This is a genomic window from Methylicorpusculum oleiharenae (genome assembly GCF_009828925.2).
Lineage (GTDB): Bacteria > Pseudomonadota > Gammaproteobacteria > Methylococcales > Methylomonadaceae > Methylicorpusculum > Methylicorpusculum oleiharenae.
The window spans coordinates 632,908-690,578 of sequence record NZ_WUTY02000001.1 but is presented as its reverse complement, the minus strand read 5'-3'; the positions used below and the strand labels follow the sequence as shown (position 1 = coordinate 690,578).

Sequence of the window (57,671 nt, the reverse complement as noted above, 5' to 3'; positions counted from 1 at the left end):
GAGAATAATGGAGAGGACGAGCCTGAGCAGGCTGGATGGGTTATTCATGGTTCGACTCGATACTTATTTCGGGCGTTTCCTGGCTGAATAAGGGCACAGGTTCTCTGTTGCTCCATACAATCAGTAATTCACGGCTTTTGTTGAGTTGCGCCTTAGGGGTTGCAAAAATTTCTGCAAAAGGTTTATTGGGTTGATAATTGATTTCGTCAACTACAGCTACCGGATAGCCTTGAGGAAAAGCTCCGCCCAATCCTGACGTTATCAGTAAGTCGCCTTTTTTGATATCCGAATTGTTGGGTAAAAAAGGCAGTTTGATGCGGTTGATCTGACCGCTGCCCACAGCAATGGTTCGCAGGCCGTTCCGGTTGACTTGAACCGGTATGGCATGGCTAGGATCAGTGATAAGCATGACTTCAGAGCTAAAGGGTAAAGCCCGTATGATTTGTCCGACAACACCATAGGCATCAAGCACCGGTTGTTCCGGATGGACACCGAAGCGTGAGCCTTTATTAACCAGCACCACATGTTCGTAGGGTGCCAGATTGACCGAGAGCAGTTCGGCTACCAATACCTGTTCACCCAACTTGAAAGATTTTTCGAGTAAAGCGCGCAAACGGATATTTTCACGTTCCAGTGCGGCAAATTTCAATAGCTGAGTTTTATAAATCAACTCGTCCTGTTTGAGCTTTTCGTTCTCTTCTTTTAACTTGTGCATGTTCATCACGGTTTCAACTGTCGAAGAAACCAGATGGATAGGCGCGTCTACCAAATTGTGGATAGGGTACACTAGGACTGACAGAGCGGCACGAGCGCTCTCAAGCCGCGTTCCTCTGTGCTCTGTAATCAAGAGCGTCAAGGATAACAATACCGCGACCAGCAGGCGTGTGTTAAGCGATGGGCCGGTGGCAAATAGTGGGTTGATAGCGAAATGCCTCTGGGAGCAAAAACAGGACAACAAGCAAGACCTAGGTCCGCTTCAATTATTTTATAGAAAAACGTATAACAGAATTTTTATTTCAAAATCCGGCAACTAGATTTTTTCCGCTCTGCTATCTTCCGGAGCGAGGATAAAAGTAAGCCGGATTTTGATCAGTAACGCTGCTTTTATTTGATTGCCGGGATGCCGGTTATTCCAAAGAAAATGCCGACGCGCCTTTTTTATCGAGCATTTCCAGGACCATGCCGCCGCCCCTGGCCACGCAAGTTAGCGGATCGTCTGCGATATAGACCGGTAACCCTGTTTCTTCAGCAATCAATCTATCAATGTCTTTAAGTAAAGCGCCGCCGCCAGTGAGGACGATGCCGCGATTCGCGACATCCGCACCCAATTCAGGAGGGGTTTGTTCCAGCGCAACTTTGACCGATCCAACGATGCCCGCCAACGGATCTTGTAATGCCTCTAAAATTTCATTGCTGTTTAGTGAGAAACTTCTGGGTACGCCTTCTGCCAGGTTACGGCCTTTGACTTCGATTTCTTTCACTTCGCTGCCGGGGTAGGCTGCGCCGATTTCGTGCTTGATTCTTTCAGCTGTCGCTTCACCAATCAAGGTGCCGTAATTACGGCGAACATAATTTATGATGGCTTCATCGAACCGGTCTCCGCCAATCCGTACCGATGCCGAGTAAACAATGCCGTTCAATGAAATAACAGCCACTTCGGACGTGCCGCCACCAATGTCCAAGACCATGGAGCCTTGTGCTTCGTCTACCGGTAATCCTGCGCCCACTGCTGCCGACATCGGCTCTTCAATCAAATACACTTCGCGGGCTCCTGCCATAGAGGCTGACTCGCGAATGGCCCTACGTTCCACTTGAGTTGATCCGCAAGGTACACAGATCAAAATACGAGGGCTGGGTCTTAATAATTTGTTTTCATGCACTTTTTCTATGAAATAGCGCAGCATGCGTTCGGTCACGGCAAAGTCGGCAATGACGCCGTCTTTTAAAGGACGAATTGCGGTAATGTTGCCCGGTGTCCGGCCCAGCATCATTTTCGCTTCAGTACCTACGGCTGCAATGGTTTTATGGCCGCGAATCTTGTCTTCCTTGATAGCGACTACGGAGGGTTCGTTCAATACGATTCCTTTACCAGGGACGTATATCAATGTGTTTGCGGTGCCTAAATCAATCGATAGATCATTTGAGAACAGACCGCGAATTCTTTTGAACATCTTAACCGGTTTCCTTAGCGAGTAAATTGCATTACTTTATCAATCATGCGGGTATTTGAGCAAGATATAAAGTATCATATTGCTATTAAATGTTAATGGAGTAAGTAAAGTGTCGTTAACGGCTGATGATGTAAAAAAAATCGCGCATTTGGCGCGTTTGGGGATTAACCCTCAAGATGAAGGCAACTATGCCCAGGATCTATCCGGTATTCTGGATTTGATGGTGCAAATGGGTACGCTTGATACCTGTGAAGTACTCCCCATGGCGCACCCAATGGATCAATCACAACGTTTGCGACCTGATAAAGTGACCGAACAAAATCAACGGGAAAAGTTTCAGGCCATTGCGCCTCAGGTTGAGGAAGGTCTTTACCTGGTTCCCAAAGTCATTGAATAAGAGGATTAAAAGTGTTGTCCGAAGTAGTGCAGACGGGACTCTTTATATCCATTTCAAATACAATCTAACTTGCATTCAACGCGTAAGCTGTCTCTATCCTTATAGAAAGGATAATGAAACCTTTACGCTGAACAGTTACAAAATCAATCAAAAATAACCGAGATTATATTGACCATGCATAATAAAACCATCGCCGAACTGGCTAGAGGGTTACGCAGCGGCGAATTTTCGAGTGTCGAACTGACCCGGATTTTTCTTGACAGAATTACCCAACACCAAAATCTCAATGCGTTTGTCACGGTAACTCCGGATCAAGCTTTGGCTCAAGCGGAAGCGGCTGATAAAAGGTTGGCGGAAGGTTCCTCCGGTTTGCTGACAGGTATACCCATTGCGCAAAAAGACATATTTTGCACGGATGGGATTAAAACCAGTTGCGGTTCAAAAATGCTGGATAACTTTATTGCCCCCTATGATGCAACCGTCGTAACCAAATTCAATGATGCCGGGGCAGTGATGCTGGGCAAATTAAACATGGATGAGTTTGCGATGGGTTCTTCCAATGAAACAAGTTATTACGGTCCTGTCCTTAATCCCTGGGATACCAAGACAGTGCCGGGTGGTTCATCGGGTGGCTCTGCCGCTGCTGTCGCCGCTCGTCTGGTCCCTGGCGTAACAGGTACCGATACTGGCGGTTCGATCCGGCAACCCGCTGCATTGTGCGGGATTACCGGATTGAAACCAACCTATGGCCGGGTGTCTCGCTATGGCATGATCGCCTATGCCTCCAGTCTGGATCAGGGCGGCCCTATGACCAGAACCGCTGAAGATGCGGCCATTTTGTTGCAAACCATGGCCGGATTTGATGAAAAAGATTCCACCAGCGTTGATAAGCCGGTACCGGATTACCTGGCAAGTATTAATCAGAAACTGGACGGACTGACCATCGGCTTGCCCAAGGAATTTTTTGGCGAAGGCCTTGATACCGGGATTGCGGCAATTATCGAAGCTGCCGTTGATGAATACCGTCGGCTTGGGGCAACCGTCAAAGAAGTGTCCATGCCCAACCTGAAATATGCGATTCCGGCTTATTACATCATTGCGCCAGCAGAGTGTTCGGCTAATTTATCCCGTTTTGACGGGGTCAGATTCGGTTATCGCTGTGAAAATCCGGCAGACCTGACCGATCTTTACACCCGATCACGGGGCGAAGCCTTTGGCAAGGAAGTAAAACGGCGGATTTTGATAGGCACTTATGCGTTATCAGCCGGTTATTACGACGCTTATTATCTAAAAGCCCAAAAGGTGCGACGGCTTATTAGCGAGGATTTTAAGAAGGCCTTTTCAGAAGTCGATGTCATCATGGGGCCGGTTACCCCGTCTACCGCGTTTGGCCTGGGCGAAAAAACCGGCGATCCGATTCAGATGTATTTGTCTGACATTTACACCATTGCTATCAATTTGGCCGGTCTTCCCGCCATTTCTATTCCGGCCGGGTTTTTAAATGCGATGCCGGTAGGTTTGCAAATTATCGGTCAGTATTTCGCTGAGGATCGCTTGCTGAATGTGGCGCATCACTATCAGCAAGTCACCGATTGGCATCAGCGGTCCCCTAAAGGTTTTGAGTAAGGAGAACACATGGACAATCAAAAATGGGAAGTTGTGATCGGTCTGGAAATTCATACCCAGTTGGCAACTCAATCCAAAATTTTTTCAGGAGCACCCATCGCTTATGGCGCCGAGCCCAATGTTCAAGCTTGTGCCGTTGATTTGGGCTTGCCCGGTGTGCTGCCGGTTTTAAATGAAGAAGCGGTCAGGATGGCCGTTAAATTCGGTCTGGCCATTGAAGCCGAGATTGCGCCTTATTCGGTTTTCGCGCGGAAAAATTATTTTTACCCGGATTTGCCCAAAGGCTATCAGATCAGTCAGTTCGAACTGCCTATCGTCGGCAAGGGCTATCTGGATATAGAAGTCGACGGTGTCAAAAAACGCATTGGGGTAACCCGTGCACATTTGGAAGAAGATGCCGGTAAATCGCTGCATGAGGATTTTCATGGTTTGACCGGAATCGATTTAAATCGAGCCGGCACACCGCTGCTGGAAATCGTTTCAGAGCCGGACATGCGCTCAGCCAAAGAGGCTGTGGCTTATATGCGTCAATTGCATGAATTGGTGCGTTATCTGGAAATTTGCGACGGTAACATGCAGGAAGGCTCTTTCCGCTGCGATGCCAATGTCTCGGTAAGACCAAAAGGTCAAAGTGAATTCGGAACCCGTGCCGAAATCAAAAATATCAACTCGTTTAAATTTGTCGAAAAAGCCATCAACCATGAAATTGAAAGGCAGATTGATTTGATTGAGATGGGCGGTAGAGTCGTCCAGGAAACCCGGCTATACGATGCCAATAAAGATGAAACGCGGTCCATGCGCAGCAAGGAAGAAGCCAACGATTACCGTTATTTTCCGGACCCCGACTTACTGCCGGTGTCTATTTCCGAAGCATTAAAAACACAAATCAAAGCCACTCTGCCGGAATTGCCGGGCGCTAAAAAGCAGCGTTTTATCGAGCAATACGCCCAGGATGATGAAAGCGCAACTACGTTGACTTCATCGCGCGAGTTAGCCGATTTTTACGAACAAGTGGTTCAGCAATCAGGTGGACAAGCCAAACTGGCTACCAACTGGATGACCGGCGATGTGCTGGGTGCGCTCAACAAAGCCGGTTTGGATATCAGTCATTGCCCGGTCAGCCCTGAGCGCTTGTCCGGTCTGATCAAACGCATTGCCGACAACACCATTTCAGGCAAAATCGCCAAACAGGTATTCGATAAATTGTGGAACGGCACTGCCACAGCCGATGACATCATCGAGCAGGATGGTCTGGTGCAAATCACCGACATGGGGGCGATCGAAGCTATCATCGATACTATCATTGCCAATAACCAGGGTCAGGTCGAACAATTCCGCAGCGGTAAAGATAAGGTGTTTGGGTTTTTCGTCGGACAGGTGATGAAGGAGACCCAGGGTAAGGCTAATCCTGCCGAAGTCAATAAGATGCTGATGGCGAAGTTAAAGGGTTAGCTTGTCTTTTTGCCGGTAATCATTTTGTATTAGTCGGTTAGGTTGGGTTAGCTCGTAGGGCCTGCCCCAACTCTACACTGAATAATAACCGCTAACGATCAGGAGTTCACGGGCTCTTGGTTATTGTGGGCTTTAACCCAATAGGCAAACATTATGCCCGCCCATCCTCGCAACCCGATTTCGGCGCTAAGGCATAAGGCAAGAAACCAGACGGCGGATGACGGCCACTCCAGCCAGATAAGCAGACCGAGGAAAATAGATACTCCGGCACCTACCGATGTCGATACCACATTAGGTAACTGTGTGGCATAGGCCAGAGTCAGTCGAAAAATCCCTTTGATCATTAAAAATGCTGCAATCAAAAGACTCAGTCTGATGGGGTCGTCTCCGATGCTGAATATGATCAAGCCGGAAACCACGACATCCAAAACACCGTTTTGCAGGTTTAGAAAAAAACTTCTCAAATCCTTAGTAATAGCCGCATCGAAACATTCCAGGCAACCGACAATAAAAATAACTACGCCACAAACAGGCAGCCAGGAGAAATCCCGTATCTGCATGATTATTACATCAGGTTTAAATAAGGTGGAGAATACCAAAAGAGTTCCGGCAATTAACATGACAATTCCCCGAAACAGCAGTCTGCGCCAATCGGTTCCGGCATATTCCAAATTGGAAAAGTTCTCACGCAGTTTCATTTTTCCTCCACGTTTGAATTAAACAGAAATTTATTTGATCCTGATCGAATCGGGTTGGGAAAGAAGCAAGCATTTAGCCAGAAAAACAATGTTAATTATCCAATAAGGCCGATCTTAGTGGTGAGAAATGATTTATTAATCGAATAAACTTTACGAATTCGTTGATTTTCTTGTCGCTAACTAGTGAGGGCAAGCTCCGTTCACTGATTAATACTCTAACAGATTCTGATGGTTTCAGTACCACCCGGTTGGAGCATTTTAGCGTCGTTTAGGGGCAAGGCAAGTCTGGCGAGGCACGCCGTGAAACCTTCCATGGGGGACTTGACGATAGCAATCCTGCTATCGACATCCTCGCCAAACTCACCTTACCCAGGGCAAACGCATTAAAACACTATAGAAAATCAGATAGTTAAAATATTCCTTTTTCCGGATTTACTATAAGACTCGGTTGATTTGAAACCTAAAAAAGGCTATGTGTCGCTATCGCGATGTTTATGTGGAATCGGTTCGCGGACCGACAACCGCGATACTACTACGAAACCCATCCTTGGGTTTCGCCCTTCGGGCCAGCTAAAGCTGTTCAAAATCGTTCACGTCGATTTTGTCTTTGCTTGTCCAAAGAAAAGTATCCAAAAGAAAAGACACCCGAAGGCCGCTGCATCCTGCGCGCTGACGATTTTGCCGAGGGTTTTCGGATGGGCTATCCCTAGCCCTCCGAAAACGAGCGGCATCCCTGCCGCTCCCCTAGCGGGCTGTTCTCTGCAAAATAGCCAGTGCTCGGCGCGGCCTAACGGGCCCCAGGGAGAGGCATCACAAGTTAAACCAAATGGACTATTCGTTCTAAGTAACCGGTAACATATTGATATATTAATTATTTTAATGCGTTTACCCTGTCACCTTACCCTTCTTTAGTGTCAAATTGGGAATTGCTGTTACGATTGGAAAAGATGCTTGCTGACTTTCGAGGCCATTAGAAAGGTGACAAGCCGCTCAAGCCTTGAGGGGGGCTTAGCAAGAACGGCTTGTCAAACGCTTGATAATTAAATTTAATCCGTTATTTTCGATATTCGGAAAAGACATAGTCCTTGTCTTTTTCTGAGGTGTGGCAAGCAAAGCATGACGCGCCGCCATCTTTAACGAGACGTTCTGTTTTGCTGTCACCGGAGAAACCTTCAAATCCCCAGCCTCCGGTTGCGGCATATTTTTTGGCACTCTTTTGCATAACGCCGACCAGTTTTCTTTCGCCTTCCTGAATAGACTTGTCTTTTTCCTGATAATTGAGCAGATCGAAGACGAGTATGGCGCCGTCTTCGTACTTGCCTGTTTTTAGTCCGGTTTCAGCTAATGCGTTCGCATAAACGTGGTGGATGCCTTGAAATGGATTTTCCAGAGCATGGCCCGGTTGTATCAGCATGGATTTGGCATGTAGCCAGTTTCTGTAGCCTTCGGGATATGGGACGCTTTGTTCCTGGGCAGATACGGCGGTTGAAAGAGTAAATAAGGTGCATGAGATGAGGGTCAAAATACTGTTTTTCATGATGTTATCTCCCATCAAGTGGATTGACTCAATAGTTTCGCTTCGAAACTATTGAGTGTTTTAACCCCATTCTCTTAATTTGTCAAATTGGTATTGATTCGCTATCTTAATTCAGAACTAAGATCCAGCAATTCCCAGTTTGAACTGATAATGCGGCCTTGAGGGTAGGTGTAAGCCTTGCAAGGAACGTCGTAGACCCCTCCATGGCGCTTGACGGCAGTATCCCTGCTGCCGACATTCCCGCAAAGTTTACGCCTACCCTTTTGTGTCATCAAATTGGGAATTGCTGACTAAGATCCTTTTAGAAAGCGAGCCCGGTTGGGAGAGTGGATAATCAGGTTGGGGATTGCCGATAAAGGCAGTTCGCCATCAGTACCGCCATGTTTGACGGCCTCTTTGGGCATGCCGTATACAACGCAGCTGTTTTCATCCTGCGCTACCGTCAAGGCGCCGGTATCGTGTAGCTCTTTCATGCCGCGTGCGCCGTCATCTCCCATGCCCGTCATAATGATACCAAGCGCGTTTTGACCTGCGGCTTGGGCTGTAGATCGAAAAAGAACGTCCACGGACGGGCGATGACGGCTGACCAAGGGGCCGTCTTTGATTTCTACCCTGTACTGTGCGCCGCTACGTCTTAACAGCATGTGTTTGCCGCCCGGAGCGATTAAAACCAAACCGGGAATGACCCGGTCGTTTTGCTCCGCTTCTTTAACGGTGACTTGGCAAAGACTGTCCAGGCGTTTTGCAAACGCTGCGGTAAAGGCTTCCGGCATATGCTGGACGATAATAATTCCCGGGACTGATCGCGGCAAACGCGTCAGCACATATTCCAGTGCCTGGGTCCCGCCTGTAGAGGTTCCTATAGATACCACTCTATCGGTCGTTTCGTGGATACTGCTTGCATGGGGGGCAATGATGGCATCGGCGTTGAGTTTGGGCTGCGATTCCATGATTGATTTTTTCGGACTGCCCGTACTCATTCGGCCAACTCTGGCGTGGGACGCGCCTTTTATTGCATCCGCCAATAGGGTTTTTGAATCCTGGAGAAAACCTTTTAGATTGACAGTCGGTTTGGTAATGATGTCAACCGCACCAGCACTCATCGCCTGCATGGTGACTTCCGCCCCCTTTGCCGTGAGCGTTGAGCAAATCACCACGGGGGTGGGATGTTCCTGCATCAGTTTTTTTAGAAAGGTGATACCGTCCATGCGCGGCATCTCAATGTCCAGAACAATGACGTCCGGCCAGTCTGTTTCCATCCGTTTCAGAGCAAACAGAGGATCGGGTGCCGAGCCGATAACTGTGATGCCCGCTATGCTGCTCAACAGGGCGGTCAAGACCTGCCTGACTACGGCTGAATCGTCGACGATAAATACTTTGATGTCCGCCATAAAACCTGTTGTGTTGATATGGTTAATAAAGATTTCAGCCGTTTAATTGCCGGGCAACGTTACCAGAAATCGGCTGAACTCTGGGTCTTTTCACGCTCGTCAATACTTTGTTTCCAGTAACGGCGTTCTTCATTTTCCAGTAGCCGTTCTTGTTGATCACCGATTTTTTTTATGAAGACTGAATAATCCGTGCCGACAAAATGGACATTCCGTCCGTGATTACCTCCCAAACAGGAGCCGACTATCGGAATTCGTTCGTTTTTTAGAAACTCCTTAATAAACAAAACGTTAACGTCGCCGACAGTGTTTTTGTTTTCCCTGTCCTCACGCAATTTCAAGACATTGCCGCCGCCGAAACATTTGGCTTTTAAGTGTAGCTTGTTCGCGCCCATTTTCATCATATCGTTGATCAGTAATTCCATCGCATAAATACCATAACGACCTTCTTCAGACTGAATGATAGGCATGTTATGCGCATGAAATCGGTAAGCCAGTAAAAAATGGTTCATACCAAACACCTGATTGACCGGATCGAACAGGCAGGCTGATACGCAGGAGCCTAACAGTGTGGAAATGACTTCTTTACGGCGTGTTACATAATATTCGCCCGGGTCGATAATGATCCGCTGGGTGTTTTTGAAGGGTTGGACTTTCATGGTTTCCGATAAATCGAAGGTTTGATACTTTGTAATTGGTCAGTAATACGATGCAGACTTTCGGAATGGCTGACAAAGAAATAGCCGCCGGGTTTTAGAGTCGTTGCGAGCCGCTCAACAACCTGTTTTTTAGTATCCTGGTCAAAATAAATCAAAACGTTGCGTAAAAAAATAACATCGAATTTACCGATGCCGGTCGGTAACGGTTGCATCAGATTGACTTGTTGAAAGTTCACCCTGTCCCGCAACTTCTGGTCAACTTTAAAAAAACCGGCTTGCGAACGCACGCCTTTCAGACAATATTTTTCCATGAGTGACATGTCCATTTGTTCCAGTCTATCCATCGTATAGACGCCTTGTTTAGCTATATCCAAGACACGAGTACTTAAATCGGAACCTAAAATTTCCCAACGCCGCATCCCCAGATCTTGGGCCATCACCATGGCCAGACTGTAAGCTTCTTCGCCGGATGAACTGGCTGCACTCCACAGCCTGAAATGCTCACCCCGCCAGTTTTTTATAATTTCTTGGCGGAAAAAGTCAAAGTGCTTGGGTTCACGAAAGAAATAGGTTTCGTTAGTGGTAAGAATATTGACCATCATCTGAAATTCCATAGGATGGTCACGTTGGGTGGCTAACTGAAAATATTCTCCATAAGTTGAAACGCCATAGTAATCCAGCCTTTTAGCAAGTCTGCTGGCCACCATAACTTTTTTTTCCGGTATCAGTGCAATACCGGCATGGTCGTAAATCAGGCGCCTGAACCGATCAAATTCTTCAAGTGTAATCGGTGAAATACTCAAACAGTCCTCACAGTGTAAAAAGTAACAGGCAAATTTAAAAAGAGTCGACGGGTTAGCATTTTTCTATTTCCTAGCATGGTAGGAGGTTGTATCGATCGGAAAAGCAACTAATATCAACGCAGTTATTCTGCGAATTCTAGAGGAAATTTCATGTCACGCACAGCTAATTACCCAGCTGCTGAAGCTGGTGTAGGAAAAACCAGTTTTTATCTGCTTCCGGCCGGATTGGGATTAATGTCTGGGTTGCTGTTGTTGTTATCGTCGGGATTTGGTTTGTTGGGTTTTGTCGTGACTCTTGTCTTAATCCTGGCCGGCATTTCGATTGGTCACCTGTTATTCAATAAACAGCAAGCTCTGATACGGCTAAACAATGGGCGCTGGCAACAGGATGAAATGAATAAGCTTGATGATGTCAATGCTTATACTACTGAACTGGAGCGGTTATTTATTCATGTGGCGCCGATTCTGTTACGACAAGTGCAAACCTCCCGTAGCCATACTGAACAGGAAATCACGGTTTTAACCAGGCGTTTTGGAGTTATGGTTGATCATTTGAACAATATTATTAACGGCACAGGTCATGCCGAGGATGGTCGCGGAATTGATGCCTTGTTTTCAGATACTCATAAAGCTTTGAATCAAGTATTAAAAGCGCTTGCCGAGATTCAGAAAGTTGAACATGCCGTTGTCGATGAAGTTCGTAAACTGTCTTTGCATACGCATCAATTGGATTCTATGGCCCAGGAAGTTCGAAAAGTCGCCGAGCAAATCAATTTATTGGCATTAAATGCTGCGATTGAAGCCGCTAGAGCCGGCGAAAATGGCCGTGGTTTTGCCGTGGTGGCAGATGAGGTACGCAAGTTGGCAGGTTTTTCATCCTTGACCGGTAAAAAGATCAGTGCCGCGATAGAAGATATCAATTCTGCAATGACCAACACATTAAAGATGTCCGTTGCTTCTGGAACTAATGATGACCAAACCATCTGTGAGGCTGAAGAGGCAATCCAAAACACACTGACTGATTTACAGGATGCGCTGAATGTTTTTAAAAATGATGCTGAGACGTTAAGAAGCAGTAGTTCTGAAATACGGGACGAAATTTTCACAGTGCTGACAGCGTTCCAATTTCAGGATCGTGTCAGTCAAATGCTTTCGCATGTTGAGCATAACCTTAACAGCCTTCAAGGTACGGTGGAAAGTGCCACCAATGCAGGTGCCCAGAGGCATGCCAACATGATTAATGTCGATAAAACACTTTCAGGAATGGAGCTTAATTACACCATGCCCGAGGAATTGCTTAATCACCAGGCTAATAGCGCTGTTTCTCACCAGAGTGCCGCCCAAGACAACGATTTAACATTTTTCTAAACATCAACCAGGATTAAAACCATGGCAAAAACCATCATGATTATTGATGACTCTGCTTCCATTCGTCAGGTAGTCACTATTGCACTAAAAGGGGCAGGATATGAAGTAATTGAAGCTTGTGACGGCAAGGATGCGCTTAAAAAACTGACGGGGCAAAAAATCAATCTGATCATTACGGATGTCAATATGCCAAATATGGATGGAATTACCTTTGTGCAGGAAGCCAAAAAACTACCGTCCTATAAATTCACACCGATGATGATGCTGACCACAGAATCGGCCGACGATAAAAAACAGGCTGGTAAAGCGGCCGGGGCTAAAGCCTGGCTGACCAAGCCATTTCAGGCGCCGACACTGCTGGATGCGGTATCCAAACTGGTGTTGCCCTAACCTATGCGAAACGCAAATAGGATGTGTTCATGTCCATTGAAGTAAAGCAAGATAAAAAAGGCTCCATTCGCCTGACAATTCAGGATGAAATGACCATCTACACGGCCCTTCAGCAAAAAAAATTACTTTTCAGTCATCTGATTTCCGCAAAGTCATTACAAATCGATTTGGCAGGCGTTAGTGAAATCGACAGCGCAGGCTTACAGTTATTGTTGTTTCTAAAGCGTGAAGCAGTGCTCCACAATATTAAACTGAGTTTGATTCAGCACAGTCAGGCTGTGCTTGATGTGATGGAGTTGCTTAACCTCAGTAAATATTTCGGTGATCCCATTGTTATCTCTGCAGACAGGAAATCCTCATGAGTGAATTTGATGCCGCGTTAACTACCTTTGCCCAGGAATCAGAAGAACTTTTGATCTCTATGGAAGACGCGCTGCTGTCTCTGGAGTCATCACCGGATGACAGTGAGACTATTAACAGCGTATTTAGAGCGATGCATACTATAAAAGGCAGCTCCGGATTGTTTGGTTTTAATGCCATAGTCGCTTTTACTCATGAAGCTGAATCGGTACTGGATAAAGTGCGCAATGGTGAGCGAGCCATTGATGCCGAATTGATTTCTGTACTGCTGGACAGCAAGGATTTAACTGCGCGATTGATCGAACATTGCCTGACACAAAAGGATGCTCCTTTGCCGCCGGAACTGGAAGCGGCCAGCGCCAGATTGATAATGCAGCTTTCTGGCAGGAGGGAAACCGGTATTCAGGCCAATGAGGCAGAAACCTCAAAATTGGAAAGCGAAGGCGGCGGTGATATTTCCGTTGACGGAAGTTGGCTTATTTCTTTGAAATTTCAGGCAGACGCGTTGAGAAACGGCATGGATCCGCTGTCTTTCATCCGTTATCTGCAAACATTGGGCGAAATTAAGGAAATCATTACACTGACGCCCGGCATGCCGGACGGTGATGAGATGGACCCGGAAAGCTGTTACCTGCATTTCAAGATTGCTTTTCAAAGCGAAGCAAGTAAACAAAATATAGAGAGTGTGTTCGAGTTTGCCTCCGATGACTGCGATATTAATATTTTGCCGCCCAATTCTAAGGTTGAAGAATACCTCAACCTGCTGGACGCTCAGGATGAGAGTCATGTCAAGCGCGTTGGCGAAATGCTTGTGCAAGTCGGCGCGCTAACACAAAACGATGTCAATCGCGCTTTGCAAAAACAAAATGAATCACGGGAGAGTAGCGATCAACCGGGCAAGCCGATAGGAAAAATTCTGGTTGAACAGCATGTGGTTCAGGAGCCCGTTGTCGAGCAGGCCCTGAAAAAGCAGGAGCAGACCAAGCAAAAACTGGCTGCCGAAGCCAATTATATCCGTGTTGATGCTACTAAACTGGGACAGTTAATTAATCTGGTAGGCGAGTTGGTCATTTCCAGCGCGGCTATGAATCTGATAGTCGAACGGCATGGGTTAACCGATGCGGGCGATGTTGCCGCCAGCATGAATACTTTGGTTGGCAGTATCCGGGATACCGCGTTGGAATTACGTATGGTTCAGATTGGCGAAACTTTTTCACGTTTTCGCAGGATAGTGCGCGATGTGAGCAATGAGCTGGGTAAAACCATCGAGCTTCAAATAAGCGGAGGCGAGACAGAACTGGATAAAACGGTCGTTGAGAAAATCAACGATCCTCTCATGCACTTGATCCGTAATTCACTCGACCACGGCATCGAAAGTCCCGAACAGCGCCTTGCGGTTGGCAAACCCGCAGAGGGTATCGTGCAGCTCAACGCCTATCATGAATCAGGACATATTGTGATTCAGATTGCCGATGACGGTGCCGGCTTGAACTGCGAAAAAATTGTCGCCAAGGCCATCGCAAATGGGCTTATCAAACCCGATCATGGCTTATCACAGCAGGAAATTTTCGATCTGATCTTTGCTGCCGGGCTCAGCACAAAAGAGGCCGCCACCAATTTATCGGGGCGTGGTGTTGGCATGGATGTCGTCAAGAAAAACATCGAAGCGCTCCGTGGCACGGTAGGAATTGATAGCGAAAAAGGTCAAGGAACGACAATTACCATTAATCTGCCGCTGACACTCGCGATTATTGACGGTTTTATGGTGGGTGCCGAGATGGATCGCTACATCATTCCGTTAAGCATGGTCGACGAATGTATCGAAATGGATCCCAATGAATGTGAGATGGATGAAGTGCAACATTACATAAATCTGCGTGGTCAGGTTTTGCCTTATTTACGCTTGGGTGATTATTTTAAAAGCCGGAAGAGCGACACCGTAAAGCGCCGTGAGAGTGTTGTCGTCGTCAAGTCGGGTCAAAACAAAGCCGGTTTTGTCGTCGATGAATTACACGGCGAGCATCAGACTGTTATCAAGCCTATGGGCAAGGTTTTTGAAAATCTCAAAGGAATCACCGGAGCCACTGTGTTGGGAGACGGTAATGTCGCACTGATCCTTGATGTTCAAGGGCTGATACAGGCGGCGATCAAAAACAGAACCCGATCGGCAAGCTTTTTAAACGCGAAGCACATGCAGTAAAGATCGATGCGATTTCAGACATAACTTCAGTTATACAGGAAAAAACTCAATGAACATTAATGACCTCAAGATAAAAACCAAAATTCTTACTGGGGCAATGTTGTTAGTGGCGATTACTATTGGTTTTGGGCTATTGGCCAAAATTTATATAGGTGATGTCTCTGATGCGTTGTTCGGTATTACAGACAATAATGGTAAATCGGTGGAATACGCCACCGGCGTGGAAAGGATGGCATTTGCTACCATCATGGAAGAGAAAAACTATTTGTTATATGAAAAAGAAGAAACCTACCAACGTGCTGAAGAGAACGTCAAGAAATTGATGGGTTATTTGGATCAAGTCGATCAAGTCGGAAAAAAATATAACAATACTGAATTACTGACTCAGTCAAAAGCTGCCCGTGAAAGTACTTCAAAATATGCCGACAAATACCGTGCGGGTGTTGTCGCATTAAAAGCTAACAAAAAAGCTGTCGAAGAAATGGTCGAACGAGGCACTATTGTTGCCTCTGCCGCCGATGACTTTTTAAACCGTCAAATAAGTCTTTATCAGGAAGCTATGAAAAAAGGAGCAAGTGCACAAGAGCTTGATTCTTATGTGCAGCGCTACATCATAGCAGCCAACATCTATGTTAAAGCCATGGAAATCATGCGGGCTGAAAAAGAGGAAGTTAACTACAAGAATCGGGTTGCCTGGAAGAATATGGAAATCTGGCTGCCTGAATTGATGCAGTTGTATGATAACTTGCAAAAAATCGTTAACTCTGATGAAGCTATACGCTTGATTGATGCTGCGCGAAAAGCGACCCGGGATTATCAGCTTTCGGCGCAAGCCTGGATAAAAAATGATGATGAACTGAAAAATATTCTGAATGATATGGCCGATCTTGGCGACGATGTCATTAATCAGGCGCAAACGGCTGAAGAAGCAGGTTATGCTCAGTTAACTGTTGCACGGAATCAAGCTGAAGAATTAGTCAGCGAAGCCAATAAAATCATAATCGGGACCATTATCGTCGCATTGATTTTGGGTATTATGATTGCGATGTTCCTCGCTAATCTCATTACTGTGCCTATTACTATCGGTGTTAAATTTGCCCAATCCTTATCTAAGGGTGATTTGACCGCAAAACTGGAAGTGAACGGTAAAGACGAAATTGGTCTGTTGGCGCAAGCTTTACGTGATATGCGCGACCAGCTGAGTACTGTCGTTGAGCAGGTCCGTTCCAACTCAGACACCTTATCCAGTGCTTCTCAGCAGGTCAGTTCCACAGCGCAGGGTATGAGTCAGGCGGCTACTGAGCAGGCCTCAAGTGTTGAGGAAACCACTTCGGCCATCGAACAACTCAATGCTTCAGTGCAGCAGAACACCGAAAATGCCCATGTTACGGAACAAATGGCGACTAAGTCAGCCAATGATTCCCGAGAAGGCGGCGAAGCCGTAAATGAGACCGTTAAAGCGATGAAAAACATAGCCAAAAAAATCGGCCTCATCGAGGATATTGCCTACAAAACCAATCTGCTATCACTCAATGCTGCGATTGAAGCTGCGTCTGCCGGTGAGCACGGTAAAGGTTTTGCAGTGGTTGCTGCCGAAGTCCGAAAGTTGGCGGAAAGCAGCCGCGTTACTGCAGAGGAAATCAATGAACTGGCAACCAACAGTGTGGCTATAGCAGAGAAGGCTGGCGCTTTGATTGCAGCAGTAGTTCCCAATATTGTTAAAACGGCCGATCTGGTCCAGGAAATCAACGCCGCGTCAATTGAACAATCCAGTGGTATCAATCAAATCAATGATGCAATGCGGCAACTGGATAAAGCCACCCAGCAAAATGCGGCCAGCTCCGAGGAATTGGCGGCTACTGCCGAAGAATTAAATGGGCAGGCGACACAATTGCAACACGCAGTAGCGTTCTTCAAACTCGATTCAAGCGGCGCCAAATCTCAAGGCGGAGCTCGAAATAATCCTCCTTATCGTCAAAGCCGGTCTCCTGCCAAAGCAAGTTACACCAACAAGCCGGAAGTGAACAATGCAGCTGCTGATACCTCGCTTGATTTTAATGATTCGGATTTTGAGCGCTTCTAGTTCCTGGAGAACAGACCATGAGTAATCTGATCCGAAAAGAAAACGGCAAAAATGCAGTGGCGGTGCAGGAACAAATCGGACAATACCTGACGTTTCTGGTTGACAAGGAAAATTTTGCCATCAATATTCTCGATGTCAAAGAAATCATAGAGATAGCCAACGTTACGCATGTGCCGCTGACGCCTGACTATATTCATGGCGTCATTAACTTGCGTGGTAATGTTGTGCCGGTCATCGATTTATCGGCGCGGCTTAAACATCATAGCGCTGAAGTCAACAAGCGCAGTTGTATTGTTCTGGTCGAAGTGGATGTGCTTGAAGGCGCGCAGATGATAGGCATGCTGGTGGATGAAGTAAGGGAAATTCTGGAAATCCCGCCTGCGAATATTCAGCCCGCTCCCGATTTTGGTACCGACATTCGTACCGACTTTATCCAAGCTATGGCTCGTGTTGGTGATGTGTTCATCATCCTGTTGGCGATAAACCATGTTTTATCGTTGGAAGAGTTGTCACAGTTGAACAATCTCACTCACGAACAACCGGTAGATTGAAGCAGTTCGCCGAGATATCTTTAAGCCACTTACGCTCTGTATCTAGAGGGTAAGTGGCTTAGTTGCTATCTTAAGCACATCACTATTCCGCATTGGGATTGAAGTTCCCTGACATACTGCCATCCATTTGGAAGCGCTAATGTTTTTCCAGATCGTTTCTCGCAAAATCATCGACACTGATGGCTTTGAACCGCGCACTTTCTGCTTGAATGAGTAATTCGGCCTCTTCACTGCTGATGATATGCTTATCCAGTGCTTCAGACATGACATCCTCGATCGCGCCTTTCGATAGGTGGCGGTTTTTTTGTGCCCGGCGAATTTTGACTTCAACAGGAGCCGCGGCAAGCACTGCTTGGAACGCGATTTCGATACGGCCGGTAGGATCGTCATCTTGGGTATTGATGTAAATACCCTGCGTCAGTCGATCTCGGCTTGAAGAATCCGATAATAAAATCGCTGCCGCTTTATGAATGAGTAAATCGTCAGGTGTTTCATTGGGTTTGCCGAATGGAAACATCAAGATTCTGAGTGACCAGGATAAAGGCCGAAAAGGTAATAGTCGCAAAATGGCCAATAAGGATTGTTGGGCACTGTATAACGTGGTCTGGCAGGCCCAATCGACCAAGGGTAAATCTTCAACATGGCTACCCTGATTCTGGTAATGCTTAAGCACAGCCGAACATAAATATAAATTACTTAATGCATCGGCAAATTGCCCGGATAGACGTTCTTTCCGTTTTAAAGCGCCACCTAATGACAGCAGGGCGTAATCGACTAATACGGCAAAACCGGCGCTGAATCTGGCAATCTGGCGATAATAGCGGCGAGTGTTGTTATCACCGGGAACCTCTGAAAAACAGGCATTACTGCAACCGTACCCTATACAGTAAATCAGGTTGCGCAGCGTTAGCTTGATGTGCTGAACCAACAATTGATCAAACTCAAGCAAGCCTTGTTCTTTATTGGCTAGATGCAACGCGGCCATTTCCTGCTGAATCATAGGGTGGCATCTTACCGAGCCTTGGCCGAAAATCATCATCGTTCGGGTTAATATGTTGGCGCCTTCCACTGTGATGCTGACCGGAATCACCTGATACAAACGGCCCATGAAGTTGTGCGGTCCCAAACAGATGCCTGAGCCTCCCTGTATGTCCATCGCATCGTTAATAACGCGGCGCATGCGCTCGGTCAGTTCATATTTGATGATGGCGGAGATAACCGACGGTTTTTCGCCGTGATCAATTGCTGCCGCAGTTACTGAGCGAGCTGCATCCAGAATATACGCCTCACCGGCCATACGCGCCAAAGGCTCCTCTATCCCTTCAAATTCGCCGATGGGGAGGTTGAATTGTTTACGGATACGCGCATAAGCTCCGCTGTTGCGGCAGGCAAATTTTGCGCCTCCGGTACTCAGTGCCGGCAGAGAGATGGCGCGGCCGGTGGACAGGCTTTGCATCAGCATTTTCCAGCCTTTACCCACCTGTTCAACGCCGCCAATAATCCAATCCAATGGAATGAAGACGTCTTTGCCCCAGTTGGGGCCATTTTGAAAAGCCGAGTCTAAGGGGTAATGCCGACGTCCGATGGAAATACCCGGGGTGTGGGTGGGTATCAGAGCTACGGTGATACCGATATTCTCCTTATCGCCTAACAGATGGTCGGGATCATACAATTTAAAAGCAAGGCCTAAAACAGTGGCAATCGGCCCCAGTGTTATGTAGCGTTTTTCCCAATTCAGGCGAATCCCCAGGACCTTATCCTGTCCTTCGAACGCACCATAACAAACGATACCTGTGTCGCGCATCGCTCCGGCATCGCTTCCGGCGTAAGGGCCTGTCAATGCAAAAGCGGGGATTTCCTCACCCGCAGCGAGTTTGTATAAATAATGTTTTTTTTGCGCATCAGTGCCGTAATCAAGCAATAGTTTGGCAGGGCCCAACGAGTTGGGCACCATAACCGTAACTGCGGCACTGATGCTGCGGCTGGCGATTTTCATGACGACTTGCGAATGGGCATAGTCAGAAAATTCCAGGCCACCGTATTTTTTGGGGATAATCATGCCGCAGAATTTGTTGCGCTTGATGAAGTCCCAAACTTCAGGCGGAAGATCCCGCCGATTGTGAGTAATATCCCAGTCATCAAGCATCTGGCATAAGGCTTCCACAGGACCGTCAATAAAAGCCTGTTCTTCAGTGGTCAATTTGGCCGCGGGGAGATTTTGCAAAACTTGCCAGTTGGGCTTGCCGGAAAAAAGTTCTGCATCCCACCAGGTATTACCTGCTTCCAAGGCTTCCTGCTCGGTTTGCGATAGGGATGGCAAGGCCTTTTTCATTGCCTTGTAAATCGGCTCGCTGACCAGCAAGCGACGCAGGTCGGTTATCCAGGTTTTGTGTAAGGTAACTGTGCGTAAAGTTAATAACCCTTTCATTTGAGATCCTTGAGCATGAGATGCCCTGAGACGCTACTGTTTTATAAGCTAATTTCTCAGTGGCTTACCGGTTTGCAGCATATGTTCCAGTCTTGCCAGCGATTCAGGCTTTTGAGTCAGTGCCAGAAATGCATTCAGTTCCAGAGACATCAGGTCTTCTTCAGTTAATGGCTGGGTGATATCGCAGTCGCCGCCGCTCAATACCTGGGCCAGATGGTCTGCGATAACAGTATCGTACGCAGTGATTTTTCCAACGAGATGCATCGCCTGGCTTGCCATATTCAATAAAATGGCCGCGGTTCTGCCCGGCAGATTGTATTGATAGGGCTCTGGGGGCTGATATCCTGCGGACAAGGCTAATGTCTTGGCTTTTGCGTCGGCCAAAAGGCGGCTACGATTCATGGTAATGCCGTCGCGGGATGATAAAAAAAGGAGCGTCTTCGCTTCGAATGCCGATTTGGATACTTTGGCCATGCCTATGGTTTCAAATGCCTGACTGACTGGCGGAATGGGACCTCCGAAACGTTTTTTGTTTTCTAACTGTCTGCGCAAATATTCCTTACAACCACCCCAGCCGGGCAATAAACCGACACCTGCTTCGACGAGACCCATATAGAGTTCCGCATGAGCTTGAATGGCATCGCAATGCAGCAGAATTTCACAGCCACCACCCAATGACAGCCCGGAAGGCGCCCCCACTACAGGGAAAGGGGCATATTTTAAGGCTTGATAGGTTTCTTGTCCGACGCGTATCAGATTGGCAATAGCGGCGGTGTTTTTTTCTTTGATGGCGTTAACCAGTAATGACAGATTCGCACCGGCAGAAAAATGTTCGGCCTCGTTGTAAATCACTAAGCCCGCAAATTCTTTACCGATTTTGTCGATGGTTTTCCGGATCACGGTCATGGTGTCCATGTCGAGCGTATTCATTTTGCTGTGGAACTCCAGGCAAGCGATGCCGTCGCCCAAATCCCAGAGACTGGCTGACCGGTTGTGTAAAACCGGTGAGTTTGTTAATTTGCAGTCGGACAACAGTAAAACTCCGTCCGGTCGTGTCACCGGCTGATACTGTTTCAGTAAATCCTTACAGTAAAGCCTGCCGTTATCAGCGGTATAAAAAGACTTTCTATCGTCAATCAAGGCAGGTATCGTTCTATTTTCCAGATTCAAGCGATCGCAAAACCCGGCGGCTCCGATACGGTCGATCAATTCAAAAGGTCCGTAAGTCCAGTTGAAGCCCAGTTTCATTGCCATATCCACGGCAACGGGATCCTCTGCAACTTCAGGCAGCAGGGAGGCGGCATAGCAAATCGTTTGAGAGATGACGTTCCAGCAGAACGTGGCAATTTTATCGTTGCCGGACAGTATGAACTTAGGATCGGAGGCTAAGTCCATTTGCGGCTTAATGCTGATGCCATAATCGCCGGTTTTAAGATTGATAGATTCCTTGACGCGTTGCCCCTCGATCTGCAGCAAGCGATAAAACCCCCCTTTTCCTTTTCTGCCAGTGTAGCCGGCCGCTATCATGTTATTAATTAAATCGGGCAGAGGAGCGAGCTTTCGGAAATCATCGTCTTCCTGCAACATCTTATTGAAACCTTTGATTATGAGAGGAATAAGATCGATGCCGACCAGATCCAGTAAGCCGAAAATGCCGGTTTTTGGAATACCGAAAGGTTTGGCGATAGCCGCATCGGCTTCTTCTACAGTCAGGCCCAGTTTGAAGGCTTCCTGTACTCCGCATGTTATCCAGAAAGTACCGATACGGTTGGCAATAAAGCCGGGTGTGTCTTTACAAATCACACAGCCTTTGCCCAGGCGCAAATCGGCAAATTCGGCCACCGCCTGCTGGAATTCGGGCAGTGTTTCAGTGCCGGAAACCAGTTCAAGCAAGCGCATATAGCGAGGCGGATTAAAAAAATGGGTGATCATAAAGCGCCGTTTAAGACTTTCCGGCGCATCTGCCATCAGCAATTTGAGCGGCAAAGTGGACGTGTTAGACGAAATTAACGTAGTTGCCGGGCAAATGCCCTCCAATCGCTGGTAGAGCTTTTGTTTGATGGACAGATTTTCTATAACCGCTTCAATGACCCAATCGACCTCAGCCAGTTTTTCAATATCATCATCCAGATTGCCGGGTGTGATCAGCCGGGCATTTTTTGCCAGCATAAAAGCCGCTGGGTCGGTTTTAAGAAGTTTGGCGATGGCTGACTCGGCCAGTTGATTTCGCTGTGAAGCGCCTTCCGGCACAATATCTAACAGCAGGACAGGAACTCCGGCATTACTGAGGTGGGCTGCGATGCTTGCACCCATGACACCGGCACCAATAACAGCGGTTTTTTCGATGTTCATGAGATAGCCTCCAAAATAGTGGCAATGCCTTGGCCGCCACCGATACACTGGGTTGCCAATGCGTAACGGCGGTTTTCTCTTTGCAAGAGACTGGCCGCCTTGCCGGTAATTCGAGCGCCGCTTGCGCCTAGAGGATGACCCAAGGCAATGGCGCCGCCATCAATGTTCAGTTTTTGCAGAGGGATAGGCAATTCTTTGAGCACTGCCAGCACTTGAGCCGAAAAAGCCTCATTCAGTTCGATGATATCGATGTTGTCAAGCGTCAGTCCGGCGCGCTGCAAGGCTTTATGCGTCGCTTTGATCGGGCCTATCCCCATGATTTCGGGCAGGCAGCCGGACACTGCAATGGCTTTGATACGGGCCAATTTGCCGAGCGCATGCCTGTCGGCGTAATCTTCGCTGCAAACCAGGAGGGCGGCCGCGCCATCGGTGACCGGCGATGCAGTACCTGCAGTAATACTGCCACGGTTATCGAATGCCGGTTTTAAACCGGAAAGAGCAGCCAGCGATGTATCGGGACGAATACAGCCATCCTTAACGATCTGTAAACCATTGGGCAGCGTAATGGGTATAATTTCGTCTGCAAAACCGCCGTTTTGTTGAGCGGTAAATGCTTTTTGATGACTGGTTAGTGCAAAGGTTTCCTGGTCTATCCGGTCTATTTGATAGTATTTGGCCAGATTTTCGGCAGTTTCACCCATGCTGATATACGCTTGGGGAAAACGTTGATAAAGATCAGGATTAGGCATCATGTTGAATCCGCCCATCGGAATGCGTGTCATCGATTCCACTCCAGCGCAAATAAACGCTTCACCCGCATTCATTTGAATCGCACCGGCCGCTATATGTATGGCTTGCATTGAAGATCCGCAAAAGCGGTTAAGCGTCATACCTGCTACTGAAACCGGAAGATCAGCCAAATGAACAACCAGCCGGGCCAGATTGAGGCCTTGTTCGCCTTCTGGAAAAGCGCAGCCTAGAATCACATCTTCCAGATCCTCAGCATTAACGCCGGTTTGTTCAACCAGTGCTTTGATTACCTGTGCAATTAAATCATCGGGCCTGATTTGGGAAAGCTGGCCTTTGTGAGCTGGAGTAAAAGGTGAGCGGCAGTAACCTGCAATAACAACCTGTTTCATGATCCGTCTCCTGATTTTTATAATTGAATTCCCGGAAAAACGTTAATTTATGGTACCCGGTCACCCCCTTCCAAATTTATCTTGTGTAGGTGGTTGATTAAAAAGCCTTCTGCAACAGGGGAGAGCTACAGGGACGTATTCACGCGTCCTTTGAAATCAAGTACCTACGCACTCAATTTAAAGCGGGCGAGTAGTTACAATTTATGAAGTGTTGCGAGCAACGTATGGACTGTAACCTCCTGAAATTAATCGACAGATTTATAATTTATTAAGAAAACGGTCTGTTAAAGCCCACGTGCCGGCAGTATTATCCATTAAAATTCCGTGGTGGCGTGCCTTAATCAATTCCATTTCTTTTTCTTTTGACCCAATCAGAGTGAATAGTTCCGTGGCTCCAGAGGCTGCAACAATGGGGTCTTCATCGGCTTGAATGATGAGCGTGGGAGCTGTAACCTTGGAAAGCAGCTCATAGAGGTCGAAAATCAAACGTCTTAATTCGTAGAGACTTTTAATCGGAGTGTTGCGGTAGTTAATATCCGGGTGTTCAGTATCATTCTCGATAAAAGGTTTTACGCCCTCATAGCTTGAAACCCATTCGACCAGTTTATTGGTGCCATGCAAAAAAGGGATGAGCATAAAGGATTTGCGCATGAATTTGATCGGGACAGAGGAGGCGATCACACCGATGATATGCTCCGGATAGTGGGCCGCCAGTTTAAGCGCGAGCGCCCCCCCGGTAGAAAAACCGGCAACAGCAATCCGGTCTGTATAAGCGCTGAGAATATTAAATCCGCGGTCGACGGATGCGAACCAGTCTTCCATCGCTTGAGCTCTAAGTGCATACGGTGAGGTGCCATGACCTTTCAGGCGGACGCCCAGCACGGTGTAGCCCTGTTGAACCAGATGTTCGCCGTAATGACGCAGTTCCGCTGGTCTTGCCAGAAGACCATGGATAAGCAGCACCCCTTTACCGTTTGACTGGGCGGGATGCAGCAAATAGGGAGAAGCATCTGCCGTTGCAGACTCTTTCCGGTTGATGTCGTCGTAACGCGCTTTGCGGTAGGACTTTTGTTCCCACAGCAGCGCCCTTAGTTCATCCTCAAACTGCCAGCTGGCCATTTGCTGTGCGGAAGTATGAGGATATTCAGTCAATGCCTGAATAGCGGTTTTTCTTACATCGGAAATCGGCCAGACTTCGTTGTTATAGACCGCGATGAGGTTTTCCAGGCGTATGGTATCGATATCATACGCCTGACATAATTTGGGCAGGAAGTGATAGTCTGTTTCGTCCTCAGTGATCAGTTTGCTGTCTTTAGCGACACAAATAAACTGTTTAAAACGTTTGCTGAGCCCTTGAGCCAGGTCAATATAGTCATCCGGATTCAGAAGGCTTCTGTGCAGGTTGATACGTGTGTTGTTTTGAAGATGTTTAACCGCAATGTAAAGCGTTTTGTAAAAGCGGTCCTTGCCGATTTTCTGCTGACCGGTTCTGATGCAATGCATAATCAGGCTTGCGGCAATATGACTCAAGTTGATCGTCACATTGGCATAGATGTTAACCATATACCGGTTACGTGTGTTGCCAGCACTTTTTTTAAAGTAAACCCCCAGCAGTTTTTGTTTCCAGTTTTTGGGAGCCGTGTGCAATTTAAAGACATCGTCCAGAGATTTGAATTCGGACTTGACCATTTCCATCAGATAGCGATTCCACCAATGCCAGTCCTCATAAGGATCGACCGGCGTTCCCATGCGAATATCCATGTCAGTATCTTTTAGCAGAATATTCCCTTCGACCAAAAGTTCCTCGGTTTGGCGCATGCTCAGACCGTTGGATATCAACTCCACGCCTTTTTGTAATAAATTTTCCGAAGCACGGATGGGGTAAAAGGTAATGTTGGAAGGAACAATCAATGTGGGCTTGATTGCGGCAATCAAAAGTTGTTCCAGGCTGTCTAGCCTAAGTTCATCTTTCCATCGCAGCAACTGAACGTAGTCCTTGTTTGAATAGGCATTGCGGATGGTGGCTTTAAACGCTTCAATACCTTGGGCCAATACGGCCGCGCCGGTATGATGTTTGCGATGTGCGCCGGTTATCCGGGAAAAAATACGGTAACGGCCTTCCTTGTCCATAACGCGCCGGTCTTTAACCATGCCGCCTTCAGGAAAAATAATGACCTTGCGGCCTCGAAAAATCTGACTTGCCAGCAATGGAAAGAGGCGGGGGTGATCATGGGGGAAAACGCCTGCTGATTTTAAATAGCGGGACAGAATAGTGTCTTCCTTGAAAAATTCGCCTGAAGCTACGGCGCAACTGTATGCGCCGGTTTTTTCATAAATCAGGATTTGCGGAATGAATGTTTCAAAGCGGGAAAAATGGTTGAATAAAAAAATATCCCCTTGCTCGGCTTGATTCTGCGCATGCAGTTTCATCTTTACGCCGAGCATATTTTTGACTGACCCGAATAGTGATGCCGTTCTCTCGTATACCGCCGGGTCTATATCGAACCAGTCAAGGGGGTAGGATAATCGGGACATGGTTTCCCATTATTCTTGCGGAGGACTGCTCAATTCAAGATGATGCGGCGTGCTGTCATCGCCTCCTCCTTCACCGAAGTCGCCATTCAGGTCATCCTCATTCAATAAATCGCCTTCTTCATCGGGTACATTGCCATCATGTATCAGATAGTTGCGGCGTTGCAGATAAGAGGAACGAATAAAATCGTAACGATCGACGGACGCTTCATCCACCATTTTTTCAGTAGAAAGCAGCCCTGCGCGTTGATCAGTGACGTCTAATGCATTGGCGGCTGATGAGGCTGCACTGACTGCCGCACCGGCAAACATGGCATAAGTAAGCGGATCCATCAACGCATCGCCCATAAGACCGGCTACACCACGTGGTGAGCTGGGGCCAAAAAACGGCAGAACCAGATAAGGACCTGATGGAACCCCCCAATAGCCTAAGGTTTGATCAAAGTCCTCATTGTTTTTAGGTAAATCGACCATGCTGGCAACATCGACAAAACCGGCAACGCCCGCAGATGTGTTGATCATGAAGCGGCTGAAATCTTTGCCCGCCTGAAGCATTTTCAGCTGAAAAACATCATTGATGATAACGCCGATATCATCAATGTTGCTAAAAAAGTTGGTTACACCCTGGCTGACAATATCCGGTGTAATCGTTTCATAACCTTTGGCAACCGGTTTCAATACATACCGGTCGACGCCATCGTTAAAATCATGTGTGCCACGGTTCCAGCCTTCCCATGGGTCATCCGGATTAGTTGGATTTGAACTGCAACCGTTAAGTAATGCAGCTAAAAATACGGCACTGATTGACGTTAGGATGGGTTTGTGAATCAAACGACGTGTAGTCATAGCGGTATAAAGTCCTGTTAAAAATAAAACTTGGTAGTCAGTTTAGGCGATATCTCAGAATAAATATACTCAAATGGTGTCGAATCTTTGTTTGGCTACAAGGTGTAAAAGCAGGGGGCGACTTGCGCATACAGATGTTCTCGATAAGAATTATTTTTATTTAAAATCAGTCGTTTAAAGCGGAAATATATTTTTTAAGCTTGAGTTTAAAGCTTAAACAGTGGTGAGTTTCCAATCAACTCCGGAAACTATTTAACGAATTATTAAAACGGTTCAGCTTCATTTAATGCAACTGTTTTTCAGGATAACAGGAAAAACACATTATTCTTGCTGTTATCAATTGATAATACTCACTTTCAATGCTCTCGAAAATCACGAAAAAAAGCGGGTAGTTATTTGGGAGTGGTTTGCCAGAGTGTCACAAAAAGGTATGGTCATGCGGAGGCTGAATGGCGCTTTTCATCTCAGGGGTGTATTTATCAGGGAGTCTATAAAATATTTAAAGAGGATCCGTTTACTCTTTTCATGCTGAAAAATCGTTCGACTTTGTTAATGGTGCAGTATTTGCATGTTAATGACCATCGTGAAGCCGTCCCTGTAGCTCTCTGCTACATCCCTGTTGCAGAAGTTTTTTCAATCAACCAACTACACCCAGTAAAATTGGAAGAAGTGAGCAGGCACCAACGCTTGTTTAAAAGGCATACACCATACGCCAAGAGCCTAACCATTCGGTATTTTTACCGTCAGTTTGGCTAACGCCTATGCCAAATTGCAGGGTCGCATTCTGGTTAAAATCCCAATGTACCTGGGGGGTCAGAAGGTATTTCCAGTGTGAGTGTTCTTCAAACTCGGTGTTTAATTCAATACCCAATGTCAGTTTTTCCGAATAATCATAAAATACGCTCGAGTTAAAGATACCTGCATACTTGCCGTTTTTCTCAAAATCATCACGCCGCAAACCCAGCATATTAAATGTGCTGATGCCTGAGTTCCAGCGGTATCCAGCCAGATAAAGCCAATCAGCGCTATATTTTTGCAAGTGCCTGTCGTGGTAAAAAAGCATTTGCCAGCCATGTATAAAATGGTTATTCAATAGCGTACCTATTGTTCCCTGCAAGCCCAATTTGTATTCGCTCAACGATAAATTATCGAAGGGTAATTCAAATTCAATTGCATAGTCATCCAAAAAACCGAATTCAAATTCAGGGGCCCACTCTGTGGAGCCATTTCTGAGCGAATGGCTGACCAGAACGTTGGCTTCAGCTTCACCTTGCTTGACGCCAAGCGGCCTCACCAGGTCAAACACCATGGGTTCCGGAATATGAGGGGCTCCGCTACTAATGGCTGCATCGCCGGGATCATTAGCCGGTGTAGCTGCTGATGAAAAAGAAATACAGGACAAAATAAGAGCACAGCTTATCTGAAAAAAGTATCCCGCTGCAAAGGCGGGGCGTCTGAAGGGAAATGGCATAAAAGAATAAAATTTTTGAGTGAATTCAGGCAGCAGTCAAATCATGTTTGGCTAAAGTAAAGCAAAGGGTATGCCATAAAAAAATGGGATTTTGTAGCCGGTGTATAAGCAAATAACGAAGCTAACTAATAAATGATTGTTGTATTTTGCAACATACCTGTTTCAAAATACGTCACTTTAATGATTTCCGGCGTTGCGCATGTCTATCGTTCAAAAGCTGACACTTTCCCTGGTCGCAATGAGTTTCTTTGTCTTCGGTATCTACGGTGCAATTCATTTACGTGCTGAGCGCCAGGATTTGCGAGTTACGATGGAACAAGAAACGCAAATTTTAGCGTCCAGTATTCAGGTATCTGTAGAAAATGCTTTGCGCGATCAGCAGTTAGACGATGTGCAGAAATTACTTCAACAATTGGAACGTATTGATCCGGCTATTCATATTCGTGTTTATATCAGTGATAACCAGGTGATTCATTCCGATGCGGAAATCCGAGACTGGCCTGATAGCCTTGAGGATACCCTCTTACAGATTGCCCGTAAGGGTGAAACAAGCCTGTTGTATTTTCCGGAAGATCAACCCAAGCTCTTGTTTTTTTCACAGCCTTTTATCGACCGGAAAAACGTGACTCTCGGAAATCTGACGGTTGTTCGTTCATTGGAGCCCATGAATCGGGACTTACAGGCTACAGAGCGCACTATTTTGATAACGCTGGCAAGTTTTGTTCTGGTGACATCAGGGCTTTGTTTTGTGTTGGTACGTCTGACTGTTGCAAGGCCTCTCAAACGGCTTGGTCAGGGAATGCGTGATTTTAGGGATGGTAATCAACCGCCGTTACCTTTGCCTGTAGCGGGTAATGATGAACTTGCCCGGGTGACCCTCGAGTTTAACCGGATGATAGCTGAGCTCGGAGAAGCTTATCGGCAATTGGAAGTCGAAACGCAACACAAACGTGGGTTGCAGAGAGCGCTGCAGAATGCCGATAAATTGATTACGATCGGACAGCTTTCGGCCGGTTTAGCCCATGAAATCGGCACGCCGCTGCAAATTATCAACGGAAGAGCCAGGGCTCTGATTGAATCCGATACCCCCCCAGACGATATTCGTCGTATTGCTGAAATATTGGTCGCTCAAACAGACCGGATGACGCGTATCGTGAAACGCCTTTTGGATTTTGTGCGCTATCGTCCTCTTGATCCGGCTCTTTGCGATGTGGCCGTTGTTATAACCGAAGTGTTGGACATGTTGACTTATGAGGCGCGTAACAAAGACATCGCGTTGAAATTCAATCAAGCCGATGATTTGCCCCGGGTCAAGATCGATAAAGATGGCATTCAGCAGATTGTGTTGAATCTGGTCAGTAACGCGTTGGCAGCCGGATCCCCCGGCGGAGGCATCGAAGTTGATTTACATCAAGACCTCATGTTAAAAGCCGGATCGAACCTTCCCGCCTTACGTCTCAAGGTAAGCGATACCGGAAAAGGCATAGCGCCCGAACATTTGACTCAGCTTTTTGAGCCCTTTTTTACCACTCGAGCTGATTGTGGAGGAACCGGTTTGGGGTTAGCTGTGGTAAAAACGATTGTGACTGAAATGGGTGGATCTGTGGCTGCTGAGTCAAGGTTAGGTTTAGGAAGTTGCTTTACCGTTGACATTCCATTAAGGGCATAGGCATGAGTGATAAACAAATCCGCTTGTTAGTCATCGATGACGATGCCGCCATGGTTGATTATCTGGTGGACATGTTGCTGTTGGCGAAATATAAAGTAGTAGGCTTTACTGAAGCGGAAGCGGCTCTGGATGCCATAACCGAACAACCATTTGATCTGGTCATTTCCGATGTGGAAATGCCCGGAATGCGAGGGCTGGATTTAATGGCGGCAATTCATCTGCGTCGCCCCGAACAATTGGTTTTATTAATAACAGCCTTTGGCAGCGTCGATTTGGCCATGCAGAGTGTCAGGGCCGGTGCTTGCGAATTTATCGCCAAACCTTTTCGTATAGAGGAATTGTTAACGGCTATTGATCGTAACTTACAGGACAGGCAAATGCGCCGTACCGCTGTGAGGTTAGGATCAATGCATGGCAAAAGTAACGGTTCCGTGTTTATAGCCAGAAGCCCGGGTATGCAGCAAATGTTGAAGTTGGCTGAACGGGCTGCAGCTGTCGATTCAACGGTGTTGTTAACCGGTGAGAGTGGCACTGGAAAGAGTGCGGTAGCGCGTTGGATGCACGATTTGAGCCCTCGCAGGCATGGCCCGTTCATAGCAATCAATTGTGCGGCCCTACCGCATTCGCTGGTTGAAAGCGAATTGTTCGGTGCGAAGAAGGGGGCTTATACCGATGCACGGCAGGACCGGGTCGGATTGTTCGAGCAAGCCGATTCTGGGACATTGTTTCTTGATGAAATTGCAGAATTGTCTTTGGAAGTTCAACCTAAATTGCTGCAAGTGCTCGAAACAGGAAAAGTGCGTGCTTTGGGTGATAACCGTGAGAAAGCTATCAATGTCAGGCTGATTGCTGCGACACACCAACCCCTGGAGCAGAGGATTAACGAGCGCTTATTTCGTGCTGATCTTTATCATCGCCTGAATGTGATCAATCTCACCATTCCGCCCCTGCGAGAACGCAAAGAAGATCTTGATGAGTTAGTCAATTCATTGAACCGGCGCATCAGTTTGCGGATGGGCAAGCCACCGGTTCTTATTTCAACTGAAGTTTTACGTTGGATTCGTGCTTATCATTGGCCGGGCAACGTTCGTGAACTGGCTAATATTCTGGAACGGGCTATCGCACTGACAGAGCACGATACGTTGTTGTTGGAAGATTTGGCACAAGCATCCCAGCTTCCGGAAGCCGAAGGTTTTTTGCAAAATGCATTACAACAAGGGTGGACTTTACAAGATGTTGAGCGGGCATATATCAATTATGTGCTGGAGAAAACTGCCGGTAACAAAATACAGACGGCCAAATTGCTGGGTGTCGATCGCAGTACCTTATACAGAAGGCTGGGCTAGCGGATAGCACATCGTCGGCAATAAATCTGATTCGGAGATTACTTTAATTTTTTCCGAATTGTGCCAGAAACTTATCCAGTTGGTTGGCAAACGCCTGTATATCTCGGGAATTTAATGCAGACGGTCCGCCGGTATCGATTCCGCTACCGCGCAGCGTATCCATGAAGTCGCGCATGTTCAACCGCTCTTTGATGTTGTCCAGGGTATAGCGTTCGCCGCGAGGATTGATTGCGTGACCGCCCTTGCCAATCACATCGTGCGCTAACGGAATGTCGCCGGTAATGACCAGGTCGCCTTCGCTCAAACTTTTGACAATTTCGTTATCGGCTTCATCGTAGCCTGATCTGACCTGCATGAATTTAATATAGCGCGAGGGCGGCGTTTGAATAAACTGATTTGCGACCAGGGTCGTGATGATCGTAGTGCGTTCCGCCGCTCTGAACAAAATGTCTTTGACCGCTTTAGGACAGGCGTCCGCATCAACCCATATCTGCATAAATAAACCTTAATCAGAAAAAATGTAGTCATTATTCAACGTTGGGTTGCTTGCTTTTCGCAACCTAACCATTAACCCAACCCAATGGCCTTGAAATGTTGGGTTGGCTATCGCCAACCGCAACCTACGCGGCGCATCACCTTGGTTTTGTTGCTCCGCTGAATAGTTAAAAATGTAAATCTCCCCGTGCATGATAACGGTAAAAGCAGTATCGGCTGAACGGATCAACCGAAATTTTCTTCTAGCAGCTCGCCGATATCGCCTTTAAAGTAATATTGGACAATTCGTTTAAGTTCGCTTCTCGCTTCCGCTTCATGATTACTGTAGGTGTCATAAAGCGAGGGTGCGATTGCGCCGAACAGTTCCAGCAATTTTGGGTCGAACTGGCTTCCTTTCCCGTTCTGCAGTATTTCAAAAGATTTATCCAAGCTGAATGCGGATTTGTAGGGGCGTTCCGAAGTGAGTGCATCAAACACATCAACGATGGAAAAAATACGTGCCGAAAGAGGTATTTCCTCTCCTTTCAGTCCTTTTAGATAACCTGTGCCATCAAATTTTTCATGGTGATTACCGACTACTTCACCGGCATCCTTAAGCCATTGGCAGTTGTTTACAATGTCCAGGCCGTGCTGAACATGGGTTTTCATTATCTCGAATTCATCCGTATCAAGTCGGCCTTCCTTGAGCAGAACGTTATCGCGGATGCCGATCTTACCGACATCATGTAGAAAAGCGCCTTTGATCAGTGTGCGGATAGCCGAAGGCTCAAGCCCAGCCGACTCGGCAAGTCGGACCGCATAGATGGTCACTCTGAAATTATGCGCATCGGTATCGCTGTCGCGCTTGGCGATAGCGCTGCCCAGTCCTTGAGCGGTTTCCAGGTTGGCATCGAGCAAGTTAATCGATAAACGGCTGAGTCCGTCCAGCAATCGCCTGATAACCGGGTAATGCAAAGCCGAGACCAGGATGATAATCAAAATAGAAACACCGACCGATCGGGCAATATTGCCCCAGAACCTGGACATGACTTCGGGCTTGATGGCATAGACGCCCCGAATCATGCCCAATAAATGACCGCTGTCATCCTCGATCAGCATGAGGGTTGCGAAGCTGGGCTGAGGATAAATGCGGCTCAGGGGTTTGATGCTGAGTTTCTCATTGCCTTTTGGGGCTATCTGACGATTTGCGGCATCAATCAGCAATTCCCTATCGGGATAATCAGGGTCGGTTAATCGAGCTAATTCGCGGTCTTCCGGATCCCGGACCGATACCCAGACAAAGCGGCCCAAACTACTTTGCGGAGCGATATTTTTCAAATCGTCCAGCGCAGTCTGGACAACGGTTTGCCAAGGCGCTTTGCTCATTTGAGCAATGTCCTGAACTCGCATCTTCAATAACTCGCTACCCAAGCGGCTTCGTTCAGCTATGGCGTCATTGAGGTTATTTAATTCTCGAATAAAAACGAAACTACCCACCACTATGGAAATGAGTATTGCCAGCATCAGCAAGCGCTTGACCAGCTTGGTATGAAGAGAATTTGCTCTGGTATGCATAACGGGTTCTTTAACCTTTTCTTCTCTGCGAACTGTATACGCCTACCAGACTGGCGACCATGACGGCCAGATAAAATTGGCCAAGGACCGCTTCCAGATAAGCCAGTGTTCTAACCAGACCGCCCGTTGGCGTGATATCGCCATAGCCAAGGCTGGCCAGCGTCACAAAACTGAAATAGAGCAGATCAGGAAATTGTTCCTTTTCTTGTGCTGTGATATTGCCTGTAAATGTAGCCAAATCAAACAAGAGCAAAAGTTTATACAACAGAGCCCAGATCAAGCCTATCAAAAGATAAACGCAAAAAGCACCCGCCAGTGAATTGGGGTCGGCTTTATGTAAAAGGAAGACATTACGCGCAGCAATCCAGCAGCTCAAGACACAGAAAGTCAACATCAGTACTATCCCCAGCACCTCTTGAAAGAAGTGGGTTCCATTAAAAGCGCTGATGCCGACGATGGCGGTGATGCCGATAACCAGGAGTACTCCAATCTGGAACACACGGCGTGATGCCGCTAAACTCCAGATCGAAACAAGCATGAACACACTGAATAGCAAGGTCATGGAATAACGTTCCATGCCTGAAAATTGATGAGTGACCGGAACGGCCAATAGCGTAAAGAGCAATCCTGCCAATAAAAACCAGAAATTACCGCCAGAGCTTGGTTTCTCAGGACTGATTTCCTTTCTAACCGTTTCAGTGTTCACGTGTTCAGCCTCTTTATGCGTTCCGGTTAAAACGTTACGTAATGATAATCAGGATTTGGCGAAGCATAATGTCCGCACTTATCTGTAATGGGGCCCGATTTATTTAGCCCCAGCAAGAAAATTCAATAGTACTTTAGTTTTGGTGGGGTATTCCCGGTTGCCGAGTTTACTCCATAGGCTCTAAAAACTCGATAAAGCATGACTCGACTGCTTGATTACGCTGAAAATAGTAATGGATCATTACAGGGGAAATGGTTAACAATATCAACACAGATTCCGCAGCTTTATAATGGCATGAATTGTCTTCGTTGATACACTCCCGGTTTTATAAAGTGACGTTATGTTTCCAGCACCATTTGTAACAAAACAAACTAGTCTTTAGCCAAATCATCCGTTATTCAATCGTTCATTTTCGACAAGGGCACGTCGCATGAAAGTAATACTAACCCGTTTGACAGACCGGCAATCCGATCATCAGCCGAAGAGGTCTATCTGTTCGCTGGCACTGATGTTGGTCTTTATGACTACCGCTTGTGAAAAGGAAAAACAGATACAGGCTCCGCCACCGCCAGTCGTCCAAGTCACGGAAGTGCAGCAAAGGAATGTGCCTGTTTATCAGGAATGGGTGGGCTCTCTTGACGGTATGGTGAATGCGCAAATTCTGGCCCAAATATCCGGCTACCTGATCAAACAGCATTATCAGGAAGGGCAGCGAGTCAAAAAAGGTCAGTTGCTCTATGAAATAGATCCCAGAGTTTTTCAGGCTGCACTGGATGGCGCCCGCAGCAATTTAGCCCGGCAGGAAGCCCTGTTGAAAACGGCACGGCTGGATATGGACCGGGTACAGAGACTGTTGCCGGAAAAAGCCGTGAGTGTGCGTGATCGTGACAATGCCGTAGGCCGAGAGGCTTCCGTTCTGGCTGAAGTGATGGCTGCCAGATCCGCGGTTGACAGTGCGCAGCTTCAGCTCGGTTTTACAAAAATAACTTCGCCTATCGACGGCATTGCCGGTTTGTCAAAAACGCAACTCGGCAATCTGGTGGGCCCCGGCAGTTCCAATGCGGTACTCACCACGGTTTCGCAGGTCGACCCTATTAAAGCCTTTATTCCGCTTAGCGAGCAGCAGTATCTTGAGTTTGTCCGGGAGCGTCAGAACGGCGGGGAATCGAAGCAGGACCGGCCCTTGGAACTCATCTTAGCCGATGGCTCAACCTACCCGCATCCGGGGAAATTTTTCTTTGCTGACCGTCAAGTCGACGTTAGAACCGGTACGATTCAGGCCGCCATTCTATTCCCCAATCCCGGTAGTTTTCTCCGTCCGGGGCAATACGCGAGAGTGCGTGCGATAGTCAAAAACAGGGAGGGAGCGCTATTGGTCCCTCAGCGGGCGATCATTGATATGCAGGGTCGGAAACTGGTTGCCGTCGTCAACGCTGACAACACCGTGGCAATACGCCCGGTAGTAACGGCTGAAAATGTCGATACCCTGATTGTCGTAGAGCAAGGACTGCAAGTGGGTGAACGGGTTATTGTGGAGGGCATTCAGAAAGCCCGGGCAGGTGCCAAGGTCGACCCCAAACCTTATGCGGATGTCTCCGCTGCCTCTGGGAGTTAACCCGCCATGGCCAAATTTTTTATTAACCGGCCGATCGTGGCAATCGTGATTGCCATCTTAATGGTCATGATCGGACTGGTATCCATGGCTGGCTTGCCGATCGCCCAGTTTCCCGATATTGCGCCTCCAGAAATCCAGGTCACTACTACTTATACCGGTGCTGATGCGGTTACGGTGGAACAGTCCGTTGCTACGCCTATAGAACAGCAGATGTCCGGTGTGGATAACATGAATTACATGTATTCCATCAATGCCAACAACGGACAGATGACTTTACGGGTGAACTTTGACGTAGAGACTGATGCGAATACCGACCAGGTGCTGACGCAAATGCGTAAATCACAGGCAGAATCACAACTGCCTCAGGATGTGCGCAATTTCGGCGTCAACGTGCTTAAGTCGACCGCCTCGCCACTGATCATGTTCGCGCTTTATTCACCCAAAGGCAGTTACGACAATATCTTTCTGGCCAATTACGCCTACATCAACATCAACGACCAGATGACCCGGGTCAAGGGTATCGCCAGTGTTACGGTATTCGGTGCCGGGCAATATGCGATGCGTATCTGGGTAAAACCTGACCAGCTTGCCAAGCTCAATATCACGATTCCGGAGATCATCAGCGCCGTTCAAGCCCAAAACAATGTGAACCCGGCGGGTAAAGTCGGTGCCGAGCCGGTGCCGCAGGGCCAGGACTTTACTTATGCGGTGCGGGCTCAAGGGCGTCTGCAGACCGAGGAGGAATTCGGCAACATCGTACTGCGCGCGGAGCCCAATGGTTCGATAGTCAGGATCAAGGACGTGGGACGCATCGAACTGGGTGCTCAAACCTATGATCTGGTCGGACGTCTGAACGGCAAGCCGGCCGCTTTGATTGCGCTATACCAGTTACCGGGTTCAAACGCCATTGATGCGGCTGAAGGCGCAAAAAAAACCATGGAGGAGTTGAAAACACGTTTTCCTGATGATCTGGAATATGTGGTTGCTCTGGATACCACGCTGGCCGTAACCGAGGGTATCAATGAAATCGTGCATACCTTGCTGGAAGCCTTGGTACTGGTTATTTTGGTGGTCTTTTTGTTCCTGCAAGGCTGGCGGCCAACCCTGATTCCTTTATTGGCGGTGCCGGTATCGCTGATCGGCACTTTTATGCTGTTTCCTGTACTGGGTTTTTCGATCAATACATTGTCGTTGTTCGGATTAGTATTGGCCATCGGTCTGGTGGTGGATGATCCCATTGTCGTGGTCGAGTCGGTGGAGCATCATATCGAAAATGGACTCAGTCCCAAAGAAGCCACGCTCAAGACCATGGAAGAAGTAACAGGCCCCATTATTGGTACTTCTCTGGCACTGATTGCTGTATTTTTGCCGACAGTGTTCATACCGGGCATCACTGGCAAGCTGTATCAGCAGTTTGCCGTGACCGTCGGCGTATCCGTGATGATCTCGACATTCAATTCACTGTCTTTGAGCCCCGCTTTGGCCGCATTGCTTTTAAAGCCTCGTGTGCGTGGAACAGGTCCGGTGCAGAAGTTTTTTGACGGCTTTAACCGCTGGTTCGGGGTTGCTAACAAAGGTTATGTAAGTTTTTGTGCGGTGCTGATTCGCAAAACCATCATCAGCATGATTTTTCTCGGCATCTTGACCTTTATTACGGGCGGCCTGGGAAAAAACGTACCTATGGGTTTTTTGCCCGATGAAGATCAGGGTTATCTGTATGCCGGTATTCAGCTTCCTAATGTTTCGTCTTTGCAGCGTACCGATGAAGTTAGCCGACAAGTTGAGGAAATTCTAAAAAATACCCCCGGGGTTGCTTATTACTCGTCGGTTATCGGCTACAACATGCTGAGTCAGGCCACTACCACCTACAATACCTTCTTTTTCATCTCGCTCAAGAACTGGGCCGAGCGCACCAAACCCGAAGAGCAATATTCGGCCATCAAGGCGCATCTGAATAAGGAATTGTCCCAGTTGCCCGGCGCGATCGGCTTTTCTTTTCCGCCACCTGCGATTCCAGGAGTGGGCACTTCGGGCGGCGTGACAATGATTGTCGAAGACAGAGCCGGGAAAGATGTGGCCTATCTTGCTGAAAATACCGAAAAATTCATTGCCGAAGCGAAAAAACGGCCTGAAATAGCCGGATTGTTCACTACCGGGCTACCCTCGGTTCCGCAAATCTTTGTCGATGTGGACCGGGACAAAGTGCTCAAACAAGGAGTTCAGCTGTCTGATGTTTACAAGACTTTGCAGGCTTACATGGGCAGCGGGTTTATCAATTACTTCAATCGTTTTGGGCGGCAGTGGCAGGTCTATGTGCAGGCCGAAGGCGAATACCGCAAGGATACCCAATCGTTAGGCCAGTTTTATGTGCGTAACAGTGAGGGCAATACTGTGCCGTTGGAAACGCTGACCAGTATCCGCAAGACCGAAGGGCCGGAATTTACCATGCGCTACAACCTGTTTCGAAGTCAGCAGGTCAGCGCCACAGCGAATCCCGGATACAGCTCGGCTCAGGTGATGAAGGCCATGGAAGAGGTCTTTGCCGAAACGATGCCGACCGACATGGGCTATGACTATATCGGCATGAGCTACCAGGAAAAAAAGGCCCAAGAGGGCGTATCTCCTGCGGTGGTCTTTGCTTTTGCTATTTTCTGCGTCTTTTTGATTTTGGCTGCGCTTTATGAAAGCTGGAGTTTGCCGTTCAGTGTCTTGTTGGGTACGCCGATAGCTATTTTCGGTGCCTTCGCAGGTTTGATGGTCGGCCACTACGAGAATAATCTGTATGCACAGATCGGCTTGGTCATGCTGATAGGTCTTGCTGCAAAAAATGCGATTCTTATCGTTGAGTTTGCCAAGATGGGAGTTGAGGAAGGTAAAAGCGTTTACGACGCCTCTCTGGAAGCGGCGCGATTGCGGTTACGCCCGATTATGATGACCGCATTGTCGTTTATTCTGGGATGTCTGCCTTTGGCGGTTGCCAGTGGAGCCGGAGCCTTGTCTCGCCGGGTCATGGGTTATGCGGTTATCGGGGGCATGACTGCGGCCACTTTCATTGCTATTTTTCTGATCCCTGTTCTTTTTTATGCAGTAGAGACCTTGGCAGGCAGTAAAAAATCAGAATTACCGGCAGCAGGTGAGGAGAGCGATCATGAGTAAATTGATTGTTGGTGCGCTTGCTCTCAGCTTGACCGGATGCTTTATGGTGGGTCCGGATTATGAGAAACCGAAGATCGAGGCCCCGGCACAATGGCGGTTTGCCGCTGAAGATGCCCGTGAAACGGCTAATCTGCCCTGGTGGGAACAGTTGCATGATCCGGTGCTGAATCAGTTGGTCGATCAAGCATTGATGAATAACCTGGATCTCAAGGTTGCGATAGCCAATGTCGAGCAGTTCATGGGCGTATACGGCGCTACCCGCGCCAGTCTGTTTCCGCAGATATTCGGTCAGGCAGGTTATGATCGCCGCCAACCCAGCGGTGAAGCGACCGGTTTTGGCGGAAAAGTGCCTGATACCGATGCAGCCCAGTTAGGCGCCACGATGTTTTGGGAGCTGGATGTCTGGGGGCAATTGCGACGGGCCAAGGAAGCTGCAGGCGCTGACTTGCTCGCGCAGGAATCAGCCAGGAATGCGGTCGTCTTGACCTTGGTGAGTTCCGTGGCTCAAACCTATATTGTGCTTCGCGCTCTGGACCGGCGCCTGGAAATAACCCGGCAAACCGTTGATTCTCTGATCGAGGAAAACCGGATTGCCAAAGCGCGTTTTGACATGGGGTATTCGTCGGAAATCGAAGTGAGTCAGTCAACATCGGAACTTGAACGCCGCCGCGCACTGATTCCTCTTTTTGAACAGCAGGTTGCCCAGACTGAACATGCGTTGAGCCTTTTGCTGGGCAGGCCTCCCGGCGCTATCGATAGAGGCCTGACACTGGATGAATTGGCTCCGCCCCCAGTACCGGCCGGGCTTCCTTCCGAACAGTTGATTCGCAGGCCGGACATCCAGCAGGCGGAACAAAATCTGATTGCGGCGAACGCCCGCATCGGTGTTGCGCGAGGCGAATATTTCCCGAAAGTTTCGCTCACCGGCGATATAGGTCAGGCAAGTATGGAAGTGGCTCAATTGTTTGTTCCTGGGGCTAACTTTTGGACTATCGGTAGCCGTTTGCTTGGGCCGATTTTTACAGCAGGAAGGGTTGCAGGTCAGGTGCAAGCAGCTGAAGCAGGGCAGCAAGCCGCTTTGGCCAGCTACCAAAGAGCTATTCTTGCTGCATTCAGCGAGTTTGAGGACGGTCTGGTCGCCAGTGCCAAATCCAACGAGCAACAAAGTGCGCAAGCCCGGCGGGTGGAAGCCTTAGAAAATTATTTGCGCCTGTCCCGGATACGCTATGACGAGGGGTATACCTCTTATCTGGAAGTGCTGGATGCGCTGCGCCAATATTACGAAGGTCAAATCGAACTGGTTCAGGCCCGCAGTGATACGTTTGTCGCTCTGATTCAGTTGTATAGAGCCATGGGCGGCGGCTGGATCGTTGAGGCGGAACAAAAAGCCTTGGTGCCGAAACCCAAAGAAGCCTCGTTTTTTCCATAACGGTCCAACTAACGCCGTGCAAATAGACGCCCTCTCTCTCTGGGAGAGGGCTGGGGTGAGGGGAGGCAAATGGCTAAGTTATTTTATGCTTATTCCTAACCTGATTTTTGAAGACTACTTATGGGTATTCCTATGACAAACGATACTTCTTCTGTTTCTACCGAGGACTTTACGCGGAAAGCAGTGGAATCGGCCATTAAGATCGGCCTTATTTTTCTGTTGGTATCCTGGTGTTTTCAAATTGCCAGTCCTTTTATCAATCCGCTGGCCTGGGGAATCATTATTGCGGTTGCCCTGTATCCACTTCATCAATCACTGTCGGCCATGCTGGGTGACCGGGAAAAGCTTTCTGCCGTATTGATAACGACCCTGTTGTTGCTCATCATTCTTGGGCCTTGTGTTTTTTTGGCAGGGATGTTGACTGAAAATATCCAGGAACTGACGCATAAATTTCAACAGGAAGGTTTCTCCATTCCTGCGCCCCCGGAAAAGGTGGCAGCCTGGCCTTTGATAGGAAAGCCCCTATTTAATTTTTGGCAGCTAACCGCAACAAACCTGGCCGATTCGGTCAAACAATTTGCGCCACAGATTAAGTTGATCAGTAAATGGCTGCTCTCCTCCGGGGCTTCAACGATCCTGGCTATTTTGCAATTGATTGTGTCGGTGATTATCTCCGGTACGCTTTGGGTGTACGGCAAGGGCGGGCATCATCTGGCTTTGGCCATCGGCAAGCGCATTGCCGGAACACAGGGTGAGGAATTAAGCGTCTTATGCACTTCCACGATTCGCGGCGTGGCGCGCGGCGTTTTGGGGGTTGCTTTGATTCAGACCCTGCTGGCGGGTGGAGCCTTCTTTGTGGCAGGTATTCCCGGTGCTGGCATTCTGACGATTCTGTGTTTGTTTATCGCCATTGTGCAACTGCCTACTTTGATCCTGTTTGTGCCGTGTATCATTTATGTCTTTACCGGACACGACACCTTATTTGCAACGGTATTCATGGTTTGGATGCTGGGCGTTGGATTTATAGATAATATCTTGAAACCCATTTTAATGGGCCGCGGACTTGATCTGCCAATGATCATCGTCTTTATTGGCGCGATAGGCGGCATGCTGTTTTCCGGAATCATCGGGCTGTTCGTTGGTGCCGTTGTGCTGGCGCTGGGCTATAAATTATTTATTTCCTGGTTAAAAGGTCCAAGCTTTGCTTAGGTCAAGAGGGGGTCTAGGGCGATTCCTGGCAAGGCTTACGCCATCCCTCAAAGCCACATAAAAGTTCAAACTGGGAATTGCTGGGCGATAGGATCTGATTTCGTCAAACTCGCTTTTTTAATAGTGCTTTCTGCCGCTTGCGTCCGGGCAGGCTGCCCTGATGCAGCAACAAGGCGCTCATGATTAATGCGGTGCCGGTCAGCACTTTGGAGCTTAACGGTTCGTGGTTCACAGCATTGCCCAGCAGTAAGGACAAGATGGGCGTGAGTAATGTAATCAAGGCAACCTGGGTTGCGGGCAAATGGGTGAGGACGTAGTAATAAAGCGCAAATCCCACCGTCGTTGCGATAGCGCCAAGATATATTATTGAAACCAGGCTGGTTACCGGCAAGGTCTCAGGCCATTGTCCGTCCATGCCAAACCAGGTCGCAAGATAGAGCGGCACTGCGATTAACAGACCGCCTGTCACTTGGCAAACTGCCGGTAGTTGGCTGTTGACGCGCTTGATCCAGACTGAGCTGGCTGATTGCAGGAAGGCCGAAAACATCACTGCAGCAATGCCTAATGCTGATTCCCGGCCGATTTCCAGCGCTGATCCGAACATCACCATCAAACCCGAAAAGCCGATCAGGTAAGCTGAAATTTTCGTCGGACTCAGGCTTTTTTCAGTCAGCCAGACGGCGGCCATTAAAGCTGTCATCATGGGTGTTAACCCAAATATCACAGAGATCCAGCCGGATGGAATAAATTGGGCCGCCCAATAGGTTGACAGCATGGCACCATAGATTTGCAAGGCAACGGCCAGATAGGTCGACAGTGCTTTAGCCGTTAAGGGCAGTTTTTGCCGCATCACCAGCAGGACCGGTAACATGCAGGCCAAGCCAATCACCATGCGGCCCATCGCGCCGAATAAATAACCCGGGCCTTCACCGCTCCATTTGATGGCTAGCGGCGTGGTTGACCACAGTAAAACCAGAGCGAAAAAAGCTAAAGCTACACGCACTATAGATTGCCCGGTTGGTCCGTCTGAAATACATCCCTATAGGCTCTATGCCAGCATCCATGCTGGTAAAGCCTTTGCCGAACAACCCGTTGCCTCCTTGGGCACTGCCGAAATTTGGAGTGCGAAAGGTATAATTCAAATTTCATTGAGTACGGTCAACTCTTGCGGATAGGGCGTCATGTAGTAAGACTGCTCGATAAAAGGGTCAGGTTGTCTTCGAAAATGATGTCTGAGCAAAGTGATAGGGACAATCAGCGGCAGTTGGCCCAGGCGGTAGCGTTCAATCGTTTCGCACAATTCGGCTTTATCATCGCTTTCCAGGGATTTTTTTAAATAACCCTGGATATGCTGAAGCACATTCACATGGTTGCCCGGCGTTGCCGTTTTTTTCAGGCAGAGCATCAATTGAGCACCGTATTCGGGCAGGATCTGGTGGATATTTTTTTTATCCGCGCTGGCTGCCAACCGGCCTAATTCGCGGGCACTGTTTTGATCGTGGCTCATCGCTATCAATTTATGGCGGGCATGAAATTCGGTAAGTGCTCTTGGAGTGGCGGATGCTTCGTTCAACTGTTTCCAGCGATACATGACATACACGCGCTGAATAAAATTCTCCCTCAGTCTGGGATCACCAAGACGGCCTTCTTCTTCCATAGGCAACAGCGGAAAATGAGTTTTCAGGTGTTGGGCAAATAAACCGGTACCGTTACGGTCTGCAAAATCATTTCTGTAGATTTTGACCCGTTCCATTCCGCAGCTGGGCGAGTCTTTTTTTAATATGTAGCCGCACAAACCCGCCAGCCAATCGTGTTGTTTTTCCGCGCAGTTGTTTAAGCTGTCGGTAACGTCAACAGAATGATCTTTGACTACAACACAACGAATGCCTTGGTCGGTATGTCTCAACTGAATCGGGGGTCTGGGCGTACCCATGCCGCTTTCAACTTCAGGACAAAAAGGCACGAACTGGAAGTATTCTCCCAGCGTTTTACGCACATAGTCGTTGCTTTTGTGGCCGCCGTCATAACGGACGGCTTCCCCCAGCAAACAACTGCTGATACCCACCGGTATTTTTTGAGGATGGCTATTCATGCCGGTTTTTCAGATCAGGTTGAACCAGGCTTCGTTGCATATGTTCCTTGATGGCGAGCACCCTTTTAAGATTTACGCCGAAATCGTAATAACCGACCCGTGATGCGGAACGAAGATGAATCAGCTTGTTGGTTCCATCCAGCCGCGCTTCGACATCGTCGGTGAACTTCAGCAGGGGTGTTTGAAATGTCGCGGATAAATAATCAGGCAATACTTTACCCAACTTACCCCCTTCAGCTTTGATGACTTGCTGCAAAAGCGCCCAGGCTTTTTGTGGATCTTGATTGCCAATCGATATGGGTGCGACCTGACCGTTTTCGGTGCTGACACAATTGGGTGAGCCGGGACAATCCTGTAACGGGCCGCTGACAAGTGTTGCCTGCGATTCTGCTTGAGATATGCGTGACATAAATAAGACTGCCTCCAATCCAAAAGCGATGACTAAGAAAGCGATTAATGTGGTTTTGTTCATAGTGAGTAAAAATTTAGCGTTATTGCGGTGAACCCCAGCGGGCATGCAGATAATCCCGCCGGGTATCGAATATCTGGTTCAGTTTCCGGGCTATCAGCAAGCGATGAACGAGCCGCCCGAACCAGCCGAACGGCATCACGTAGAAGATAATGTCTTCCATGATGACGCCTTTCTCTAAGGGTGTTAAAGCCACTTCGTGGCTTAAAAATTTAAACGGGCCAACGCGTTGTTCGTAGACAAAGCGTTTGTATTCATCGCAATGGCTGACTTCGGAAAGCCAATCCATTGGCAGGCCAAATACGGCAATCATTTTATAGCTGACCATCAAACCACTGTAGATGCGTTCGGGCACTTTGGAGGTAATGCTGACATGAAAAAAATCCGGGGTTATCTGGTTTAAGTTGTAAGGCGAGGTAAAAAAGTCCCAAGCCTCATCCAGCTTCATATCAAGCGCTTGCCTGCGATAAAACTGATAAATTTTCATGGTTATTCAGTATTGGATTGATTATGCACGGGCTGATGTTCAACATAGATCAGCTGATCGGTAGCAAAACCCAGCGATTTGGCTTTGGCGACCAGTCTGTCGACAATCGTCTTATCCAGTTCAGGTTGTCTGGCCAGAATCCATAGATAATCCCGATCCGGTCCGGCAATCATCGCATAGCTGTAATTTTCCTTATCCAGGTCAATAATGTTATAGCCGCCGTAAAAAGGGCCGAAAAAAGAGACCTTCAAGCTGCCTTGCTGCGGCGAGCCGGTAAAATACGCGCGCCCCTCAGCCCTATCCCGTCGGCCTTTTTCGGTATTGTAACCGCTGTTAATTACTTTTAAACCGCCATCCTCTCTTAAGCTGTATTCGGCTGAAATATGAGTCAGTCCCCGTTCGAAACGATGATCCAGCCGGGCAATCTCATACCATTTACCCAGATAACGCTGCACGTTAAAATCGTCAACAACACTGATGCCGTCAGGAACGCCCACACAGCCTGAAATGAGCAGGCTCAATAGAAAAAAACAGGTTTTTATAGCCATAAAACTCCTCGGTGGTTAAAGGGGAAAAGCAGGCAAAGATTTTAAGTCGAGACAATAGTGATACGCCTGGGTGTCTATCTATACCAGCGGATCATGGATTTTGCAAAGCCTGGATTTTTGGAAAAAATTAACGGGCTGTTGATAGTGGCTCAGGGTTGAGTTTCGCGGCGGCGGCTGATGACACAATTGCGGCCTGCGCTTTTTGCTGTGTATAAGGCTTCATCGGCAGCGGCGACAAATTCTCTGGAGCTCATGCCTAATTGGGGGATAAAAGTACAGTAACCTATGCTGACTGTTATAGCGCCGGAGATAGGTGATTTGGCATGTGTAATGTTTAACGATTCAATCTTAAGCCGCAGTTGTTCGGCAAAAATATCGGATTGAAGTTCGGTAATGTTGCACACCAAAATCACAAATTCTTCACCTCCGTAACGTGCCACAAAATCGGAAGCTCGCCTTAAGCAGCTTCCCAAGGTTTTGGCCACTGTCCGTATACATTCATCTCCATTCAGGTGACCATAAAAATCGTTGTATTGTTTGAAATAATCGATGTCGACGATGAAAAGCGAAAGCGACAAACGGCTTCGCAGCGCAATATTCCATTGAATTTTGTGTTGATTGTCGAAATAACGGCGATTGAAAATACCCGTAAGCGGGTCCAGGTTATTTAAAATGCGCAGATGTTCGTTATCTGATTGCAACTCTTCTTTTTGTTGTCTTAACCGGTGTATTAACAAGATCTGTGAGCTCACATCGCGCTGCATGCCTATAAAGTGAGTCAGTGTGCCGGTTTTGTCATGTACTGGGGAAAGGCTTAATTCATTCCAGAACATCGAGCCGTCTTTTCGATAATTACGCAGCGTTACCAGGCAAAATTCACCGTTAAACAAAGCGCCTCTTATCAATGCCAGTTCAGGCTGCTTACGGTCGCTCCCGCACAGAAAACGGCAGTTTTTTCCCAGCGCGTCATCGGCCCTATAACCGGTTAGCCGCTCAAAAGCCGCATTCACAAAGATCAGCGGAAAATCATCCTGCCTCATATCAGCAATACTGATGCCGTCACGTGAATCTTTAACGGCTTGTTCGATGATTGTTGAATCGATCATTGAGGACTCTTAAAAAGTTAAGACTTGATTTGGATATCGGCTAATCAGCGGCTACATAAGTTATAAGACATATTTCCCTGGAAAGCGGCAGCGAATAACCCGACTGACAAGAACTTTCAATAATCGGGACTTAATTTCAGAGAATATCTTTAACGGAAACTATAAAGTGAAGACGTACGAATGTATAGATACATTTTTTGTAACTACTCGCCTGCTTTGAATTGAGGGTTTAGATAATTGATTTAAATAGGCTATTTTGCTCGTCTTCGGTTTTTCAGGTAACCGGCAGGGCTGCGCTTTTTTGTGAGTCCGGACATAAACGACAGGCTACTTCTTTCTGACAGAAAAATTGTATGGATTCCTTAATGTGCGGGCAATGCCGCCAAGTTAAGCCCATCGCAATGAATCGATAGGCCGGGCCATGCCCGCTCCTACAAAATACGCTTAACTTAACAGTATTTGGGGGCGAGGATATCGGCAGCATGGAAACTGCCGTCAAGCCGCCATGGACGTTTTCTCGACGGTCCTCGACAAGCGCAGCCGGCAACTATAACCAAGTCGAACGATTTTTCAGTATTAAAAGAGTCAGCGGCATAATAAGCGGGCATTGATTTGTAATGAGTCAAACCGGGTCCGGCATGGTATATTTGTGACAATTTTCACAAAAGAGTTGATATACAAAATGAAAGCGAATATCGGTTTAATCGGCTTGGCCGTAATGGGGCAAAATCTGGTACTAAACATGAGCGATCACGGCTTTAAAGTAGCAGTTCATAACCGAAGTCCTGATAAAACCGAGGATTTTCTGAATGGTCCGGCAAAAGACAAAGGCATTATAGGCGCGTACTCTTTAGACGAATTATTAAGTAGCCTGGAATTACCCAGAGTTGTCATGCTGATGGTCAAGGCCGGTGAGGTTGTCGACCATTACATTGAGCAGCTGGTACCTTTAATGACAGCAGGCGATATTATCATTGACGGCGGTAATTCGTTGTTTACCGATACCAATCGCCGTACCAAAGCACTTAAAGAAAAAAATATTCTCTATATCGGTACGGGCGTATCCGGCGGGGAAGAGGGCGCCCGGAACGGACCTTCTATCATGCCGGGCGGCAATCCGGATGCCTGGGAGCGCGTCAGAGCCATTTTTCAGTCTATCAGCGCACAAGTTGATAATCAGCCTTGCTGCCAATGGGTGGGCGATAACGGCGCCGGGCACTATGTCAAAATGGTCCATAACGGTATTGAATACGGCGACATGCAGCTTATCTGCGAAGCCTATCAATTGCTATCCGAAGGTCTGGGGCTGTCAGCCGATGAATGCGCCGGCATATTTGCGCAATGGAATCAGGGCGAACTCAGTTCCTATTTGATCGAAATAACGTCGAACATCATGGCCTATAAAGATACCGACGGCGCACCTTTGCTGGAAAAAATTCTGGATACGGCCGGCCAAAAAGGCACCGGCAAATGGACCGGTATCAATGCGCTGGATCTGGGCATACCTTTGACGCTTATCGGAGAATCGGTGTTTGCACGCTGCCTGTCAGCCATGAAAGATGAACGCGTTCGCGCGGCAGAGCGTTTGCCTAAACCGGTCAAAAGCTACACCGGCGATAAACAAGCCATGATTGATGCCATTCGTGATGCGCTCTATGCTTCCAAGATTATTTCCTACGCGCAAGGTTTCCGCCTGATGCGGGAGGCGGCGGCTGAATATCAATGGTCCTTGAATTATGGCGAAATCGCTTTGATGTGGCGCGGCGGTTGTATTATCCGTAGCGCTTTCCTGAACGATATCAAAGCCGCTTATACTGAAAACCCGCAGTTGGAAAATCTGCTGCTGGCAGATTTTTTTGTCAATGCCATGCAGCAAACCGATGGTGGTTGGCGTAAAGCTGTCATTGCCGGTATCGAACTGGGCATTCCAACACCTGCATTTTCCAGTGCTTTGGCTTATTATGACGGTTACCGTACGGCCCGCTTACCGGCAAATCTGTTGCAGGCGCAACGTGACTATTTCGGTGCGCATACATACGAGCGGACGGATCAACCCCGAGGCCAGTTCTTTCATACCGATTGGACAGGTTACGGCGGTAAAACCGCATCTTCCACTTACACGGTGTAATGCCTGACGATTACTTCCTATTAGAGTCTCTTATATGACTGCTGACCCCTGTACTTATGTCATTTTTGGCGCGACCGGCAATTTGTCTCGCGTCAAGCTCATGCCTGCGCTTTATCATCTGGAGATGGAAAATAAGTTGCCAGAAGGCACGCGTATCGTTGCCATTGGCCGCCGTCCCTGGGATAGGGCAAAATGGTTGAGCGAAGTCAGGGACATGATAGAGGATAAAGCCTGGGATACGCTGGATGAGGCTCAGTTTACCCGCTTCAGCGAACGTCTGTTTTATCATCGCGGTGATATTGATGATTCGGTGTGTTACACGCAATTGGCCGAATTGCTGAATGAACCCCAGTTTCAAAAAAACATGGCGTTTTACCTGGCGATTAGCCCGGGTGACTTTGGCAATGTCATTGAACAGCTCAGTCTTGTCAACATGCTGGATGAGGAATACGGCTGGCGCCGGGTTATTATTGAAAAACCTTTCGGTTATGATTTGGAAAGCGCGCAGTCATTGCAAAGACGCATCAGCCGCTACCTGTCTGAAGAACAGATTTACCGTATCGATCATTATCTGGGTAAAGGCATGGTTCAAAACGTGCTGGTATTCCGCTTTGCCAATGTCATGCTGGAGCCCTTGTGGAACCGGAACTATATCGACCATATCCAGATTACCCATTCCGAGGAATTTGGGATTGAATCGCGCGGCGGCTACTATGACGCGGCTGGAGCGATGCGCGATATGCTGCAGAGCCATTTGATTCAGTTGATGACGCTGGTAGCCATGGAGCCACCCGCGACTATGGAAGCGGAAGCACTGCGTGATGAAAAAGTCAAAGTGCTGAAATCTATCCGGGCTATCCCTAAATCGGCTGTTCATGCCCATGCATTCAGAGGGCAATACAGCAAAGGTACACTTGACGGTAAAAAAGTTAAAGGTTATCTGGAAGAGGAAAATATTCCGCAAAACAGCATCACCGAAACCTATGCGGCGATGAAGTTATACATTGATAACTGGCGCTGGCGCGGCGTGCCTTTTTATCTGCGTACCGGCAAACGTCTGGCCAAGGGGCAATCAACCATAGCCATTTGTTTCCGGCATCCGCCGCTGAATTTTTTTCGGGATACCAAAATCAAGACCATGAATCCGAATTGGGTCTTGATGGGTATACAGCCCGAGGAATGCATACGGATTGAAATGACCGTTAAAGAGCCCGGCCTGGAAATGCGCACACGTACCAGTAGTCTGGATGCCAGTTTCCGTAATTCGCATGAAAAACCGGTAGACGCTTATGTCGATTTGTTGCTGGATGTGATGGTGGGTGACCGGTCGTTATTTCTACGATTTGATGAAGTCGAATACGCCTGGCGCATCGTGGAACCGATTCTGCAAACCTGGGCAGTTGAGCGTGACTACATCGCAACTTATCCTGCAGGTTCGTGGGGCCCGGCCGAGAGCCGTCGATTATTTGAAAAAGAAGACCAATACTGGCGCTGCTCTTTAACGCCTGAATGTAATTAATCCATTTGACGCCTCCTTGCTGAGAGGGAAAGATAACTATGCAAAAAATTCACTGGCATTCGTTTGCAACAGCCGAAAAAGTAGCTGCGGCAGCATCACAACAAATTCTTACGGCCGCAGAACAGGCCATTAAAGAGCGCGGTGTTTTTAAACTGGTACTCGCCGGCGGCAGTACGCCGGATAAGGTCTATCACCTTCTTTCAGAAAGCCGGGCAGACTGGGCGAATTGGCATATTTATTACGGTGATGAGCGGTGTTTACCCGCTGACCATCCCGAGCGTAACAGTCAGATGGCGCAGGCCAGCCTGCTTGGCAAAGTAGCAATACCGGCAGAACAAATCCATACCATGCCCACCGAACTGGGTCCTGAACCTGCAGCAGCTGCTTACAGGGAAGTGATTGCCGGGGTGGACAGTTTTGATACGGTCTTGCTGGGCATGGGTGAAGACGGTCACACCGCCAGTTTGTTTCCCGGTCATGTCAACTCGCCGGATGAAACGGTGCATGCTATTTATAATTCGCCCAAACCGCCGCCGGAACGGGTTTCTTTGAGCGCTAAAACACTGAGTCAAACCCGGCAGTTGTTATTCCTGGTGACTGGAGAAGGTAAACGGGATGCGGTCCAGCAATGGCGGCAAGGCATCATTTTGCCTGTTGCGCTGATTCGGCCTGAATCCGGTGTTGATGTCTATGTTGATGCGGCGGCATTGGGTTAAGCATTTATACCTCCCTATCTGATCGAAAAAACAGAAGGTGCGGGGTGTATTTGGCGAGGATGTCGGCAGTAGAATGGCTGCCGACCAGCTCCATGGACGAGTTCACGGCGGCCCTTGACGGGCCTATCTGGAACCTTTACTAAAGTCGAATGATTTTTCAGTATGAAAGAAGTAACAGGCTGGACTGCACAGTTCTTTAGCCCTGCTTGTATTGAATTCGGCAGCGGACATTGCCCCGGCACCGTTTATAAAAAGAAAGCCCGAAACCCGTTACCTGCTTTAATTCAGATCATCCCACTACGCCATACCCATCGTGGATCGAAATTCGGCACCGGGGTGCCCGTCAAAGGACGCCGTATATACATCCATGTAGGCCCTATGCCGGCATCCATGCTGGCAAAGCCTTTGCCGAACAACCCGTTGCCTCCTTAGGCACCGCCGAAATTTGAAGTGCGAAAGGTATAATCAAGCATGGCTGAACTTAATTCCCAACAACAATCAGCGGTGAGAACCGTCGAGCATCCGTTGCTCGTACTCGCCGGTGCCGGTAGCGGCAAGACACGCGTGATCACCGAAAAAATAGCCTATCTGGTAAAACAAGGCACTGCTGCGCGCCATATTGCCGCAGTCACTTTTACCAATAAAGCGGCGCGGGAAATGAAAACCCGTGTCTCCAAGCTGCTGGATGACAAACAGATTCGTGGTCTGACGGTGTCAACCTTTCATTCTTTGGGGCTGGATATACTGCGAAAGGAACATAAAACGCTGGGTTACAAGGCCTCGCTGACCTTGTTTGATGAGCAGGACAAACAGACCTTGTTGAAAAACCTGGTCAATCATGGCAGTAAAGACTGCGATATCGATGATGTAGATCGTTATGCCTGGCAAGTTGGTCAATGGAAAAATGCCTTTGTCACACCGGAACATGCCCTTTCATACGCCACCCAGGAACAAGCCCCCGCAGCACATTTGTACAGTGACTATATTCGCAGTCTGAAAGCCTATAATGCGGTCGATTTCGACGATCTGATTCTGTTGCCGGTGCTGTTGTTTCAGGAGCATGCCGCCGTTTTGGAAAAATGGCAGAACAAGATTCGGTATTTGCTGGTCGATGAATACCAGGACACCAACATTACGCAATATCAGCTGGTCAAACTCTTGGCCGGCAATCTGGGCCGGTTTACCGTGGTCGGTGATGACGACCAGTCCATTTACGCCTGGCGCGGTGCACAGCCAGAAAATCTGGTGCAATTGCAAAAAGATTACCCGCGCCTGCAAGTCATCAAACTTGAACAGAACTACCGCTCTGCAGGACGCATTCTCAAAGTTGCCAATAAACTGATTGCCAACAATCCGCATGTTTTTGAAAAACGGTTGTGGAGTGAGCTGGGCTACGGCGATCCGCTGCGCGTATTAAGCCATAAAGACGAAGTGACCGAGGCCAAGCAAGTCGTTTCGGAAATCATTCATCACAAGTTTAAAACCGGAAGCAGTTATAAGGATTATGCCATTTTATACCGGGGTAACCACCAGTCGCGCTTGTTTGAGCGTGCACTGCGGGAAAACAACGTGCCTTATTTTATTAGCGGCAGTACCTCATTTTTTGCATTTTCAGAGATCAAAGACATCCTCAGCTACTTGCGGCTCTTTTCCAATCCGGATGATGATGCCGCCTTTTTACGCATCATCAATACGCCCAGGCGAGAACTGGGCCCCACGACGCTGGAAAAATTGGGCGCTCATGCCAACGAGCGGCACATCAGTTTGTTTGCAGCCTGCTCGGAACTGGGGTTGATGCAAAAACTGTCCGACAAATCACGGCAACGGCTTACAAAATTTACAGAATGGGTAACCGATACTGCCGATCGCATTGAACGCGGCGATACCTTCGCCGTGGTCGAGCAAATGATCGATCAAATAGGCTATGAGTCCTGGCTGCGAGAAAATGCCAAAACGCCGCAATCTGCCGAACGTAAAATGCAGAACGTGGTCGAATTGATTGAATGGCTTAAACGCCTGGCCGTAGGTGCCGACGGAGGCAAGGAAAAGTCTTTGGCGGAAGTGGTGTCAAAAATCATGTTGATGGATATTCTGGAAAGAAATCAGGAAGAAGAAGCAGGTGATCAGGTCAGTCTGATGACCTTACATGCAGCAAAAGGCCTGGAATTTCCGCATGTTTTCATGATCGGCATGGAAGAAAACCTCTTACCGCATCAGAACAGTATCGATACCGGGAACATCGAGGAAGAACGCCGTCTCGCTTATGTTGGCATTACCCGTGCACAAAGAACCCTGACGTTCAGTTATTGCACTCACCGCAAACGTTACGGCGAAATTTCAGAATGCGAACCCAGCCGGTTTTTAGGCGAGTTGCCGGGCGATGATCTGGAATGGACCAACAAAAAACAATTGGATCCTGCGGTCATAAAAGAGCGCGGCAAAGCCAGTCTTGCACATTTAAAAACAATGTTATCGTAATTATCTCAATGATCGGTTAGAATACCGCCCCTAAGCGCCCGTAGCTCAGCTGGATAGAGCGCGGCCCTCCGGAGGCCGAGGCCAGAGGTTCGAATCCTCTCGGGCGCACCATTTGACCCCTACCCTAAAACGGCCATTTCGCCTCTGTGCACTGTATGTGCCATGCCCCATAAAATAGATTGAGAGCAGTTAACCATTTCGACTCTTGCCCTCGTTTTGGGGTTTAATTATTTCAAAATAAAATAACTCAGTTTCGCATTCAGAAACCGGCCTATTTGAGGCCTTCGGAATTTATTTAAAAAAATCCCCATAGCAGCCTTTCGTAATGGTAAGAAATGAGAAAAGTAGGATTTGGGTGTTATCATATTTTGAATATGAACGCACTTGTTAGTTGAAGGGATGACATTGAGAAATTGGTTAGTAAGAGTTTTGAGCGTTTCCGTTTTTGAAAACTAATTCCCAAAGCTATCAACCTTAAACCCTAGTGCTTCTGCCGCTTTAGCGAAGAAGTTATCTGCTGTGGCGATGCGTTGTATGCCGTGATGTTGTGCAATGGCAAGGTGCATCGCGTCCAGAGTACGCAAATTAAATCCCGGCAGCATATCGATTAAATGTGTGGCACTGTCAAGATGTTTGTCTTCAACTTGGCAAAGAGCCAAGTGTCCCTGTGCAATATCTTCAAGGAATGTTGCGTAAATTAGGGCTTCCAACTCAGAACTCATTTCTTTCATCCGCTTGCGCCTAGCTAACAGGCAACGCATTTCGGTTTTAGTCAACGTGCTAATAATGGCCCGATCCAGGCCAACGATATAGTCCGTGACTTGGTCTGAATTAGCCTCTTCCAGATACCACTTGGCTAATGCGCTGGTATCAAGGTAAACAATAAGCTTATCGCTCATCCCGGTCTTGCCGGATCATATCCGCCGAAGAAATTGAGCCAGCTTGCTGCCTATTCCGTAACTCAATATGAGAAGGGCGTTTTTTTGCAGTCTGCATCGGTAATACTCGGGCAATTGCTCGCTTATTACGGGTAATGACCAGTTCTTGCTCTTCTTCAACGAGGCTATCGAGCTTACCCAAAATATTCCGCATCTCTCTAATGTTTATATTTCGCATTGTTTCTCATCAGTTGTTCTTCATTTAATAATACTGTAGCACAATAAGGTCCGACCTACACTTGGACAGTTGATTGCACTATCGCCGCGCCAAAACGCCGAGTGCTACCGTTTTTTACGGTTGTGACTTTCCGGTGGCGCAAAACTCTGTGCGAAGTAGAGAATTTATCAGTATTCCGGATACGAAGAAAAATGTGATACAAGCGTTGACGCAGGCGGCTGGCAATAAGAAAAAAGCAACGTAGCTGTAAAATTTGCCCAATTATCAAACGCTGTCCAGCTGGATGGAAAAATTAAAGATAAAATAACCGGCACGCTTTTCGCTATCAAGCGGACATGGAAAGAATCGACATTATGCAATCACAAAATTTTGAGTTTCTAAAGACCAGCTGGCCGGAACTGTCTGCATTGGCAGGCTTCGCGGAACATTATGTCCTGGATGATCCGCAAAGTGCATTAACCAAACTGCGAAATTTCGCCGAGCGAATTGTCGATGTCGTTTATCACCAGCTGGGTTTACCCAAGCCACCGATGGCGAATTTCATGGAAATGCTAAGCAATGATGCCTTCGAATCGGTGGCACCCAGAGTCGTAGTCGATAAATTGCATGCTTTACGCATTCACGGCAACAAAGCGGCGCATGGTGATAAAGTCAGTGCACAAAACGCGCAATGGCTGCTCAAAGAAGCGTTCGATATCGGTCGCTGGCTGTTTGCCACCTATGCCAGTGGCGACCTCTCGAACATCAAAAACTACGAAGCTCCAACCCCCAATCACTCAGCTAAAGCCGAATACCAAAATGAGCGCAAGACCCTGTTGGAACAATACGCCAGGCAAGAAGCCCGCATGCAGGCGATTCTGGCCGAGCTGGAAGCGGGACGGGAAAATGCCGCGCAGTTGGAACGAACAGCCGAGCAACTGAGCAAACTCCAGCAACAGGCGGCCAGCAAAGGACAGCAGGTCGCCAACGATTTGCATTTCGACGAAGCCACCACCCGCAAACAGTTGATCGACTTGCAACTGGCGCAAGTCGGTTGGGACCTGGCACATAGCGAACAAGTTACAGTCGAAGAAAAAGTGTTTTATCAACCCACAGCGAGTGGCGAAGGCTTTGCCGATTATATTTTGAAGGATGATAACGGCAAACCCCTCGCCGTTATCGAAGCCAAGAAAACTGCGGTCGATGCCGAAAAAGGCCGACATCAAGCCAAACACTATGCCGATGGTTTGGAAAAAATGCATGGCCAGCGCCCGGTGATTTTCTATACCAATGGCCACGACATCTGGATTTGGGATGACCACCCCGAGCAAAATTATCCCCCGCGGAAACTGTACGGCTTTTACTCCAAATCCAGCCTGCAATACCAAGTGCGTCAGAGGACAGAGCGCAAACCGCTCAACAGTGTCTCAGTCAACGCCGAAATTTTGGGGGATCGCCTGTACCAGCATGAAGCCCTGAAACGGATCAGCGAGCGATTTGAAAGCAAGCAACGCAAAGCTCTGGCGGTGCAAGCCACCGGCACCGGAAAGACGCGTTTATCTATTGCCCTGACCGATGTCTGCATGAAAGCCGGTTGGGTCAAGCGCGTCCTGTTTGTGTGTGACCGCCGCGAGCTGCGTAAACAGGCAAAAAATGCTTACAGCGAATACTTATCAGCGCCTATTACCGTATTAACCAGTAAAAGCGTACAGGACTTACATAACCGCATCTTTATAGCCACCTATCCGGCAATGATCAGGTTGTTTGAAAAATTCGATCCGGGCTTCTTTGATCTGATCATCGCCGATGAATCCCACCGCAGCATTTACAACATCTACGGTGATCTGTTTCGCTATTTTGATGCTCTGCAAGTCGGCCTGACCGCCACGCCGGTCGAAATGGTCAGCCGTTCCACCTGCCAATTGTTTGGCTGCGATTTCAAAGAACCCACCTGCAATTACACCCTGGAAACCGCTGTAGAAGAAGGTTACCTGGTGCCGTATCAGGTCGTGAAACACACCACCAAATTTCTGCGCGATGGCATCAAAGGCCATGCCTTAACCGCAGCAGAAATTGCCGAACTGGAAGACAAAGGCATAGACCCCAACAGTCTCGACTTTGACGCTCAAGAAATTGATCAAGCTATCTACAACAAAGACACCAACCGCAAAATCCTGCAAAACCTGACGGAAAACGGCATTCGTCAGATCGATGGTCAAACATTGGGTAAAACCATCATTTTTGCCCGTAACCATAAACACGCCAAGCTGTTCGAGAAACTCTTTGATGAAATGTATCCACAATATGGCGGTAAATTCTGTCATGTGATTGATAACTACGACCCGCGTGCCGAAGCCTTGATCGATGACTTCAAAGGCCAGGGCAGTAACGATCAGCTCACCATTGCCATTTCAGTGGATATGCTCGATACCGGCATCAATGTTCCCGAAATTGTCAATCTGGTCTTTGCCCGTCCGGTAAAATCGCCGGTCAAATTCTGGCAAATGATCGGTCGCGGCACCCGCCTGTGCCTTAACCTGTTTGGTAACGGTAAACACAAAACCCATTTTCAGATATTCGATCACTGGGGTGTGGTCGAGTACCACGGGATGAAACAGCGGGAAGTCACCATCAACCCGTCTAAATCGCTGATGCAGCACTTGTTTGAAACACGTCTGACATTGGCCAAAACCGCCCTGCACCACGCCGAATCGGATTTTTTCGACACGCTGGCGGAATGGCTGCACAAAACCATCAACAGCCTGGACGACAGAACCATCGCGGTCCGCGACAAATGGAAAACCAAACAGCAAATGAGCGACCTGGGAACCCTGCGCCAGTTCGGCGCCAACACCGTTATCTTGTTGGAAAGTGAAGTCGCCCCACTGATGCAATGGCTGGATGTGCGCGGTCACAGTGATGCCTACCAGTGGGATTTGCTCATCAGCCAAATTCAGCAGCAAAAACTGCTAAATTCCGGTGCTTTTGATGATTGGGTCGGGGAGGCTATTAATCAGCTTTGGCAATTGCACATGAATTTGAACCAGGTTAAAGCCAAAGCCAGCCTCATAAAACAATGCCGTGAACCCGCATGGTGGCAATTGGCCTCCCTGGATGAGTTGGAACAACTGCGTACTGAACTTCGCAGCATCATGCAGCACCGTGACAAAGGGACAGGTCCAAGGATTGAAGCACGTACTATCGATATTAAGGACAGTGGTGAAGTTCGCGAACAGCAAAGTACCTATTTAAACGCTGTCGATATGGCGAGTTACCGTATCAAAGTCGAACAGGCGCTGAAACACCTGTTCGAGCAAAGCCCGGTGCTGCAAAAAATTCGCAACGGAATTCCGGTAAATGAAGAAGAACTGGATAACTTGAATGCGCTGATCCACACCCAACA

General features: G+C 48.0%; 46 protein-coding genes and 1 tRNA gene (2 of these 47 only partly in view). 22 read left to right on the top strand and 25 right to left on the bottom strand.

Annotated elements, in window-relative coordinates; translation table 11 throughout:
* From mreD to GO003_RS03235, 3 genes are all read right to left on the bottom strand, one after another.
* Positions 1 to 48, bottom strand: partial view of a rod shape-determining protein MreD gene (gene mreD / locus GO003_RS03245; protein WP_159651680.1) — the start only. 435 nt of this gene lie to the left of the window's left edge; the window shows 48 of its 483 coding nt (coding positions 1-48); the start codon lies at positions 46 to 48; its stop codon lies off the left edge, out of view.
* Complete coding sequence (mreC, locus tag GO003_RS03240; protein ID WP_159651682.1) at positions 41 to 955, bottom strand: rod shape-determining protein MreC; 915 nt, start codon at positions 953 to 955, stop codon at positions 41 to 43. The genes mreD and mreC overlap by 8 nt, the downstream gene beginning before the upstream one ends.
* Positions 956 to 1,127: 172 nt before the next feature.
* Entirely contained in the window at positions 1,128 to 2,171 is a 1,044-nt protein-coding gene (locus tag GO003_RS03235) for a rod shape-determining protein (protein WP_159651684.1), read from the bottom strand.
* A 109-nt stretch (positions 2,172 to 2,280) separates the two neighbouring features.
* On the opposite strand from GO003_RS03235, the gene gatC reads away from it, so the two are divergent.
* The 3 genes from gatC to gatB all read left to right on the top strand — a co-directional run bounded on the left by gatC (position 2,281) and on the right by gatB (position 5,646).
* Positions 2,281 to 2,568, top strand: a complete 288-nt coding sequence (gatC, locus tag GO003_RS03230) for an Asp-tRNA(Asn)/Glu-tRNA(Gln) amidotransferase subunit GatC (protein ID WP_159651686.1) — start codon at positions 2,281 to 2,283, stop codon at positions 2,566 to 2,568.
* Positions 2,569 to 2,742: 174 nt separating this feature from the next.
* Positions 2,743 to 4,194: an Asp-tRNA(Asn)/Glu-tRNA(Gln) amidotransferase subunit GatA gene (gene gatA / locus GO003_RS03225; protein ID WP_159651688.1), complete on the top strand. Its 1,452-nt coding sequence runs from the start codon at positions 2,743 to 2,745 to the stop codon at positions 4,192 to 4,194.
* Between the two features lie 9 nt (positions 4,195 to 4,203).
* Positions 4,204 to 5,646 carry an Asp-tRNA(Asn)/Glu-tRNA(Gln) amidotransferase subunit GatB gene (gene gatB, locus GO003_RS03220; RefSeq protein WP_159651690.1) on the top strand — a complete coding sequence of 481 codons (1,443 nt, stop codon included), beginning with the start codon at positions 4,204 to 4,206 and terminating at the stop codon, positions 5,644 to 5,646.
* A 98-nt stretch (positions 5,647 to 5,744) separates the two neighbouring features.
* Here gatB and GO003_RS03215 read toward each other — a convergent pair whose 3' ends face one another.
* The 5 genes from GO003_RS03215 to GO003_RS03195 all read right to left on the bottom strand — a co-directional run bounded on the left by GO003_RS03215 (position 5,745) and on the right by GO003_RS03195 (position 10,731).
* A complete protein-coding gene (locus GO003_RS03215; RefSeq protein WP_159651692.1) occupies positions 5,745 to 6,344 on the bottom strand; it encodes an HdeD family acid-resistance protein in 600 nt (199 codons plus the stop codon).
* A gap of 1,054 nt (positions 6,345 to 7,398) precedes the next feature.
* Complete coding sequence (locus tag GO003_RS03210; protein ID WP_159651694.1) at positions 7,399 to 7,881, bottom strand: cytochrome P460 family protein; 483 nt, start codon at positions 7,879 to 7,881, stop codon at positions 7,399 to 7,401.
* 290 nt (positions 7,882 to 8,171) lie between these two features.
* The gene (locus tag GO003_RS03205; RefSeq protein WP_159651696.1) at positions 8,172 to 9,272 is read right to left on the bottom strand and encodes a protein-glutamate methylesterase/protein-glutamine glutaminase; all 1,101 of its coding nucleotides are present in this window, start codon (positions 9,270 to 9,272) and stop codon (positions 8,172 to 8,174) included.
* Positions 9,273 to 9,331: 59 nt separating this feature from the next.
* A complete protein-coding gene (locus tag GO003_RS03200) occupies positions 9,332 to 9,928 on the bottom strand; it encodes a chemotaxis protein CheD (protein ID WP_159651698.1) in 597 nt (198 codons plus the stop codon).
* Complete coding sequence (locus GO003_RS03195) at positions 9,925 to 10,731, bottom strand: CheR family methyltransferase (RefSeq protein WP_159651700.1); 807 nt, start codon at positions 10,729 to 10,731, stop codon at positions 9,925 to 9,927. Before GO003_RS03195 ends, GO003_RS03200 begins: the two co-directional genes overlap by 4 nt.
* Before the next feature lie 150 nt (positions 10,732 to 10,881).
* Between GO003_RS03195 and GO003_RS03190 the strand changes: the two genes are divergently transcribed.
* The 6 genes from GO003_RS03190 to GO003_RS03165 are packed head-to-tail and all read left to right on the top strand — an operon-like array spanning position 10,882 to position 17,683.
* Positions 10,882 to 12,099: a methyl-accepting chemotaxis protein gene (locus GO003_RS03190; RefSeq protein ID WP_159651702.1), complete on the top strand. Its 1,218-nt coding sequence runs from the start codon at positions 10,882 to 10,884 to the stop codon at positions 12,097 to 12,099.
* A gap of 21 nt (positions 12,100 to 12,120) precedes the next feature.
* Positions 12,121 to 12,489 (top strand): response regulator, encoded by a 369-nt coding sequence (locus tag GO003_RS03185; protein ID WP_159651704.1) that lies wholly within the window; start codon positions 12,121 to 12,123, stop codon positions 12,487 to 12,489.
* Positions 12,490 to 12,518: 29 nt separating this feature from the next.
* On the top strand, positions 12,519 to 12,851 hold the full coding sequence (locus GO003_RS03180; protein ID WP_159651706.1) for an STAS domain-containing protein: 333 nt from the start codon (positions 12,519 to 12,521) through the stop codon (positions 12,849 to 12,851).
* Positions 12,848 to 15,049, top strand: coding sequence for a chemotaxis protein CheA (locus GO003_RS03175; RefSeq protein ID WP_159651708.1), 2,202 nt, complete (start codon positions 12,848 to 12,850; stop codon positions 15,047 to 15,049). Before GO003_RS03180 ends, GO003_RS03175 begins: the two co-directional genes overlap by 4 nt.
* A 49-nt stretch (positions 15,050 to 15,098) precedes the next feature.
* A complete protein-coding gene (locus GO003_RS03170; protein ID WP_159651710.1) occupies positions 15,099 to 17,132 on the top strand; it encodes a methyl-accepting chemotaxis protein in 2,034 nt (677 codons plus the stop codon).
* Positions 17,133 to 17,149: 17 nt separating this feature from the next.
* Complete coding sequence (locus GO003_RS03165) at positions 17,150 to 17,683, top strand: chemotaxis protein CheW (RefSeq protein WP_159651713.1); 534 nt, start codon at positions 17,150 to 17,152, stop codon at positions 17,681 to 17,683.
* A gap of 136 nt (positions 17,684 to 17,819) precedes the next feature.
* On the opposite strand, the gene GO003_RS03160 is transcribed toward GO003_RS03165, so the two are convergent.
* From GO003_RS03160 to GO003_RS03135, 6 genes are all read right to left on the bottom strand, one after another.
* Positions 17,820 to 20,111, bottom strand: coding sequence for an acyl-CoA dehydrogenase (locus tag GO003_RS03160; RefSeq protein ID WP_159651715.1), 2,292 nt, complete (start codon positions 20,109 to 20,111; stop codon positions 17,820 to 17,822).
* Positions 20,112 to 20,159: 48 nt separating this feature from the next.
* Positions 20,160 to 22,463: a 3-hydroxyacyl-CoA dehydrogenase/enoyl-CoA hydratase family protein gene (locus GO003_RS03155; RefSeq protein ID WP_159651717.1), complete on the bottom strand. Its 2,304-nt coding sequence runs from the start codon at positions 22,461 to 22,463 to the stop codon at positions 20,160 to 20,162.
* The gene (locus GO003_RS03150; RefSeq protein ID WP_159651719.1) at positions 22,460 to 23,602 is read right to left on the bottom strand and encodes a thiolase family protein; all 1,143 of its coding nucleotides are present in this window, start codon (positions 23,600 to 23,602) and stop codon (positions 22,460 to 22,462) included. The genes GO003_RS03155 and GO003_RS03150 overlap by 4 nt, the downstream gene beginning before the upstream one ends.
* A 258-nt stretch (positions 23,603 to 23,860) precedes the next feature.
* Entirely contained in the window at positions 23,861 to 26,137 is a 2,277-nt protein-coding gene (locus GO003_RS03145; protein ID WP_159651721.1) for an alpha/beta fold hydrolase, read from the bottom strand.
* 9 nt (positions 26,138 to 26,146) lie between these two features.
* Complete coding sequence (locus GO003_RS03140) at positions 26,147 to 26,980, bottom strand: MlaA family lipoprotein (protein WP_159651723.1); 834 nt, start codon at positions 26,978 to 26,980, stop codon at positions 26,147 to 26,149.
* A gap of 691 nt (positions 26,981 to 27,671) precedes the next feature.
* Positions 27,672 to 28,382, bottom strand: coding sequence for a hypothetical protein (locus GO003_RS03135; RefSeq protein WP_159651725.1), 711 nt, complete (start codon positions 28,380 to 28,382; stop codon positions 27,672 to 27,674).
* A gap of 268 nt (positions 28,383 to 28,650) precedes the next feature.
* Here GO003_RS03135 and GO003_RS03130 point away from each other — a divergent pair, with 268 nt between their 5' ends.
* Positions 28,651 to 30,120, top strand: a complete 1,470-nt coding sequence (locus tag GO003_RS03130; protein WP_159651727.1) for an ATP-binding protein — start codon at positions 28,651 to 28,653, stop codon at positions 30,118 to 30,120.
* Between the two features lie 2 nt (positions 30,121 to 30,122).
* The gene (locus tag GO003_RS03125; protein ID WP_159651729.1) at positions 30,123 to 31,466 is read left to right on the top strand and encodes a sigma-54-dependent transcriptional regulator; all 1,344 of its coding nucleotides are present in this window, start codon (positions 30,123 to 30,125) and stop codon (positions 31,464 to 31,466) included.
* 43 nt (positions 31,467 to 31,509) lie between these two features.
* On the opposite strand, the gene GO003_RS03120 is transcribed toward GO003_RS03125, so the two are convergent.
* The 3 genes from GO003_RS03120 to GO003_RS26370 form a co-directional block, all read right to left on the bottom strand.
* Complete coding sequence (locus tag GO003_RS03120) at positions 31,510 to 31,962, bottom strand: YaiI/YqxD family protein (protein ID WP_159651731.1); 453 nt, start codon at positions 31,960 to 31,962, stop codon at positions 31,510 to 31,512.
* A 224-nt stretch (positions 31,963 to 32,186) separates the two neighbouring features.
* Positions 32,187 to 33,515 (bottom strand): HD-GYP domain-containing protein, encoded by a 1,329-nt coding sequence (locus tag GO003_RS03115; RefSeq protein WP_206444560.1) that lies wholly within the window; start codon positions 33,513 to 33,515, stop codon positions 32,187 to 32,189.
* Between the two features lie 10 nt (positions 33,516 to 33,525).
* Entirely contained in the window at positions 33,526 to 34,221 is a 696-nt protein-coding gene (locus GO003_RS26370) for a potassium channel family protein (protein WP_159651733.1), read from the bottom strand.
* Between the two features lie 430 nt (positions 34,222 to 34,651).
* Here GO003_RS26370 and GO003_RS03105 point away from each other — a divergent pair, with 430 nt between their 5' ends.
* The 4 genes from GO003_RS03105 (at position 34,652) to GO003_RS03090 (ending at position 41,630) form a co-directional block, all read left to right on the top strand.
* Complete coding sequence (locus tag GO003_RS03105) at positions 34,652 to 35,836, top strand: efflux RND transporter periplasmic adaptor subunit (protein WP_159651735.1); 1,185 nt, start codon at positions 34,652 to 34,654, stop codon at positions 35,834 to 35,836.
* A gap of 6 nt (positions 35,837 to 35,842) precedes the next feature.
* Positions 35,843 to 38,992 (top strand): efflux RND transporter permease subunit, encoded by a 3,150-nt coding sequence (locus GO003_RS03100; protein WP_159651737.1) that lies wholly within the window; start codon positions 35,843 to 35,845, stop codon positions 38,990 to 38,992.
* The gene (locus GO003_RS03095; protein WP_159651739.1) at positions 38,985 to 40,421 is read left to right on the top strand and encodes an efflux transporter outer membrane subunit; all 1,437 of its coding nucleotides are present in this window, start codon (positions 38,985 to 38,987) and stop codon (positions 40,419 to 40,421) included. Before GO003_RS03100 ends, GO003_RS03095 begins: the two co-directional genes overlap by 8 nt.
* A 132-nt stretch (positions 40,422 to 40,553) precedes the next feature.
* Positions 40,554 to 41,630, top strand: a complete 1,077-nt coding sequence (locus GO003_RS03090) for an AI-2E family transporter (protein WP_159651741.1) — start codon at positions 40,554 to 40,556, stop codon at positions 41,628 to 41,630.
* A gap of 103 nt (positions 41,631 to 41,733) precedes the next feature.
* Here the strand turns inward: GO003_RS03090 and GO003_RS03085 are convergent, their stop codons facing one another.
* The 6 genes from GO003_RS03085 to GO003_RS03060 form a co-directional block, all read right to left on the bottom strand.
* Positions 41,734 to 42,633, bottom strand: a complete 900-nt coding sequence (locus tag GO003_RS03085; RefSeq protein ID WP_159651743.1) for a DMT family transporter — start codon at positions 42,631 to 42,633, stop codon at positions 41,734 to 41,736.
* 135 nt (positions 42,634 to 42,768) lie between these two features.
* Positions 42,769 to 43,722 carry a YbgA family protein gene (locus GO003_RS03080; RefSeq protein ID WP_159651745.1) on the bottom strand — a complete coding sequence of 318 codons (954 nt, stop codon included), beginning with the start codon at positions 43,720 to 43,722 and terminating at the stop codon, positions 42,769 to 42,771.
* Positions 43,715 to 44,131 carry a DUF1499 domain-containing protein gene (locus tag GO003_RS03075; RefSeq protein WP_159651747.1) on the bottom strand — a complete coding sequence of 139 codons (417 nt, stop codon included), beginning with the start codon at positions 44,129 to 44,131 and terminating at the stop codon, positions 43,715 to 43,717. Before GO003_RS03075 ends, GO003_RS03080 begins: the two co-directional genes overlap by 8 nt.
* 82 nt (positions 44,132 to 44,213) lie before the next feature.
* Positions 44,214 to 44,678, bottom strand: coding sequence for an SRPBCC family protein (locus tag GO003_RS03070; RefSeq protein ID WP_159651749.1), 465 nt, complete (start codon positions 44,676 to 44,678; stop codon positions 44,214 to 44,216).
* A gap of 2 nt (positions 44,679 to 44,680) precedes the next feature.
* Positions 44,681 to 45,226: a lipocalin family protein gene (locus GO003_RS03065; protein WP_159651751.1), complete on the bottom strand. Its 546-nt coding sequence runs from the start codon at positions 45,224 to 45,226 to the stop codon at positions 44,681 to 44,683.
* A 149-nt stretch (positions 45,227 to 45,375) separates the two neighbouring features.
* Positions 45,376 to 46,332, bottom strand: coding sequence for a diguanylate cyclase (locus tag GO003_RS03060; protein ID WP_159651761.1), 957 nt, complete (start codon positions 46,330 to 46,332; stop codon positions 45,376 to 45,378).
* A gap of 682 nt (positions 46,333 to 47,014) precedes the next feature.
* Between GO003_RS03060 and gnd the strand changes: the two genes are divergently transcribed.
* From gnd to GO003_RS03030, 6 genes are all read left to right on the top strand, one after another.
* A complete protein-coding gene (gene gnd, locus GO003_RS03055) occupies positions 47,015 to 48,460 on the top strand; it encodes a decarboxylating NADP(+)-dependent phosphogluconate dehydrogenase (RefSeq protein ID WP_159651763.1) in 1,446 nt (481 codons plus the stop codon).
* A gap of 34 nt (positions 48,461 to 48,494) precedes the next feature.
* On the top strand, positions 48,495 to 49,979 hold the full coding sequence (zwf, locus tag GO003_RS03050) for a glucose-6-phosphate dehydrogenase (RefSeq protein WP_159651765.1): 1,485 nt from the start codon (positions 48,495 to 48,497) through the stop codon (positions 49,977 to 49,979).
* Between the two features lie 38 nt (positions 49,980 to 50,017).
* Positions 50,018 to 50,695, top strand: a complete 678-nt coding sequence (pgl, locus tag GO003_RS03045; RefSeq protein WP_159651767.1) for a 6-phosphogluconolactonase — start codon at positions 50,018 to 50,020, stop codon at positions 50,693 to 50,695.
* Between the two features lie 162 nt (positions 50,696 to 50,857).
* Positions 50,858 to 51,127, top strand: a complete 270-nt coding sequence (locus tag GO003_RS03040) for a hypothetical protein (RefSeq protein ID WP_159651769.1) — start codon at positions 50,858 to 50,860, stop codon at positions 51,125 to 51,127.
* Positions 51,128 to 51,166: 39 nt separating this feature from the next.
* The gene (rep, locus tag GO003_RS03035; protein ID WP_159651771.1) at positions 51,167 to 53,173 is read left to right on the top strand and encodes a DNA helicase Rep; all 2,007 of its coding nucleotides are present in this window, start codon (positions 51,167 to 51,169) and stop codon (positions 53,171 to 53,173) included.
* A gap of 34 nt (positions 53,174 to 53,207) precedes the next feature.
* Positions 53,208 to 53,284: transfer RNA gene (locus tag GO003_RS03030), tRNA-Arg, on the top strand.
* 341 nt (positions 53,285 to 53,625) lie between these two features.
* Here the strand turns inward: GO003_RS03030 and GO003_RS03025 are convergent.
* Both GO003_RS03025 and GO003_RS03020 read right to left on the bottom strand, forming a co-directional pair.
* Positions 53,626 to 54,072, bottom strand: a complete 447-nt coding sequence (locus GO003_RS03025; protein ID WP_159651773.1) for a type II toxin-antitoxin system VapC family toxin — start codon at positions 54,070 to 54,072, stop codon at positions 53,626 to 53,628.
* Positions 54,062 to 54,289, bottom strand: a complete 228-nt coding sequence (locus GO003_RS03020) for a type II toxin-antitoxin system Phd/YefM family antitoxin (protein WP_159651775.1) — start codon at positions 54,287 to 54,289, stop codon at positions 54,062 to 54,064. Before GO003_RS03020 ends, GO003_RS03025 begins: the two co-directional genes overlap by 11 nt.
* A 353-nt stretch (positions 54,290 to 54,642) precedes the next feature.
* Here GO003_RS03020 and GO003_RS03015 point away from each other — a divergent pair, with 353 nt between their 5' ends.
* Positions 54,643 to 57,671 carry the 5' portion of a DEAD/DEAH box helicase family protein gene (locus tag GO003_RS03015; protein ID WP_231088799.1) on the top strand. 367 nt of this gene lie beyond the right edge of the window, so 3,029 of the gene's 3,396 nt are visible here — the first part of the coding sequence; its start codon is at positions 54,643 to 54,645; its stop codon lies off the right edge, out of view.

What these genes read in the sequence shown, in the direction of transcription:
- zwf (WP_159651765.1), top strand. Translation starts at nt 48,495, where the DNA reads ATGACTGCTGACCCCTGTACTTATGTCATTTTTGGCGCGACCGGCAAT.
- GO003_RS03145 (WP_159651721.1), bottom strand. Translation starts at nt 26,137, where the DNA reads ATGTCCCGATTATCCTACCCCCTTGACTGGTTCGATATAGACCCGGCG.
- GO003_RS03040 (WP_159651769.1), top strand. Translation starts at nt 50,858, where the DNA reads ATGAAAGAAGTAACAGGCTGGACTGCACAGTTCTTTAGCCCTGCTTGT.
- GO003_RS03020 (WP_159651775.1), bottom strand. Translation starts at nt 54,289, where the DNA reads ATGCGAAATATAAACATTAGAGAGATGCGGAATATTTTGGGTAAGCTC.
- GO003_RS03150 (WP_159651719.1), bottom strand. Translation starts at nt 23,602, where the DNA reads ATGAAACAGGTTGTTATTGCAGGTTACTGCCGCTCACCTTTTACTCCA.
- GO003_RS03130 (WP_159651727.1), top strand. Translation starts at nt 28,651, where the DNA reads ATGTCTATCGTTCAAAAGCTGACACTTTCCCTGGTCGCAATGAGTTTC.
- GO003_RS03205 (WP_159651696.1), bottom strand. Translation starts at nt 9,272, where the DNA reads ATGGCGGACATCAAAGTATTTATCGTCGACGATTCAGCCGTAGTCAGG.
- GO003_RS03120 (WP_159651731.1), bottom strand. Translation starts at nt 31,962, where the DNA reads ATGCAGATATGGGTTGATGCGGACGCCTGTCCTAAAGCGGTCAAAGAC.
- gatA (WP_159651688.1), top strand. Translation starts at nt 2,743, where the DNA reads ATGCATAATAAAACCATCGCCGAACTGGCTAGAGGGTTACGCAGCGGC.
- gatB (WP_159651690.1), top strand. Translation starts at nt 4,204, where the DNA reads ATGGACAATCAAAAATGGGAAGTTGTGATCGGTCTGGAAATTCATACC.
- GO003_RS03070 (WP_159651749.1), bottom strand. Translation starts at nt 44,678, where the DNA reads ATGAAAATTTATCAGTTTTATCGCAGGCAAGCGCTTGATATGAAGCTG.
- pgl (WP_159651767.1), top strand. Translation starts at nt 50,018, where the DNA reads ATGCAAAAAATTCACTGGCATTCGTTTGCAACAGCCGAAAAAGTAGCT.
- GO003_RS03025 (WP_159651773.1), bottom strand. Translation starts at nt 54,072, where the DNA reads ATGAGCGATAAGCTTATTGTTTACCTTGATACCAGCGCATTAGCCAAG.
- GO003_RS03090 (WP_159651741.1), top strand. Translation starts at nt 40,554, where the DNA reads ATGACAAACGATACTTCTTCTGTTTCTACCGAGGACTTTACGCGGAAA.
- GO003_RS03235 (WP_159651684.1), bottom strand. Translation starts at nt 2,171, where the DNA reads ATGTTCAAAAGAATTCGCGGTCTGTTCTCAAATGATCTATCGATTGAT.
- rep (WP_159651771.1), top strand. Translation starts at nt 51,167, where the DNA reads ATGGCTGAACTTAATTCCCAACAACAATCAGCGGTGAGAACCGTCGAG.
- GO003_RS03155 (WP_159651717.1), bottom strand. Translation starts at nt 22,463, where the DNA reads ATGAACATCGAAAAAACCGCTGTTATTGGTGCCGGTGTCATGGGTGCA.
- GO003_RS03115 (WP_206444560.1), bottom strand. Translation starts at nt 33,515, where the DNA reads ATGCATACCAGAGCAAATTCTCTTCATACCAAGCTGGTCAAGCGCTTG.
- GO003_RS03215 (WP_159651692.1), bottom strand. Translation starts at nt 6,344, where the DNA reads ATGAAACTGCGTGAGAACTTTTCCAATTTGGAATATGCCGGAACCGAT.
- GO003_RS03075 (WP_159651747.1), bottom strand. Translation starts at nt 44,131, where the DNA reads ATGTCACGCATATCTCAAGCAGAATCGCAGGCAACACTTGTCAGCGGC.
- GO003_RS03190 (WP_159651702.1), top strand. Translation starts at nt 10,882, where the DNA reads ATGTCACGCACAGCTAATTACCCAGCTGCTGAAGCTGGTGTAGGAAAA.
- GO003_RS03060 (WP_159651761.1), bottom strand. Translation starts at nt 46,332, where the DNA reads ATGATCGATTCAACAATCATCGAACAAGCCGTTAAAGATTCACGTGAC.
- GO003_RS03105 (WP_159651735.1), top strand. Translation starts at nt 34,652, where the DNA reads ATGAAAGTAATACTAACCCGTTTGACAGACCGGCAATCCGATCATCAG.
- GO003_RS03165 (WP_159651713.1), top strand. Translation starts at nt 17,150, where the DNA reads ATGAGTAATCTGATCCGAAAAGAAAACGGCAAAAATGCAGTGGCGGTG.
- GO003_RS03160 (WP_159651715.1), bottom strand. Translation starts at nt 20,111, where the DNA reads ATGAAAGGGTTATTAACTTTACGCACAGTTACCTTACACAAAACCTGG.
- GO003_RS03175 (WP_159651708.1), top strand. Translation starts at nt 12,848, where the DNA reads ATGAGTGAATTTGATGCCGCGTTAACTACCTTTGCCCAGGAATCAGAA.
- GO003_RS03210 (WP_159651694.1), bottom strand. Translation starts at nt 7,881, where the DNA reads ATGAAAAACAGTATTTTGACCCTCATCTCATGCACCTTATTTACTCTT.
- GO003_RS03100 (WP_159651737.1), top strand. Translation starts at nt 35,843, where the DNA reads ATGGCCAAATTTTTTATTAACCGGCCGATCGTGGCAATCGTGATTGCC.
- GO003_RS03095 (WP_159651739.1), top strand. Translation starts at nt 38,985, where the DNA reads ATGAGTAAATTGATTGTTGGTGCGCTTGCTCTCAGCTTGACCGGATGC.
- GO003_RS03125 (WP_159651729.1), top strand. Translation starts at nt 30,123, where the DNA reads ATGAGTGATAAACAAATCCGCTTGTTAGTCATCGATGACGATGCCGCC.
- GO003_RS03140 (WP_159651723.1), bottom strand. Translation starts at nt 26,980, where the DNA reads ATGACTACACGTCGTTTGATTCACAAACCCATCCTAACGTCAATCAGT.
- GO003_RS03185 (WP_159651704.1), top strand. Translation starts at nt 12,121, where the DNA reads ATGGCAAAAACCATCATGATTATTGATGACTCTGCTTCCATTCGTCAG.
- GO003_RS03080 (WP_159651745.1), bottom strand. Translation starts at nt 43,722, where the DNA reads ATGAATAGCCATCCTCAAAAAATACCGGTGGGTATCAGCAGTTGTTTG.
- GO003_RS03180 (WP_159651706.1), top strand. Translation starts at nt 12,519, where the DNA reads ATGTCCATTGAAGTAAAGCAAGATAAAAAAGGCTCCATTCGCCTGACA.
- GO003_RS03065 (WP_159651751.1), bottom strand. Translation starts at nt 45,226, where the DNA reads ATGGCTATAAAAACCTGTTTTTTTCTATTGAGCCTGCTCATTTCAGGC.
- gnd (WP_159651763.1), top strand. Translation starts at nt 47,015, where the DNA reads ATGAAAGCGAATATCGGTTTAATCGGCTTGGCCGTAATGGGGCAAAAT.
- GO003_RS03170 (WP_159651710.1), top strand. Translation starts at nt 15,099, where the DNA reads ATGAACATTAATGACCTCAAGATAAAAACCAAAATTCTTACTGGGGCA.
- GO003_RS03200 (WP_159651698.1), bottom strand. Translation starts at nt 9,928, where the DNA reads ATGAAAGTCCAACCCTTCAAAAACACCCAGCGGATCATTATCGACCCG.